Origin of the sequence: Shewanella holmiensis (genome assembly GCF_025370255.1) — a bacterium.
GTDB classification, from domain to species: Bacteria; Pseudomonadota; Gammaproteobacteria; order Enterobacterales; family Shewanellaceae; genus Shewanella; species Shewanella holmiensis.
Window position 1 is genome coordinate 57,672 of record NZ_JAMTCD010000009.1, and the last position, 57,671, is coordinate 115,342.

Annotated in this window: 54 protein-coding genes and 1 riboswitch (2 of these 55 cut by a window edge); of the genes, 31 read left to right on the plus strand and 23 right to left on the minus strand. The window is 41.9% G+C overall.

Annotated features, from left to right (window positions below; all coding sequences use genetic code 11):
• Positions 1 to 755: the 5' portion of an isochorismate synthase gene (locus NE535_RS08980; protein WP_261298376.1), read on the minus strand. 544 nt of this gene lie to the left of the window's left edge; 755 of the gene's 1,299 nt are visible here — the first part of the coding sequence; it begins with the start codon at positions 753 to 755; its stop codon lies off the left edge, out of view.
• A gap of 348 nt (positions 756 to 1,103) precedes the next feature.
• Between NE535_RS08980 and NE535_RS08985 the strand changes: the two genes are divergently transcribed.
• Entirely contained in the window at positions 1,104 to 2,297 is a 1,194-nt protein-coding gene (locus NE535_RS08985) for a cyclic di-GMP phosphodiesterase (protein WP_261298299.1), read from the plus strand.
• A 24-nt stretch (positions 2,298 to 2,321) separates the two neighbouring features.
• Here the strand turns inward: NE535_RS08985 and NE535_RS08990 are convergent, their stop codons facing one another.
• Positions 2,322 to 2,483, minus strand: coding sequence for a globin family protein (locus tag NE535_RS08990; RefSeq protein ID WP_261298300.1), 162 nt, complete (start codon positions 2,481 to 2,483; stop codon positions 2,322 to 2,324).
• Between the two features lie 181 nt (positions 2,484 to 2,664).
• Between NE535_RS08990 and NE535_RS08995 the strand changes: the two genes are divergently transcribed.
• Together NE535_RS08995 and NE535_RS09000 are read left to right on the plus strand one after the other, a co-directional pair.
• On the plus strand, positions 2,665 to 3,309 hold the full coding sequence (locus NE535_RS08995; RefSeq protein ID WP_261298301.1) for a paraquat-inducible protein A: 645 nt from the start codon (positions 2,665 to 2,667) through the stop codon (positions 3,307 to 3,309).
• A 93-nt stretch (positions 3,310 to 3,402) separates the two neighbouring features.
• The gene (locus tag NE535_RS09000; RefSeq protein WP_261298302.1) at positions 3,403 to 3,585 is read left to right on the plus strand and encodes a hypothetical protein; all 183 of its coding nucleotides are present in this window, start codon (positions 3,403 to 3,405) and stop codon (positions 3,583 to 3,585) included.
• Positions 3,586 to 3,636: 51 nt separating this feature from the next.
• Here the strand turns inward: NE535_RS09000 and NE535_RS09005 are convergent, their stop codons facing one another.
• Together NE535_RS09005 and NE535_RS09010 are read right to left on the minus strand one after the other, a co-directional pair.
• Positions 3,637 to 4,569 (minus strand): YeiH family protein, encoded by a 933-nt coding sequence (locus NE535_RS09005; RefSeq protein WP_261298303.1) that lies wholly within the window; start codon positions 4,567 to 4,569, stop codon positions 3,637 to 3,639.
• Between the two features lie 212 nt (positions 4,570 to 4,781).
• Complete coding sequence (locus tag NE535_RS09010) at positions 4,782 to 5,300, minus strand: aldolase/citrate lyase/malate synthase family protein (RefSeq protein ID WP_261298304.1); 519 nt, start codon at positions 5,298 to 5,300, stop codon at positions 4,782 to 4,784.
• A gap of 157 nt (positions 5,301 to 5,457) precedes the next feature.
• Between NE535_RS09010 and NE535_RS09015 the strand changes: the two genes are divergently transcribed.
• The gene (locus NE535_RS09015; protein ID WP_261298305.1) at positions 5,458 to 6,987 is read left to right on the plus strand and encodes a DUF3612 domain-containing protein; all 1,530 of its coding nucleotides are present in this window, start codon (positions 5,458 to 5,460) and stop codon (positions 6,985 to 6,987) included.
• A gap of 243 nt (positions 6,988 to 7,230) precedes the next feature.
• Here NE535_RS09015 and NE535_RS09020 read toward each other — a convergent pair whose 3' ends face one another.
• Positions 7,231 to 7,704, minus strand: a complete 474-nt coding sequence (locus tag NE535_RS09020) for a CYTH domain-containing protein (RefSeq protein ID WP_261298306.1) — start codon at positions 7,702 to 7,704, stop codon at positions 7,231 to 7,233.
• 343 nt (positions 7,705 to 8,047) lie between these two features.
• The gene (locus tag NE535_RS09025) at positions 8,048 to 8,461 is read right to left on the minus strand and encodes a glycine zipper family protein (protein ID WP_261298307.1); all 414 of its coding nucleotides are present in this window, start codon (positions 8,459 to 8,461) and stop codon (positions 8,048 to 8,050) included.
• A 274-nt stretch (positions 8,462 to 8,735) separates the two neighbouring features.
• Here NE535_RS09025 and NE535_RS09030 point away from each other — a divergent pair, with 274 nt between their 5' ends.
• From NE535_RS09030 to NE535_RS09040, 3 genes are all read left to right on the plus strand, one after another.
• Positions 8,736 to 9,164 carry a hypothetical protein gene (locus NE535_RS09030; protein WP_261298308.1) on the plus strand — a complete coding sequence of 143 codons (429 nt, stop codon included), beginning with the start codon at positions 8,736 to 8,738 and terminating at the stop codon, positions 9,162 to 9,164.
• Positions 9,165 to 9,447: 283 nt separating this feature from the next.
• Positions 9,448 to 10,356 carry a LysR family transcriptional regulator gene (locus tag NE535_RS09035; protein WP_261298309.1) on the plus strand — a complete coding sequence of 303 codons (909 nt, stop codon included), beginning with the start codon at positions 9,448 to 9,450 and terminating at the stop codon, positions 10,354 to 10,356.
• A 394-nt stretch (positions 10,357 to 10,750) separates the two neighbouring features.
• Positions 10,751 to 12,169, plus strand: a complete 1,419-nt coding sequence (locus NE535_RS09040; protein ID WP_261298310.1) for an aspartate-alanine antiporter-like transporter — start codon at positions 10,751 to 10,753, stop codon at positions 12,167 to 12,169.
• Positions 12,170 to 12,309: 140 nt separating this feature from the next.
• Here NE535_RS09040 and NE535_RS09045 read toward each other — a convergent pair whose 3' ends face one another.
• Together NE535_RS09045 and NE535_RS09050 are read right to left on the minus strand one after the other, a co-directional pair.
• Complete coding sequence (locus NE535_RS09045; RefSeq protein ID WP_261298311.1) at positions 12,310 to 12,834, minus strand: hypothetical protein; 525 nt, start codon at positions 12,832 to 12,834, stop codon at positions 12,310 to 12,312.
• Positions 12,827 to 13,576, minus strand: coding sequence for a winged helix-turn-helix domain-containing protein (locus tag NE535_RS09050; RefSeq protein ID WP_261298312.1), 750 nt, complete (start codon positions 13,574 to 13,576; stop codon positions 12,827 to 12,829). Before NE535_RS09050 ends, NE535_RS09045 begins: the two co-directional genes overlap by 8 nt.
• A 533-nt stretch (positions 13,577 to 14,109) precedes the next feature.
• Here NE535_RS09050 and NE535_RS09055 point away from each other — a divergent pair.
• Positions 14,110 to 14,919, plus strand: coding sequence for a cytochrome c3 family protein (locus NE535_RS09055; RefSeq protein ID WP_261298313.1), 810 nt, complete (start codon positions 14,110 to 14,112; stop codon positions 14,917 to 14,919).
• Positions 14,920 to 14,936: 17 nt separating this feature from the next.
• Complete coding sequence (locus NE535_RS09060) at positions 14,937 to 15,431, plus strand: hypothetical protein (protein ID WP_261298314.1); 495 nt, start codon at positions 14,937 to 14,939, stop codon at positions 15,429 to 15,431.
• A 55-nt stretch (positions 15,432 to 15,486) separates the two neighbouring features.
• On the opposite strand, the gene NE535_RS09065 is transcribed toward NE535_RS09060, so the two are convergent.
• The 4 genes from NE535_RS09065 to NE535_RS09080 form a co-directional block, all read right to left on the minus strand.
• Positions 15,487 to 16,188 carry a DUF6445 family protein gene (locus NE535_RS09065; RefSeq protein ID WP_261298315.1) on the minus strand — a complete coding sequence of 234 codons (702 nt, stop codon included), beginning with the start codon at positions 16,186 to 16,188 and terminating at the stop codon, positions 15,487 to 15,489.
• 547 nt (positions 16,189 to 16,735) lie between these two features.
• On the minus strand, positions 16,736 to 18,091 hold the full coding sequence (gorA, locus tag NE535_RS09070) for a glutathione-disulfide reductase (RefSeq protein WP_261298316.1): 1,356 nt from the start codon (positions 18,089 to 18,091) through the stop codon (positions 16,736 to 16,738).
• A 78-nt stretch (positions 18,092 to 18,169) separates the two neighbouring features.
• Positions 18,170 to 18,700 carry a hypothetical protein gene (locus tag NE535_RS09075; RefSeq protein WP_261298317.1) on the minus strand — a complete coding sequence of 177 codons (531 nt, stop codon included), beginning with the start codon at positions 18,698 to 18,700 and terminating at the stop codon, positions 18,170 to 18,172.
• A gap of 99 nt (positions 18,701 to 18,799) precedes the next feature.
• Positions 18,800 to 19,495, minus strand: coding sequence for a hypothetical protein (locus tag NE535_RS09080; protein ID WP_261298318.1), 696 nt, complete (start codon positions 19,493 to 19,495; stop codon positions 18,800 to 18,802).
• A gap of 367 nt (positions 19,496 to 19,862) precedes the next feature.
• Here NE535_RS09080 and prlC point away from each other — a divergent pair, with 367 nt between their 5' ends.
• Complete coding sequence (gene prlC / locus NE535_RS09085) at positions 19,863 to 21,902, plus strand: oligopeptidase A (RefSeq protein ID WP_261298319.1); 2,040 nt, start codon at positions 19,863 to 19,865, stop codon at positions 21,900 to 21,902.
• Between the two features lie 190 nt (positions 21,903 to 22,092).
• On the opposite strand, the gene NE535_RS09090 is transcribed toward prlC, so the two are convergent.
• Entirely contained in the window at positions 22,093 to 22,569 is a 477-nt protein-coding gene (locus tag NE535_RS09090; protein WP_261298320.1) for a DM13 domain-containing protein, read from the minus strand.
• Between the two features lie 123 nt (positions 22,570 to 22,692).
• A complete protein-coding gene (gene ribB / locus NE535_RS09095) occupies positions 22,693 to 23,349 on the minus strand; it encodes a 3,4-dihydroxy-2-butanone-4-phosphate synthase (protein WP_261298321.1) in 657 nt (218 codons plus the stop codon).
• A gap of 93 nt (positions 23,350 to 23,442) precedes the next feature.
• Positions 23,443 to 23,636, minus strand: a riboswitch (FMN riboswitch).
• 149 nt (positions 23,637 to 23,785) lie between these two features.
• Here ribB and NE535_RS09100 point away from each other — a divergent pair.
• Positions 23,786 to 24,316, plus strand: a complete 531-nt coding sequence (locus tag NE535_RS09100) for a thioesterase family protein (protein WP_261298322.1) — start codon at positions 23,786 to 23,788, stop codon at positions 24,314 to 24,316.
• Between the two features lie 84 nt (positions 24,317 to 24,400).
• Complete coding sequence (locus NE535_RS09105) at positions 24,401 to 25,090, plus strand: DNA-3-methyladenine glycosylase I (RefSeq protein WP_261298323.1); 690 nt, start codon at positions 24,401 to 24,403, stop codon at positions 25,088 to 25,090.
• A gap of 12 nt (positions 25,091 to 25,102) precedes the next feature.
• On the opposite strand, the gene NE535_RS09110 is transcribed toward NE535_RS09105, so the two are convergent.
• Entirely contained in the window at positions 25,103 to 25,720 is a 618-nt protein-coding gene (locus tag NE535_RS09110) for a TetR/AcrR family transcriptional regulator (RefSeq protein ID WP_261298377.1), read from the minus strand.
• A gap of 630 nt (positions 25,721 to 26,350) precedes the next feature.
• On the opposite strand from NE535_RS09110, the gene NE535_RS09115 reads away from it, so the two are divergent.
• The 4 genes from NE535_RS09115 to NE535_RS09130 all read left to right on the plus strand — a co-directional run bounded on the left by NE535_RS09115 (position 26,351) and on the right by NE535_RS09130 (position 32,354).
• Positions 26,351 to 27,499, plus strand: coding sequence for an efflux RND transporter periplasmic adaptor subunit (locus NE535_RS09115; RefSeq protein WP_261298324.1), 1,149 nt, complete (start codon positions 26,351 to 26,353; stop codon positions 27,497 to 27,499).
• A 9-nt stretch (positions 27,500 to 27,508) separates the two neighbouring features.
• Positions 27,509 to 30,676: an efflux RND transporter permease subunit gene (locus tag NE535_RS09120; RefSeq protein ID WP_261298325.1), complete on the plus strand. Its 3,168-nt coding sequence runs from the start codon at positions 27,509 to 27,511 to the stop codon at positions 30,674 to 30,676.
• Between the two features lie 232 nt (positions 30,677 to 30,908).
• Positions 30,909 to 31,571, plus strand: coding sequence for a 7-cyano-7-deazaguanine/7-aminomethyl-7-deazaguanine transporter (locus tag NE535_RS09125; protein WP_261298326.1), 663 nt, complete (start codon positions 30,909 to 30,911; stop codon positions 31,569 to 31,571).
• 306 nt (positions 31,572 to 31,877) lie between these two features.
• Positions 31,878 to 32,354, plus strand: a complete 477-nt coding sequence (locus NE535_RS09130) for a GNAT family N-acetyltransferase (protein ID WP_261298327.1) — start codon at positions 31,878 to 31,880, stop codon at positions 32,352 to 32,354.
• Positions 32,355 to 32,782: 428 nt separating this feature from the next.
• On the opposite strand, the gene NE535_RS09135 is transcribed toward NE535_RS09130, so the two are convergent.
• Together NE535_RS09135 and NE535_RS09140 are read right to left on the minus strand one after the other, a co-directional pair.
• A complete protein-coding gene (locus NE535_RS09135; protein ID WP_280925408.1) occupies positions 32,783 to 34,870 on the minus strand; it encodes a sensor histidine kinase in 2,088 nt (695 codons plus the stop codon).
• A gap of 44 nt (positions 34,871 to 34,914) precedes the next feature.
• Positions 34,915 to 36,291 (minus strand): sigma-54-dependent transcriptional regulator, encoded by a 1,377-nt coding sequence (locus NE535_RS09140; protein WP_261298329.1) that lies wholly within the window; start codon positions 36,289 to 36,291, stop codon positions 34,915 to 34,917.
• Positions 36,292 to 36,627: 336 nt separating this feature from the next.
• Here NE535_RS09140 and NE535_RS09145 point away from each other — a divergent pair, with 336 nt between their 5' ends.
• The 8 genes from NE535_RS09145 (at position 36,628) to mutM (ending at position 43,753) form a co-directional block, all read left to right on the plus strand.
• Entirely contained in the window at positions 36,628 to 37,419 is a 792-nt protein-coding gene (locus tag NE535_RS09145) for an ABC transporter substrate-binding protein (RefSeq protein WP_261298378.1), read from the plus strand.
• Complete coding sequence (locus NE535_RS09150) at positions 37,416 to 38,123, plus strand: ABC transporter permease (protein ID WP_261298330.1); 708 nt, start codon at positions 37,416 to 37,418, stop codon at positions 38,121 to 38,123. The genes NE535_RS09145 and NE535_RS09150 overlap by 4 nt, the downstream gene beginning before the upstream one ends.
• Entirely contained in the window at positions 38,123 to 38,875 is a 753-nt protein-coding gene (locus tag NE535_RS09155; protein ID WP_371931135.1) for an ABC transporter ATP-binding protein, read from the plus strand. Before NE535_RS09150 ends, NE535_RS09155 begins: the two co-directional genes overlap by 1 nt.
• Positions 38,859 to 39,467, plus strand: a complete 609-nt coding sequence (gene mobA, locus NE535_RS09160) for a molybdenum cofactor guanylyltransferase MobA (RefSeq protein ID WP_261298331.1) — start codon at positions 38,859 to 38,861, stop codon at positions 39,465 to 39,467. The genes NE535_RS09155 and mobA overlap by 17 nt, the downstream gene beginning before the upstream one ends.
• A gap of 17 nt (positions 39,468 to 39,484) precedes the next feature.
• The gene (locus tag NE535_RS09165; RefSeq protein ID WP_261298332.1) at positions 39,485 to 41,296 is read left to right on the plus strand and encodes a bifunctional molybdopterin-guanine dinucleotide biosynthesis adaptor protein MobB/molybdopterin molybdotransferase MoeA; all 1,812 of its coding nucleotides are present in this window, start codon (positions 39,485 to 39,487) and stop codon (positions 41,294 to 41,296) included.
• Between the two features lie 77 nt (positions 41,297 to 41,373).
• Positions 41,374 to 42,357: a GTP 3',8-cyclase MoaA gene (gene moaA, locus NE535_RS09170; protein ID WP_261298333.1), complete on the plus strand. Its 984-nt coding sequence runs from the start codon at positions 41,374 to 41,376 to the stop codon at positions 42,355 to 42,357.
• Between the two features lie 59 nt (positions 42,358 to 42,416).
• On the plus strand, positions 42,417 to 42,866 hold the full coding sequence (locus NE535_RS09175) for a hypothetical protein (protein ID WP_261298334.1): 450 nt from the start codon (positions 42,417 to 42,419) through the stop codon (positions 42,864 to 42,866).
• Between the two features lie 71 nt (positions 42,867 to 42,937).
• Positions 42,938 to 43,753: a bifunctional DNA-formamidopyrimidine glycosylase/DNA-(apurinic or apyrimidinic site) lyase gene (mutM, locus tag NE535_RS09180; protein WP_261298335.1), complete on the plus strand. Its 816-nt coding sequence runs from the start codon at positions 42,938 to 42,940 to the stop codon at positions 43,751 to 43,753.
• An 81-nt stretch (positions 43,754 to 43,834) separates the two neighbouring features.
• Here the strand turns inward: mutM and NE535_RS09185 are convergent, their stop codons facing one another.
• The 4 genes from NE535_RS09185 to NE535_RS09200 all read right to left on the minus strand — a co-directional run bounded on the left by NE535_RS09185 (position 43,835) and on the right by NE535_RS09200 (position 48,476).
• The gene (locus NE535_RS09185) at positions 43,835 to 45,328 is read right to left on the minus strand and encodes a capsule assembly Wzi family protein (RefSeq protein ID WP_261298336.1); all 1,494 of its coding nucleotides are present in this window, start codon (positions 45,326 to 45,328) and stop codon (positions 43,835 to 43,837) included.
• Positions 45,329 to 45,332: 4 nt separating this feature from the next.
• A complete protein-coding gene (coaD, locus tag NE535_RS09190; RefSeq protein ID WP_261298337.1) occupies positions 45,333 to 45,839 on the minus strand; it encodes a pantetheine-phosphate adenylyltransferase in 507 nt (168 codons plus the stop codon).
• Positions 45,840 to 46,226: 387 nt separating this feature from the next.
• On the minus strand, positions 46,227 to 47,306 hold the full coding sequence (locus NE535_RS09195; protein WP_261298338.1) for a glycosyltransferase family 9 protein: 1,080 nt from the start codon (positions 47,304 to 47,306) through the stop codon (positions 46,227 to 46,229).
• A 138-nt stretch (positions 47,307 to 47,444) separates the two neighbouring features.
• The gene (locus NE535_RS09200; RefSeq protein ID WP_261298339.1) at positions 47,445 to 48,476 is read right to left on the minus strand and encodes a glycosyltransferase family 9 protein; all 1,032 of its coding nucleotides are present in this window, start codon (positions 48,474 to 48,476) and stop codon (positions 47,445 to 47,447) included.
• A gap of 102 nt (positions 48,477 to 48,578) precedes the next feature.
• Between NE535_RS09200 and NE535_RS09205 the strand changes: the two genes are divergently transcribed.
• Positions 48,579 to 49,313 (plus strand): 3-deoxy-D-manno-octulosonic acid kinase, encoded by a 735-nt coding sequence (locus NE535_RS09205; protein WP_261298340.1) that lies wholly within the window; start codon positions 48,579 to 48,581, stop codon positions 49,311 to 49,313.
• A gap of 6 nt (positions 49,314 to 49,319) precedes the next feature.
• Here NE535_RS09205 and waaA read toward each other — a convergent pair whose 3' ends face one another.
• Complete coding sequence (gene waaA, locus NE535_RS09210; RefSeq protein WP_261298341.1) at positions 49,320 to 50,585, minus strand: lipid IV(A) 3-deoxy-D-manno-octulosonic acid transferase; 1,266 nt, start codon at positions 50,583 to 50,585, stop codon at positions 49,320 to 49,322.
• A gap of 133 nt (positions 50,586 to 50,718) precedes the next feature.
• On the opposite strand from waaA, the gene NE535_RS09215 reads away from it, so the two are divergent.
• From NE535_RS09215 to glpG, 5 genes are all read left to right on the plus strand, one after another.
• On the plus strand, positions 50,719 to 51,375 hold the full coding sequence (locus NE535_RS09215) for a TetR/AcrR family transcriptional regulator (RefSeq protein ID WP_261298342.1): 657 nt from the start codon (positions 50,719 to 50,721) through the stop codon (positions 51,373 to 51,375).
• Positions 51,376 to 51,654: 279 nt separating this feature from the next.
• Entirely contained in the window at positions 51,655 to 52,848 is a 1,194-nt protein-coding gene (locus NE535_RS09220) for a glycine C-acetyltransferase (protein ID WP_261298343.1), read from the plus strand.
• 45 nt (positions 52,849 to 52,893) lie between these two features.
• The gene (gene tdh, locus NE535_RS09225) at positions 52,894 to 53,919 is read left to right on the plus strand and encodes an L-threonine 3-dehydrogenase (protein ID WP_261298344.1); all 1,026 of its coding nucleotides are present in this window, start codon (positions 52,894 to 52,896) and stop codon (positions 53,917 to 53,919) included.
• 109 nt (positions 53,920 to 54,028) lie between these two features.
• Positions 54,029 to 54,337: a thiosulfate sulfurtransferase GlpE gene (gene glpE, locus NE535_RS09230; protein ID WP_261298345.1), complete on the plus strand. Its 309-nt coding sequence runs from the start codon at positions 54,029 to 54,031 to the stop codon at positions 54,335 to 54,337.
• A complete protein-coding gene (glpG, locus tag NE535_RS09235; RefSeq protein WP_261298346.1) occupies positions 54,334 to 55,176 on the plus strand; it encodes a rhomboid family intramembrane serine protease GlpG in 843 nt (280 codons plus the stop codon). The genes glpE and glpG overlap by 4 nt, the downstream gene beginning before the upstream one ends.
• A 71-nt stretch (positions 55,177 to 55,247) precedes the next feature.
• Here the strand turns inward: glpG and elbB are convergent, their stop codons facing one another.
• Positions 55,248 to 55,901, minus strand: a complete 654-nt coding sequence (gene elbB / locus NE535_RS09240) for an isoprenoid biosynthesis glyoxalase ElbB (protein WP_261298347.1) — start codon at positions 55,899 to 55,901, stop codon at positions 55,248 to 55,250.
• Between the two features lie 523 nt (positions 55,902 to 56,424).
• Between elbB and polA the strand changes: the two genes are divergently transcribed.
• A protein-coding gene (polA, locus tag NE535_RS09245) for a DNA polymerase I (protein ID WP_261298348.1) crosses the window boundary here: on the plus strand, positions 56,425 to 57,671 show its start. The gene runs 1,519 nt beyond the window's last position; the window shows 1,247 of its 2,766 coding nt (coding positions 1-1,247); its start codon is at positions 56,425 to 56,427; the stop codon falls past the right edge of the window.

Consider the following 57,671-nt stretch of genomic DNA (forward strand, 5'->3'; position numbering starts at 1 on the left):
TCGGTAAACAATTCATTTTGCCGACGCAGGTATAAACGCTCAGGTGAACAAGAAATAAAGGTGCGGTCTGGGCTAAATTGAAAACCAAATTGAAAGCTATTGGGATTGCGACCTTGCCAACAGGCTAGCACGGTCCAGGGGTCGAGTTGTTCGGCGATTTCAATTTGGGTTTGGCGAGACAACACTACTTTGGGCGTGGTTTGATTGAAGTTGTGTTGTGTAACCTGTTCAACCAGCTCGCGCCATCTATCTTTATCCGGCAAATCACTGCGGCTCATTAGCCGAGTTTTATTCGGGGGGGAAAGCGGTTTAGGCTTTTCAATTTTGGCGATGACATCTAATGCTTGTTGGTACTCTAATTCACGATTTTGGTTATCGAAATTAAGATTCAACAAAATTTTTATTTTCTGACCTCGACGTCTGAGCTCAATACGTGGTAATACAAATCGCGCTCGGCCAAACTCGGGCCAACACTCTACCGTGCGGTCAAATGCTACCCCACCATAGTAACGTAAATCCTGACTTGTCCCTTTGCCACGTTGAGCTTGATAATCTGCTGCGAGTTGATGGTCATCTACTTGATCTTGATAATAAAATTGCTTACAAAGACCAATAGCTGCCACTTCTTCAACTTTATCGCGGCCATGCCAATAAATTCGTGGGTATTGTGTTTGTGCACTTAACCACGACAACAGCGGCACGGCTGGAGCTTCTACTGATAATTGCACAATAGGCGTCATCTCAGGCGCTTGCATAACTTGTTCAAGCTTTTGCTTTAACTCATTAAATTGTGAACTAAAAAAGTGGCCTGACAATGTCGACTCCTATTCATGGCGATAAGCGCTTCAAGTTAATCAACCAATCATTTACTGTCAATCATCAGCAAGCTAGGCTGTGATCTATAATTAGCTAATATTAATGGATTACTGATATAACTATTCTAAATGTTATATACTATTAATTATTTTATAAACCATTGTGTTTGTTAATACGTATAAACTCAGCTAGTTTAAATGTACCCAAGGAAGGCTTAACAGTGGACCCACATAACAATAACTCAAAAATATCGTTAAGTGCATTATGACCTTGAGGGCGCTAGCCAAATGAGTGATTCTACCGAATCTCCTAATATCATAAAGATTCCAGTTCCCAAGTTGAATCTTGGTATGTTTGTCACAGCTATCGATCGCAATAATAGTACCGTTGCTATCGCTAATGCTGGCCAGATAAAAAGCCGCACAGCTATTGCACAATTAGTTAAAAATAATATCAAACATGTTTGGGTCGATGTTGAACGCTCATCGGATACTTGCGGCCTTAAAAAAGTGACCACCCAAGAAGTACCTGGCAAGCCACTAGCAAAAAAAGCTATCGTCAGCCGTGATATTCAGCAAACACAAGCAAAGCAGATTTTAAGTGAAGCTAAAGGGTTGATAAAAAAGGTACTTTCAGAAACGTTTGAAGGCAAAGCGGTAGAGGTTGCGCCTTTTGAGGCCGTGGCCGACAAAATGATTGAATCGGTAATGGATGATGCTGACGCGTTTAAATGTATTTCAGCGCTGCGTACAAAAGATGCTTATTTACTTGAACACTCTATTAACGTGGCATTCTTACTGGTTACTTTCGGTAAGCACTTGAAATTAGATATCGATGTTCTGCGCCAAATGGCTGTTGGCGGTATTTTACATGATATCGGCAAAGTCAAAGTTGATAATAAAATATTACATAAACCCGGTAAATTAACCCCTGAAGAGTTTGAGCACATGAAACTGCATCAAACGTATGCGGTTGAAATTATGGACGATACTCAGGGCTTATCACAAATCAGTAAAGATGTGTGTTTAATGCATCATGAGAAATTAGATGGCAGAGGATACCCTAAAGGACTTAAAGGCGATGAAATACCCCTTCATGGCCGCATGAGTTGTATTGTTGATATCTTTGATGCCTTAACGGCAACTCGTTGCTACAAAGAGGCCATGAGCCCTGCTGCAGCATTTAAAATTCTTATTAGTTTGACCCCATTTCATTTAGATCAAGCATTAGTGTACGAATTTATTCGTTGTGTGGGCGTGTATCCTGTGGGCTCATTAGTGCAGTTATCGGACGAACGCGTCGGCATAGTCTGGGAAGCCAAAAACCGCGATGCATTACACCCAATAGTGAAGTGTTTTTATTCGTTAAAACACAAACGCTATACCGATGTCGTGATGGTGGACTTATTAAAAGCGGAAGTGAATATTGAACGTGGTATTTCACCTAGTAGCTTAGATGTCGACCCTAGCCCATTTTATTAACAGTTAACCTATAACGTAATAAACCTAGTGGTAGGTAATATCCTGATACATGGGCGCAAGCTTCGCCAATAAAGCATTACGTGTTGCAATGCCAATCTGTTGTTGCTTTAGTGCTTCAATCAAATGCCCTACTACTGCATCAAAGTCTGCCTGACTAATATGCAGTCCCACATGCGAATCAAACATTAATACGTCACTATCTGGCCTATTACACGTTAATGAAACGCAGTTAGCAAGACAAAGGGCTGTTTGGTAAGCGTTTATTATCCCGAATTGAGGTTACTTATAGCTTGGCTGGAATTAGCGCTAGCCAATCTCGGCTATTCACGTAAAAATACTTCCATCATTTATCCAGCACCCCACGGCAATGAAACTGACTCTTTCCATACTGTTGATCACCTTATCACTCGCCTTACTTATTCCTGGGGTCACTCAGCCCATTTTGACCATTAACGGCACTATCGAAAAAGCGGCAATTGTTGACCAAGGCTTAGAGATGTTAGCAACAAATTTATCTGCCCCACCAAACAGCAATGCTCGCAATATGCTCGATATGGCAGTGTCCATGTTTGGGCTAGAACAAATTGAAGGCGAAGTGGAAGTATTTCGTAAAACCCGCAGTATTTTAGATACCGTCAACGAGCTTTATCAATCAAACAACATTTTAGTTGCCGTGCTAGTCGGTTTATTCAGTATTGTTATTCCTATCCTTAAATTAACCTTGATGCTGATTGCTTGCCTCCCTATAGCAAACAAAATGAAGCAGATTATTAACCGCATTATTAGCTTTGTGGGTAAGTGGTCGATGGCCGATGTGTTTGTGGTGGCGTTGATTATTGTCTATATGGCAGGAAATGCCTCTGCGGGTATGGGGGAGTTATTGCAAACTTATGCGCATTTTGAGGCTGGTTTTTATTATTTTCTAGCATATTGCCTGTTCTCAATTGCTAGCCATGCTTTATTTCATATGCAACAAACCACTCCTAGCCACCAGCAAATGCAATCAAACTGATCCGTTATGAGTTAGTTAAATTTGATATTGGCGCAATAAAATCCATTCACCAATAATGCCTCTATAGATATTCAAATAGAAATGGAGGCACTTATGGCAAGTTTTTGGCTATCCCGTCGGCTTAAAATCATCGCAATTATTAGCTTGTGCATCATTGCAGTTATTGCCTCGATTCAAACTACTGGGTTAACGCGAGCATTGATTGAACTGGTTTCATTTGGTGGATTAATTTGGCTTGCATTGGCTAAGCCTCACATTCAACAGCACGACGCTTAATCCTTGACTCACCTCATCTATACGGCCTTATTCAGTCTAGCAATCAAGCCTTTACAATACGATATATGCCAAGGACGTCGAGCCAATAGCCACCCAAAGCAGCACCCCAAGTAATAACGGTTTAGGCCCATTGGCGCGCATTTTTTTAACCGTAATAGCCGCACCAATCAAAAATAAACACAATACCAGTACATGCTTAGACGCCATAAATAGCAAGCTATAAACCGCCTCGCCTTGGGGGATAAAGTAAGCGATTAAAATCGCCACACAGTAAAATAAGATAAAATAAGGCAAACTTATTTTGCTTTTATCACCGCCAAAAAACCACGCACTAAGCAATGCCACCGGAATAATCCACAACGCCCGAGCCAACTTAACCGTAGTAGCCGTTTTTAATGCTTCATCACCATAAGCTGATGCTGCGCCAACAACCGATGAGGTGTCGTGAATAGCAATCGCGCTCCATACCCCAAAGTCATACTGGCTGAGTGACAAAGCATGGCCAATGGTCGGAAACACGAATAGGGCAATGGAATTAAGCAAAAATACACAGGCTAACGACACCGCAATTTGATCGTTTTTAGCATTAATCGCTGGCGCGACCGCCGCAATGGCACTGCCCCCACAAATAGCCGTACCACAACTAATTAAGTGGCCCGTTTTAGGCTCCATGCCAAGCAGTTTTGCTAAGCCATAACCTAAAATAAGGGTAAAAAAGATTGAGCCGACAATTAAACCAAGGTTATTTTTACTGGCTTCAATGGCCTCTGGTAAGTTGATGCCAAAACCTAGGCCAACAATCGAATAGGCCAGTAATTTTTTAGTCCATTTACCTAAATCAATATGTTCAGGTACCAGCCCAATGCTCGCAAGGGTAAACCCCATCAATAATGCGACTGGAGAGGATATCAAAGGCGTTAAGCAAAAAAGGCCGATTACAATGAATAGCCATAATTTATAATTTTTTGTAGCTGAGTTGAGCATGAGAGAACTCATTAAATAAGCAGTGCACTATTGTAGCAAGCTCAAGCATTGCAAACGATGTTTGGTATCCGTTGATACACGCTTTAATTGATTTTTTTGAACTGAGGATCAGCCGTCGACTTTTTTTGGACAAAATTACAATAAATACAGATCAAAAAAAGCCAGTGGATGGACCTACTGGCTTTTCAGTTTTCGCGGCTCATTTATTAAGCTTAGCGCTGATGCATAGCGTAATCGCTACCATCTTTAGCCGTGAACACTTTACAACGACCTTCAGTAGGTTTGCAGCTTGAGTGTAATAAGCTGATCCACTGCTTGTAAGGTGTTGGTAGGTTCTTAATTGGCATTTCAATTTGAATATCTTCAATGTTAGCTAAATCATTGCTGCCAATTTCACCTTGACGGTCAAAACAAATCTCAACATGGGTGTCATTGTTTTTTAATACCACCGATGATGGCTCACTTTTATGGCCGGTTAATGCCACAAATTGACAAGGATTTTGCAATCCACATTGAGTGCCATCTTTTAAGAATGCTAAAAGGTGCGTGTAATAAACAACATAGCTAGTCACATCTTGATGTGAACCTGTTGCTAATGGGAACTGGGCATCTAACAATTCTTTCGCATTAATAGTGCGATCTAATTTATTTGTTGTTGCCACAAATTGCTCACCAATGAAGTGGTTAAGGTTTTGGGTCGCTTTGGTGCTTGCTTGAGTAGACATATTCATAGCCTTATCCTCTTCTTTTCAATAGTAGGTCACATTAATTTATTTATAGTCATTCAAAATGGTTTTGAATTAAGCCTTGTTCACAGCTTGATTTTTAGTCTATGCTATTTTTACAAACAATTTCACAATAAAAATTTTACAGTGTGAATTATACAAAATGAGAAATGAAAAAAGCTTGATGCGAAAGACCCATTTTTTGGGCACTAAGATAAGAAACTTGCGTAAACGCAATAACTTAACCATGGAAGATCTCTCTGCCCGCTGTATGCGCGTGGACTCAAGTAATTCGCCTTCGGTATCATACTTATCCATGATTGAACGTGGAAAACGAGTCCCTAGTGCTGATATGTTGGCCGTTATCGCCGCTGTTTTTCAAAAAGAAGTTGAATGGTTTCTTGACGATGTGCCCGAAGAGCATGCCATTACGCCTGAAAAAGGCAGTAAAGGTGGCATTAGCGGTATGCCGCTTGAACCAAGCTTTTTATTTTCTAATGATATTTTACAAATTGCCATCCCGGAAATGCTGTCACAAACAGGCACTTCGGGTAGACAATTTGCCCATTTGTTGATCCGCGCACACCAAGAACACCATCAAAATCACTTTCCTGATTTAGAGCGTGCCGCCGAAGATGTGGGTTTAAAGCGTATGCCATTAATGGCCGACGACATGCTCACTATTGCCGCAAGAATGGGCTTAGTCATTAAATGGATTGACCGTACTCCGCAAGAAATACGTGATGAAATGGGGGCCAGCTCGCGCCAATTAGTGACCTCTTTTTTTGAGCCTCCTAGCACGATTTATTTGAACAACACCTTAAAAAATCGCCCTCATCGTTTGAAATATGACTTAGCTGTGCATATTGGCCACTGTGTTTTACACAATAAAGATGGCTTAAAGTCGGTGATGACATCAGGTCGTAAAGAAGAGGGTGACGATAATAGCATTCCACAATCAAACACCTTAAATGCACAGGACATTTTACATGCTTGGCGTGATTTTGAATCGAGCTTTTTTGCCGGAGCCCTTTTGTGCCCTAAAGTGCCTTTTAGACAATTACTTGACCGGCACGGCTATGAAATCAGTGTGCATAAACAGCTGCAAGTTTCTGCATCGGTTGCGATGCGCCGCATGACGGTTGTGTCGCCTTATCCGCATTGGCATTTCTTTGATGCCTATGCGCCAGGTAAACTCAAAGCGGTGTATCGCGGTAATGGGATCCCGCTGCCTTGGGGAAACATGCGTTTGGTGGAGGACCCTTGTCAGCATTGGGCTGTATTTAGGATGATCAATGAGCCGTCATCGGGCACCTCGGCACAAATTTCAATCTTAAATGTGGGAAATCAACCGCGGATTTACTGTTGTGAATCAATCAAGGTAGAAGACTCAGCAGGCAACCCGCATGTGTTATGTGCTGGCATTGATTTAAACCCAGCGATTGATGCCCAAGGTAAAGATTCGTTGTCGATTGCCAATGATTTAAAACAAGCTTGTGCATCTAATGGCGGCTCGATTGTTATCCCCAAACACATTAAAAAAGATCTTACCAGTGTGGCAAAAATCCTTAATATTAATTGGATAGAACGTGGTATTAAAAATGATGCCCGCTTAATTTGCTCACGTGGCGCTGTATGTCCAAGGCAACCTAGTTGTTATGCCGCAGGAAAAAACTTATGTGAAGATAACTAGTTTTAGTTCGCAGTAATCAGTAAGCGGTTCAGTACTTGCCAAGTCGAACATATAGCAACGACTTGGCAAGATAAGCTCATTTTCTAACGCTTCATCAAGCCAAAACGCTCTTTTTGAACAAACGACTACTCAATGAGGTAATAAAAAACTCATCATTACCATCGAAAAACATTAATAATGACCTGTTCTTTAGACGGTGTTACAGCTTAATCAGCATTTAACAAACAGCAGAAATGTGCTCGCCTAAACCCATTGGGTATAGGGTGTTTTCATCAACGTTGAATTGTAGTAACGATTATCTCCTGTCACCTCATCCCCTAACCAATCAGGTTTAGACACAGTTTGTTGCTCTGTGGCTATCTCCAACTCGGCCACAATTAACCCCTGATTATCGCCATAAAACTCGTCCACTTCAAAAACTTGATGCTGGTATTCAACTAAATAGCGGGTTTTATCTATAACCCCTGGTTCACACAGTTTAAGTAACTCCTGCGCCTCAGAGACACTTATTTCTTTTTCCCATTCAAATCGTGATAATCCAGCCTGATTACTCAAGCCTTTAATGGTGAGAAATCCCTGTTCGCCCATAACCCTCACCCTCACAGTGCGGGCTTTATCTGAATTCAAATACCCCTGAGTAATACGAGTTGCCTTATGTGACAAGCTTTTGAACTTATCGTTGCTGACAAGGTATTTACGTTCGATTTCAATAGCCATTAGATTTAATTCTACAAGAAATAATAGCGGTATTATTCAAAGTTATCCGATGTTTGTATAGGTATTTTAGTGAATAGCCATCTGTTGTTAACTTAAAAAAGTAGCGTAAAAGCTAGAGTGTATCGGGGGTTTTCCGTCAAAAGTGAAGATTCACAATAATATTCACGCGCTCACACAGCATTTGGTGGGCAGATAATATGGGTAATAGATATTTTGAAAAATCGTTTTCAGACAGCAAAATGCCGTGAAATTCACGGCATTTTTGAATATAAACCTTTTGAATACAAACTTATAGTGCTATCTAAAGTAAAGGCCAATGATACAGGTTAACCTTTACTCTTAATTAGTTAAGTACGGTATAACCTCTGCCTACCATACAGTTGTGCATAACTGCATCGGTTTGATATTCAAAATTAGCTTCTTCGTTACGTCTTTCTCTACCATGTTTCAACGCGCCACCAATCAAACCAACCCCAGCACCTACTTTGGCACCTTTTGAGCCGCTACCGCCACCAATCGCACTACCTGCGGCACCAATTAGTGCTCCTCTGGTGGTTGACCTTAGCATGTCACGACCTAAAGAATCGGTTTCTTGATGATCGACCTGCGATGATAGTTGTTGGCACTCATACATGTCTGCATGGTATTTCTCAGTGTCGATACCTTTAGTATCAACAATGATATTGGCGTTAGCAAAAGTCGATACTGATAAAAGTAAAGTTGCACTAAGTAAAAGTGTTTTAGTGTTCATATTCATAATTGTGACCTCTGGATTAAATCGTATCTTATGGACGCAATTTAACCGAGCCGCCCTATACAGTCACATCCTGTTTGTAGGATGAACCCCTGCAATCCAGAACATGTCAATTTGAGCGGGCAATGCGAGGATTACGTCCTACATATGCGATTAATCACTGTGCAGTGTTCACCCTATACTGGCCTCAATTAAGCACAACGGCGTACAACCTGAGTAGTGAAATACTTATATAGCGCCGCAATCAACACTCATTAATTGAAACAAAGGTAACGTTATGAAAAAAACTCTTATTACTCTATGCCTATTAGCTTTATCTGCAAACGTATCAGCTAATGAGACTCACAACCAAGATATGCAACAGGTTGAATCAAAAATGGAACAACTTGTTACGGTAACTGAAGCATCAGATTTTTTTATTACTATTGATGAAGAAGCCAGTTTTGAATCAATTGAGTACACAGGCTTTATTATTGATATGTTTAGTGAAATTTACATCACTAAACATCAAGCTGAAGAAAGAAACCTAGAGCAAGCGCAACAGTTTCATATTTATGGCGAAACAGATCTTGAAGTTGTCAGCCAACGCATTGCTGCACAAATAGATCAAGATAATCCAACGTTTTTCTCAATCGATTTATACCGTGATTACCATGGCACATCAGGACAATTTACCTATGTAGCCAAAGTGGTTGAATACAAATAAGTTTTACTTCATCTCCCCAGAAAGTTTTGCCCGCATGATTGCGGGCTTTTTTTTGCGTAACAATCACTGCTGCTTCATCTGTAATAAACACCTGTGATTCATCAACAACCAAATAGACATGGCACGCTAGTAAGTGATTTCAATCAGCGCTTATTTTAATAAATGCGACCGTAACTCATCAAAATACTTAAACAATTAAAATTGAATGTGGTAATTTAACTATAATAAATTGCGCTTAAATGACTGCTAATGTTGGCATAATGTCGATGTTCGCCGGAGTAAAATGATGAATTTCAGCTTAGAACAACTGCTTGCTTTTGTGACCGTCTATGAACAAAAGGCATTTAGTAAAGCCGCCGTAAAACTGGATAAACATCGCACCACTATTGGTCAGGTGATCACCAATTTGGAAGACCAGCTTGCCATTACTTTATTTGAACGTATTGGTCGCTCAGTTGAGCCCACCGAAGATGCCACCTTACTCTATCATTATGCCAAGCAAGCCATTGAGCAAACCCGCACCTTTGATCGCGTCGCCTTAAGTCTGTCATTTGGCGGATTAGAATCCATTACTTTCGCCTACGCCAGCTTTATCCCGCAGGATGTGTTGGTTCAAATCCGCAAACAACTTATGCAAGACTTTCCGTCTATGAATGTTAATTGGCTAGTGCGGACTAAGCCAGAAATTAAACAAAGCATTCAAGATGGCTCCATTCATTTTGGCCTAGTCAATGTGTTTACCAGCAAAGTCATCAATAGCCTAAGTTCATCACTCTTGCATAACATGGGTTTTGTACCATTCACGGGCGTAGATACTGAATTGGCAAAGTTACCTCCCAGTGAAACATTTATCACAATGAAATCGTCAAAGCAGTTTGTGCTTAAATCTATGCTGGATGATGATATGGCTAGCAGAGTGATAATTTCGTCAAACTATGAAGTGGTAGACCAACAAACCTTGATAGTTCAAATGGTCCAAGAAGGATTGGGATGGGCACTGTTGCCAAAGTCCATCAATAAATCAGACCACTTTTCCGACGGTATAGTTGAAATTGCAGCAGATGAAACTAATGGCAAAGAAGCGGTTTTGGTGCCGATATCATTGTGGTGCCAGCACTCAAAACAAAATGTCGACATCAAAAAATCGATCATAGCTTGCCTTGATAAATATCTTAATAAAGTTCGAAACTAAACCCAATATCCCATTGAATGGTTACGCCCCTTAGCTAAAAGGGGCCAATACTGGGTGACTTGGGTTCTAAAAAGTAACTTACTTGGCAGTTGAGCTATCAGTTTTAAGATAATGAGACTTTAGCTGCCAAGTTGCTTATATCTAATAGTTTTTCTTTACTCTTTATAAATCAACATCATCTTAAGCTGAATAGCAAACACTGTCTGCACAGTGTTACTTGCCTCGCTTCACTCCCCTCAACGCAGGGTTTCGTCCATCAAACACGATTATCATTTTTTGTACAAAGCCAATACTCTTGCGTGGAATAACGGCATTTATCACTACACATGCCCTTATTCATAACAGCGAGAATTCTGCGGATTTTTAATCATGTTTAGCACTAAAAAGTGAGCTTATGATGGCAATACTTGAACACATCTTTACCTCTTCAGCATATTTTATTTTGCTGGTTACGCTTGTTTTAGGGTTTGTGGTGGGCAAAATTCACTTAGGCCTATTCTCGCTGGGTACAATCTTAAGCACATTAATAGTAGGACTTATTGTCGGCCTAGCTGGCGGCGCTAACGACCCGAATTTAACATGGCTATTTTTCAGTTTATTTATGTATGTAGTGGCTTATCTGGGTGGTTCACTATTTACCCAAGATCTTCAAGCGCATCAAAAATCAATTTTGATTAAAGTGTTACAGCTAAGTTTTACCACTTTTACTGCTATTGCTTTTGTGTATTGGGTTTTCAGCATTGAATCTGTCGCGGTGTTAAGACTAGCAGCCGATCATATCTCGGCTTCGGATTTGATTGTGTTTGCAAGCGCACTGTTGCCGATCATAATCGTTACCCAAAAATTACCATGGTTGAAGAAATGGCATACGCCGTCTCAAATCGTTGACATGGCACCCAAATCGGTTGAAGCAGCATCGATCAATGATAACCAGCAAATAAACAGCGTTAAAAATGTTGTTAGACGCGCCTTTAAAGTGAATATCGACAGCACTGTGGTTGGCAAAACGTTAATGCAACTGAACAGCCCAGCAGTTGAAATCGTGTTTGAATTGAAAAAAGGCTCAAATGACACTGACGCAAATACCGTGATGGCGGGAGACACGATTACAGTTACGGGTACCAGTAATAGCATTTACTACCTAGAAGATAATGTGCTCGGAACTGAGCTTCCTTTAGAAAAAAACATTATTGAAGAACACTTTCAAATTGTCGCTAACCAACATGGTTTACAGAACTCATCACTTTTAGCGCTGAAAAACAACCTCAATAAAACCTCCTCTAGAGGTATATTAATTTCACGCTACATTAGAGAAGGGGTCGATATTGAAATCAACCCTGATTTAATCATCAGTAACGAAGACATTATTCAAGTCACTGGTAATGACATGGATATAAAGCAGGTTAGACATGCCCTAGGGATCACCAATAACAGCCTGGTATACGGTCAAATCCTATTTACCCTAGGAATTATTCTTGCTTACTTAACCAGTTGTTTTGATTTAGAACTTACTGGCGTACCGCTATTATTTGGTGCAGGTGGCTGTAGTCTCATCACCGGATTATTTATCGGCTGGATTAGCCATCATTCACGCTTATTTACGCCAGTTTCAACATCATCACTTAAACGGTTAAGTTTTGCTGGGTTATGGGGGTTTGTGGCAGTATCTGGTTTATTTTTGGGATCTTTAATTACTCAAGCTGTCGGTCAAGATAGCCTCAAGATGATGTTTGTCGCTGTAGTTATGACAATTTTATCGCAGTTGATTTTATGCAGCCTAGGTAACAAAGTGGTCAGTCACAGCAAATCGTAACAGACTGACAAAGCAGTTTGGCTAAGACTTATTTATTTGATGATTTGCAAAAATCAATGTCACTGTAAAACGGCTCAAAAACCAATAAGTCTTAGCTCACATGGATAGCATGTCCCAGCAAAAAAACCATGGTCGCTGAGCTAATCCATATTAATCAAGCTACACGCACAAATATTGGTACTCGGTAAAAAATACAACAGTGCTAAGTTTTTGTCAGGATTAGTTTTAACTATCTGAATGGTCAGATTATGAACGCCTTCTTTAGCGATATTACGTAAGGCGAATGCTTGTACATGCGTGGCATGTTGCGGTAATGATACTTGCTGATTATGACGAATAAGCTCACTTTGGATCAGATTAAGAATATAAGTATCCTTTTCTTTATAGGCACTTAAAATCCCCCCTTTAAGATGCAGTGTCGCAATGGGCACACCGTCTTCAGAAAAATAGCGGTAGCTAATACTGGCAGAACGTTTTTGCAAGCTAAAATCAGCAATCATTATGTTTTTTTCAATAGCTTGGGTTTGAGAATTGACTGCCACCAGCTCATTTTGACATGATAAAACCATGTTCACTTCAGACGCTTTAATATGCTGATAAATCACTAAACTGCATAGCAGCAAGCTAATAAAAAAAGCGCCAAACCATTTCATTTTTTTAGTCACAGAGTGATACCCCCTGCAGCCAAGTAGGTGAAATAAAATTTGGTCGTAAGGTAAAGTCACTGGTTTTTATGTTTCTCACCAACAACTCACCATTGTTTGAGTAGCCTTCCATCGAAATATTCAGCACTTGCATATCATTGGATAGCGCTAAATACACATCTCGCCATTTCACAATGGGGCATAAATTAAACGCAGTTATTATTTTTTGTTCCATATTGGAAACTTGCTGCGATGATTTTTTGGGTGATTGTAGCCATATCAATTCAATTTGTTGATGGTTATTTAATGTCACAACACGGCTTTCTCTCACCGGAGACTCTGCAGTTTTAAACCAAATATATTGGTGCATGGCAGTGATCAATGTCATCAACGACAACAATATAATACTGCTGGTCAGAATAATGTGTTTTTTTCGGCGGGCAAGTTGTTGATGCCATTCAGAGGAAGGTGTGGATATATTTAATCGGTAGCCTTTTTTGGGCAGCGTCTCAATTAAATCAATATAAGGCTCACCAAAGTATTTGCGTAAAGTGAATACCGCCTTGGCAACGGCTGATTCACTCATTACGGCTTGTTGCGAGCCCGCACATGATAATTGCCCTTTGGACATCACTTGATTGGGGTGATTAGCGAGCAACTCAAGTACTTGAGCTTCCGTTCTCGTTAAATGATGTTGAATTTGAGTCTCGGTGTTAATCAACACACTATTACTGACATCAAACTCAAATACTTTTAGCCTCATAATGCGTCTTGTTTATTAGCGATATCGTTAATTTTACGGTAGTTGTTAGGATTAAACCGCCATACAACTCACACTTTGGTTGCCGTTGCCATCGGCTGTATTTTTACAACGGCTCCCCTTAACAGAACGCGAACTTTTGCCTACTCGTGATAATCATCACATTTCATTGGCGATAATATATAAAAAAATACTTCGTAATCAGTATTACACTCTGCCATTGGCAACATTTAAGATAAATCAACTAAAAAAATCGCCATTTGCAGTGAATTACCTTTATAGTTCATCGCCATTTTTAGCGCTCTTATTGACAGCTAAATTACTTTGACCTCGGCCTCATTTCTTTTTTTATTAAACGTCATCATTGAGTTAACCCAGTAACAAGGTTGAGTTCGTTTCATTTGCAGTTGCATTTGTTACTCATGCTAACGAATGGTTTTACATACTACGCCACCCAAGCAAGGCCGCTATGTTAGCCATCCTAGATCCTTTCAATGTTACTTGTGATGAAAATAATAGAAAAAATGAGGGTATTTATGAACACATTAAACAGAAGACAAGCGATTGGACGCATTATTGGTGTTTCATCAGCAGCTGTAGGTGGAGCGTTAATAGCTAATCCCGTATTAGCGGCAATTGCAACAGACGCTGGCGATTGGAAACTAGAAGTCGGCACTCGCTTAGCTTATGTAAAACTAGATCCGATGGTTGTTGCAAAACGCGCTTATGAAACGGGTAATGGCTGTATGTATCAGGTATTTGACAGCATTATTCAAAGCTTAGCCGAATCAAATTCTCCAGATGCTGAAAAATTTGCTCAAGTGCCCACCGCCATGGCGCACTATGGCTATGCTGGTATGCTAGGAGAAGGAACGGTATGTGGCAATATCAATGCTGCTGGTATGTTAGTGAATATTCTTTCTATTAATGGATCTCCAGCAAACAGTTTTTTAAGTCAGGTAATGCGTTTTTATGAAAATGAAGCGCTACCACTTCAAACTGACAGTTTCCTTAATGGTATTGGGGCTGATAAAGCTGAAACACTCGCTAAAGTAGGTAGCCCAACCGCTGCTAATACTGTTTTGTGTCACTCTTCCATTAGCTTGTGGGCCAGCAAGAATGGTAAGACATTCAATGAAAAAGGTATGCGCTGTAAACAATTATCAGCCTCTGTCGTTTATGAGTTAGTCGTGATGTTAAACAAAGCATTTGATGGTGAAACTGTGAATGATCACCCCGTATCTGCAACGGTTGAAAGTTGCCAATCTTGCCATACGGCTGACTCAACTTTTGCACCGAGTGTGAAAACCAACATGGCTTGTGACACCTGTCATGGCGGTCACTAATTAATAGGAGCCATCACATGAAAAAAACAACACTCAGCCTAATAATGGGATTAAGTTTCGTTTTACTCTTTGGCTGCAACAGCTCTGATGATGATAATGTTACTGCTCCCCCCGAGCCTCCTGAGCCACCAGCAACCACTATTAGCATTAAAGACACTTCGGTTATTGATGTCGCCCTTGTCAGTACTGATCCTGAAAGTGGCACCATGATTATTAACCTGACTGGCGATGACGATAAAGCGGTAATCGGTGCCGATGCATTTAACTTATTGTTTATGGGGTATCCAAAGCCAGGACCTTATTCAAGTAAATATAAGTTAGCTTGGCATCAGGCGCAGCAAACCAGCTGTATTGATACTGAGGAATGCGTTATGGTAATCGAAGAGTTGAAAGCTGGCATGTATCAACTCACGTTAGATGAGCTGGCCTGGAAAATCGGTATCGTAAACTTCCGTGTGGCTTTGGAAGTGAAAGGAGAAAATGCTCATTTCCCAATGGCATTTTTAGATTAGCTCTTTTACGGCCTCATAATTAACTCGCGATGGTTTTATTCATATCGCGAGTTTTTTACCCTATGGTGAAAAATGAATTAATCGTGGTACGGTTATTGGGGGATGACTTATCAAAATCCACGACAGAGGTAATGTTGGCACTGTGCATAATATTCCCTGCATAAAGAATTAAACGGTTGGGCTTGGCATCAACTGAAAACACTTTTTCAAATAATGCATCACTATCATTTATATAACCTCTCCTTTCATCTGCAGACTGCTTTACCTGTTCCACCATCTTTAAAATGGTATCTTTATCATCATGGGATAAATGTATTTTAGAGGAGCCTTTGTAACGGTAAAAATGGGTCCCACCTAAGTGATTTTCATTCAAGTAATGCACTGCTGCCATATGATTTTCAGACAATGAATCAAAGTGAGGCATGGTTTGTACTATTTCCAAGTTTTCAGGCAATACCGTCACTTTTGATAACCAACTTTTGCCTAGCTGGTACCGTTTAAACAACCTCCCCTGAGAGTGCATAGCTAGACGATTAAACAATGCGCTAATTAATTGATAATATGGCTTTGGCATCTCATCACGCACACCAGGAAATAAGGTTCCCTCTGCGCCAATCGGGTTAAAATAAGCCTTGTTAAAGCAGTAATCTAACATCTCGTGAAAATTATCGACCACATCATCAATAATCCATATGCGGGCATTTGAGTGAGGAATATAAGTCAGCTGTATCTGAATATTGGGATTTAACACAAACATGTGAAATACGATGTCCTTTATATCGGTATTATCACTACTTAGCGAAAGTCGTTAAGATGAGTAATCAAATAGGGTTAAAACAGCTATACGAGCGCAACATAAATTGAGATCTTATTGTTTAGTGAATGCCTATCTATTTCAGCTAAATCTAAAATGACAATGATTAAATGATGGCTATCGGCGAATAAAAATACTCCCAAGGTGCATTCCTACATGCGTAATGACCTTGGCAAAATACCTCGAGCGTAACATACACTTTACTGGCAAATATAAAAACAGTCATAGTATTGATTTTAAATAACTTTAATATTCAACCTTAGTATGAAGCTGCAAAAATATTGCCAATATCGTTGAGTAAAACGTTGACCGAAAACTCAGCGATTATTGATAATAAGCCATGTCACTTATCAGCTATCCAGCTGTAATTTAAGTAAATGATCACCGCACGACTTAACAAAAATAGCCAATAAAAAAAGCAAACACTTAGGTTTGCTTTTTTAGGTTACAGGCAGAGAATACTTACCTCTGGCAGGCTATCTCAATGGCGTTATCTCATAGTAACAAACTCTTCTGCGCCAGTTGGATGTATGGCGACTACCGCATCAAAGTCCGCTTTGGTTGCCCCCATTTTCATGGCCACACCAAAACCTTGGAGAATTTCGTCCATACCAAAACCAATACCGTGAATCCCCACAACCACTTCATTTTCGCCAGCACAAACTAGTTTCATCTTACAGGCTTGGCGGTGAGCGGTAACAGCGGTGTACATAGAGGTAAACCCTGATGTGTACACTTTAATATTATCTGCACCATATTGCTCTGCGGCTTCAGGCTCAGTTAACCCCATAGTACCTATAGGCGGATGACTAAATACTACAGTTGGAATTAACGAGTAATCCATTTTGGCATTCGGCATTTGACCAAATAAGCGCTCAGACAACAAACGACCCGCTTTAACAGCAACAGGGGTAAGCTCTACGCCACCTTCCATAATATCGCCAACACAATAAATGCCTTTCGCGGTAGTATTTTGCTGTTCATCGGTTACCACATAACCTTTGGCGTTCAGGGTCACATCGGTATTTTCAATGCCAATATTACCAGTCGCGGGTGAACGGCCAATCGCCCAAATAAGGGTGTCGACCGTCAAGCTGTTACCGTTTTCAAGCTCAAGAGTTAAGCTGCCATCTGCATTTTTAACCACTTGCTTAGGAACGCTATTGGTATGTAAGGTTGGGCCATCTGTCGCCATAGCCTCAACGAGTGCATCAACCAAAATTGGATCGAAATTACGCAAAGGTGCATGTTTACGGACCAATAAATGGGTTTCACTGCCAAGTGCATGTAACACACCCGCTAACTCAACTGCAATATAGCCGGCACCAATTACGGCAACACGTTTTGGTTGCACACGTAATTCAAAGAATCCATTTGAATCTATACCGTATTGCGCACCTGGAATATCAGGGATAGTGGGCGCGCCACCCGTGGCGATTAAAATATGATCTGCGGTGTAATGCTCGCCATTCACTTCAATGGTGTTGTTGTTCACAAACTTGCCATAACCGTTTAGTAAGGTCACTTTATTGCTGGCAAAACCACGACCGTAGGCTTCATGTATGCGGCCAATATATGCTTCGCGATTCTCAACTAAGGTATTCCAATCAAATTTATTTACGGTAACGTCAAAACCATAGTCTTTAGCATACAGGTTCATGGCTTCTGCGACGTGTGCGCCATACCACATCACTTTTTTCGGCACACAGCCGACGTTTACACAAGTTCCACCAACGTGCTTGGCTTCTATAATTAATACTTTTGCGCCGCGCATTGCTGCTCGATTTGCTGATGCGATACCGCCACTGCCGGCACCCAAAGCAATATAGTCAAAATGTTGAGCCATGATAATCTCCGCTACAATTGATGTTGCCATTGTAAGGAGGAATCGACTTCGATGCTAGATGGTATTCAAAAACTCCTACTAGCGCTTGTATTGGCAAAGAGCATGATCACCTTCAGATGGCCCCTTGCTCTCACATTTCAAGCACTTCCATTCATCTAACCTTGCTGTCATTTCGCGCTCAAAATGCTGTTGATTTTGGGTACCGGGTCTAAGTTTACGTTGCAGATAACTAATTCGGTTATCTAACCAACGGCAACTAGGATCATTAGCAACTTTATGTGCCGCAAGAGCTGGTGAAGCTTTGTTTTTTGATTTAGAAGGTTTGGATTTAGAAGGTTTGGATTTAGAAGCCCATGTTCGGTCAACTAAAGCCTCATCTGCGTAGTATTCTAATGCCAATGAAGGTGGATTAATTTTGAGTGGCCGGCCTTCACTGTCAAACACTCCATCTTGGCCCAGTTGAGAAATGTTTTCGTTACTCAATGTATTTAGTGCCGATTCTGTTTGAGGCGCAAGCTGACTCAATTCATCATTGGCAAAAATGTTAAGGTGAATTGAGATAACACCGATAACAATCGGCAAGAGGTAAGTCTGTGGAATGGGTTTCATAATGCATCCTTGCAAGTATTAACGATAGAAAAGCGCAACCATCCTGTTGCGCCTTAAAGTGTAGTCTAATTTTTATCAGACACAAACCACCTTAAAAATCTAGAATACCCAGTTCAAATGCACGCCACCATAGGTTTCATTTAAATTGTCAACGATCTGATTTTCAGATGCCTCACGCTTAATATCCTCCAAGGCTTGTGTGACGCTAAGATGAGCACTCAATGCTATGTTATCGGATATCGCATAAGCCGCTTCAACACCAAACTGTATATGATTTGCGCCATCATGCTCTTCGGTAACATATTGAAAGTCAAAACCTTGCAGAACGTAAGGTGTGATGCTTAATTTATCAGTGATATCCCATGGGCTATGTAAGCTAACTTCAACAAAATAGCCACCAGCCTCTGTTGCGTAGGTGTAATGAATAGCAGGTATTAGCCAATCAACCCCTGTGTAAGTTAATGAACTGAATACTTCATTGTCGGAGCCACGATCATCGCCATAAAATTCTAAACGTTGGTAGCCTAGGGTTGCTTCAAATTTTTCAGTTAAATGAATCGTATATTCAAGACCGAAATTCCACTCGATATAATGCGTTTGATCGCCACGACCTAAAGCCACAAAAGTGACTAAATCGCCATCTGTAACACTAGCAACTCCCCAAACAATGCCGCCTTTGTCTAAATTATCCCGACCTTCGGAGATATATTGACTGTCCCATGCTAGGTCAAATGCAAACTCGGGCCCAGTCTTAGCTTGCGCATTTGTTGTTATCCCGCCACCAAAAGACAGCATGGCTGTCCATAGGATCAAAGTAACAAGAAATTTATGTAAACTTACTGATAAAAAAGCCCGTTTGATCATAGTGATAACTCTATCTGTTAACAGCGATTGACAATTTTTTACCTATATTAACCAACAAAATAGCAAAGAGGAATGATAACGAGTTGCATTTGCGATCTAATTGTCAATATTGAGAGTGTAAATAGCGTGTAAATTAAAATCGAGATCACCATCACTTTCTTGCGGCAATTTTTAAGTTAGGTAACTTAATAACGAAACCTATTATCTATTGATGATCAAGGGATAATCCATCTTGACTTGATTTTCAGCCTTCAAGCCCTCATAAAGTATCCATACGCTTATTCTTCGAGGACACATCATGAGCAATCCATTGCAAAGTGGAACAGAATTACCACTTTTTTCGCAAATCAAACCAGAACACATTAAGCCAGCAGTGGAACAAGCCATTGAGAAGTGCCGTAGTTGTATTGACGAACTCCTCGCTAAGAATAAGGTTTACACTTGGGATAATTTGATTGCCCCGCTTGAAGAAGTTGATGACGAACTGAGTAAAGTCTGGTCTCCGGTATCACACATGAATTCAGTCATCAGCAGTGACGACTTACGTGAAGCCCATGATGAGTGTTTACCGCTGCTATCTGATTACGGCACATACGTCGGCCAACACCAAGGACTCTATGAAGCCTATAAATCTATTCATCAATCCGCCGATTTTGCGCAACTGACCCAAGCTCAAAAAACCGTTATTGAACATAGCCTGCGTGATTTTAAATTATCCGGTATTGGCTTAAGCGATGCCGATAAAGTGCGTTATGGTGAAATTGTTAAACGTCTTTCAGAGCTAACCAGTAATTTTTCAAACCAATTACTGGATGCGACTCAAGCATGGACCAAACTGATTACTGACGAAGCAGATCTTGCCGGCTTACCAGAATCGGCACTTGCCGCCGCCAAAGCGATGGCTGAAGCAAACGAGCAAACAGGTTGGCTATTTACTTTAGATTTCCCATCGTATTTACCTGTAATGACATACAGTGAAAATCGCCCACTACGTGAAGAATGTTATCGCGCTTTTGTGACTCGCGCATCTGATCAAGGCCCTAATGCGGGTGAATTTGATAACACAAACAACATGAACGAAATTGTGGCGTTACGTCATGAAATTGCCAACCTCTTAGGTTTTGAGAGTTATGCCCATGAGTCATTGGCAACCAAAATGGCAGAAACGCCAGAACAGGTGCTTGGCTTTTTAAATGAGCTGGGTAAACGCTCAAAAGATCAAGCCGCAAGTGAACTCGCTGAACTGCGTGCCTTTGCCAAAGAACATTATAATGTCACTGAAATGGCATCGTGGGATTTAAGTTTTTACGCCGAAAAACTGCAACAACATAAATATGAAGTGTCTCAAGAATTACTACGCCCATACTTCCCTGAAAACAAAGCGCTATCGGGTTTATTTTTCACCGTTAATAAACTATTTGGCTTAACAATTAAAGAAGAGCAAGAGTTTGATTCATGGCACAAAGATGTGCGGTTCTTCCATATTTTTGATGCAGAAAACACCCACAGAGGTAGCTTTTATCTAGATTTATATGCCCGCACAGGTAAGCGTGGCGGTGCATGGATGGACGATTGCCGTGGTCGCCGTATCACCTCTAGCGGACTTCAAAAACCGGTTGCGTATCTAACCTGCAATTTTAATGGTCCAGTCAATGGCAAGCCGGCATTATTTACCCATGATGAAGTGGTGACCTTATTCCATGAGTTTGGTCATGGTATTCATCATATGTTGACCAAGGTAGATGTTGGCGGTGTTTCGGGCATTAATGGTGTTCCTTGGGACGCGGTGGAATTACCTAGTCAATTTTTAGAAAACTGGTGCTGGCAAGAAGAGGCCTTGGCTGAAATCTCAGGCCATTTTGAAACTGGTGAACCTTTACCAAAAGCGTTACTTGATAAAATGCTTGCAGCTAAGAATTTTCAATCAGGCATGATGATGTTACGCCAACTTGAGTTTTCATTGTTCGACTTCAGAATGCACCATGAGTTTGACCCAGTTAAAGGAGCTAACATTCAAGGTATTCTTGATGAAGTTCGCAGCAAAATTGCCGTACTCACACCGCCAAGCTTTAACCGTTTCCAACATGGATTCGCCCATATTTTTGCAGGGGGGTATGCTGCAGGTTATTACAGTTATAAATGGGCTGAAGTGTTATCTGCCGATGCATTTTCACGTTTTGAAGAAGAAGGTATTTTCAACCCTGAAACAGGAAAAAGCTTCTTAAACAATGTATTAGAAATGGGCGGCAGCGAAGAACCTATGGTGCTTTTTAAACGCTTTATGGGTCGCGAGCCAAACACTGATGCATTATTACGCCACAGCGGTATCGCGGCTTAATTAATCTGAAATAAACGATTCACTTATCTTTTAACCCAAAGGCGCTATATAGCGCCTTTGTTCTTGCTACCGAAATAAATAGTCGTTATGCAATGACGAGGAATTCATCTTTAACCCCATCGAGGGTTAAAAGATAAGTAAACGAGTTAACTTAAGCTTTTACTATATCGTTTTAACTCACTCAGTAACGCTAATGTTGATATTGTGCTGAGGTAATAAACTGATTAAAAGACTCACACCATACAATCACAGTATTATATTTAGCTGGATCAATATTTTGTGGTACTGGCACAATAAAGTTTTCGAAGGTTTTCACCTCTCCTACTCTCACCATTGTCGACTTTAAGCGCATAAAGTCTGCTTCTGTTTCAACAAATTCGGAGGCAAGATAAAGTTGATAATCTGGCCCTGGCGCCAACGTCCCAGCTAGGGTAATAAAATGTGGGCCTACTGCCACATCCCCCTCGCCCCAGTGAAGTATATCGCTGTCTGTGAGATCGCTAATAAACGTGGTTTTATATTGTGCTTGGGTCACAAGCAACGATATTTCTGAGGCAGTCGGTGCCACAGGTGCCGTAATGATGGGTAACAGATATATGCCAAGTATAACTCCCATCGTCCCGACCACTAAGTGACTTACTAATAAAAACAAAGTTTTAATACGCATAACGCCTCAAATTAAAATGGAGTTGCTACACCATTATTGATGCAACATGCTGTGTTATATGTTTATTGACCAAAACTGGGGTTAATAAAACCAGCGATGGTAGCTATCGCTGGTTTACTCCATTTAAGCCAACTTTAAATCAAACTGCTGACGATACATCACCATATCTTCAATAGTGAGTACTGGCATATTATGCTTTAAAGCAAAGGCGACAATTTCAGGCGTTTTCGCCATAGTGCCGTCTTCATTTGTCACTTCACACAACACTCCTGACTCGCCTAAACCGGCCATTTGCATTAAATCAACTGTACCTTCGGTGTGACCACGACGTGTTAATACCCCGCCAGCGCGAGCACGCAATGGAAATACGTGACCCGGTCTTGCTAAGTCACTGGCTTTGGCATTGGCAGCTGTCGCGGTTTTGACTGTCGTGACCCTGTCTTGTGCCGAAACACCTGTGGTTACGCCAACCTTGGCTTCAATCGACACGGTAAATGCGGTTTGGTTCGCGCTATTGTTGTCTGCCACCATCGGCGGTAACTCGAGCTTATTCGCTTGTGCATCGGTCAAACACAGACACACAATGCCGCTGCATTCACGGATCATTAATGCCATTTGTGCAGCCGTTAAGTGTTCAACTGAATAGATTAAATCGCCTTCGTTTTCACGATCTTCATCATCCAGTAACAAGATACCCTTGCCTTGCTTAAGCGCTTCAATGGCTTTTTCAACTCGGGTAAGTGGTTCACCAAAAGGTGAAAGTAAAGATAACTGATTCATGGTTACTCCTAAAAATTGACCAGAATCAGGGCTTTGAAGAGGGGTTTTACACCAAATAGAATCGCACCAGCAGAAAATATCTACTGGTGATGTTGCTATTCTCTCTCATCCGGACTGTAACCGTCGGCTCTGGAATAGTAGTCATTACTTTACGAGTAATACTAAGTCACCAAATCTGCTGACCTCGACGAATCGAGCGCTCGCGGGCTTTATTGTTTACCTAGTGCTAAAAATAGGTAAATCAACTTACCGCCGGTGGGGAATTTCGCCCCGCCCTGAGAATTCATGCTGGAAATTCAGCCCGGATATAGTAAAGCCCAAACTAGCTAAGTTCAATCAAGTGATGAAACAAACGTGTGTATAAATCACATAAACTCTGCTTGATAGCTGGTATGACCTCTGTTAGCCTGTTTCGCTCACAAAGGAGTGGTAATAAATGAATCTGTATTTTCGATTAGTGTGGTTATTTTTGTGGCGCATTCGTCATTGCCCAGGTATTAGTTTTTTGGATACCAGCCGAATTAGCTATCGTGCTTTACCATTTGATTGTGATGTTAACTTGCATCTCACCAACTCACGCTACCCTGCGTTTATGGATTTAGCGCGCACCTATATGATTGCCGATATGGGATTGATGAAGAAGTTTCTGAAAATGAAATGGATGCCGATTGTCAACGCTTCAGAGTTTACCTATATCCGCGACATTAAGCCGTTCGAAAAGTTTGAAATAGAAACCAAGGTTGTCGGTTGGGATGAGAAATACTTTTATATTGAACAACGCTTTATTACGGCAAGAGGCCTACATTGTATTGTTCATGTACGTGGTGTTTTTGTGTGTAATCGTAAACAAGTGCCAATTGAAACATTAGTTTCTGAAGCGGGTTACTATGGTGACAAGCCTGAGTTACCAGCAGAAGTAGTGAAGTGGAAGCAGTTTCTACAGCTCAAAAAAGAGCGTAATAGCTAATCTACACTCAAACAGCCATCGTATTGATGGCTGTTTTGTTTTAATGATGTTCAAATGAATAAATCCGAAAAGTAAGGAGCATTTGTGGCTAAGCTAGAAAAATTTGCCGATATTCTATCGCGCGCATGTGAACGAAAAGGCGGTTTAGCGATTGTTGAGGCGTTATTGCCCGATACCTTATCAAGCAATGAAATTGCCCAATATAGCGATGCCGAATTATTATCTGCTATGTCTAAACGGGTTTTTCAAAGTGGTTTTGTATGGCGCGTAGTCGAAAATAAATGGCCCGCATACGAAAAAGCCTTCTTTGATTTTGAGCCGCAAAAAGTCTTGATGTTATCACCCGAGCAAATTCAACAACGTGCAACTGACGCCACGCTTATTCGCCATCAAAAGAAAACCCAAGCCATTATTGATAATGCATATATGGTGCAAGCTTTATCAGCAAAGCACGGTAGCTTTGCTGAACTTATTGCTCACTGGCCAACTGATGACATTATTAGTTTATGGCAATTACTGAAAAAACAAGGCACCCGTTTAGGCGGAAATACTGGGCCTTATTTTTTACGCTCGATTGGTAAGGATACTTTTTTGCTGTCGAATGATGTTCAAGGCTATTTAAAGGCGAAAAAAGTTGTTGATGCTGGCTTCAGCTCACAAACGGGGTTGAAACAAACACAGGTAGCATTTAATGCTTGGCAGCAGGAAAGCGGGCTCAATTTAGCTGAAATTAGCCGTATTATTTCTTTGGGTGTAGGCGATAATCATCTTTAAATAGCTTATCGATTAACTCGCAACTTGGTAGCGGCTTAAAAACATCTGGGCCGTTTCGTGAGCTAAATGCTGACGTTCAACATCGGTCAATATCGGTTTGCAAGTGAGTACCTGTGGCCAAAAACAATGGCCTTTCAGTAATGACATTAATTGATCACTGGCAAAATTGGCATCATCTAGTTGCAGTTTGTTATCAGCCTGTGCGGCTTTTATCCAACGGATCAGTGCTGTTTCTTGCTGTTTCATTTTTTCAATTTCTCGTGTCATTTCATCACGACTATAAAACAGATGTCCAATCGCTACCCGAGCTAAATCAATATGTTCCTGTGAGTTGATGACTTCAATTTCAGTTAACATAATGGCGGCTAATTGACTGTCTAATGCAATACTTGACTGATAACGACCTTGGTTTTTAATCATCGCGTCTTGCCATAACTCACTTACTAGGTGCGTGACTAAGGCTTCTTTTGTGGCAAAATGATTATACACAGTGCGCTTTGAAACCTGCGCCTCCTCAGCCAATTTATCCATGCTACTTGCAGTGACACCGATGTCTTTAAACATGCGTTTAGCTGCATCAATGATGGCTTGTCGTTTTAACTGGCTGCGGTTTTTCATTTCAGTCGTCATCACGCTATATATTCATTAAAGTTAACAAAACTATTTTACACTGGCCAGTTTACTTTTCAAGCTAAAATCCATAAAATACACCGCGTAGTTTACTTGTGTAATTAAAAATATGGATAGCTGCTTTTTATAGCATTTCCCGTAGTAACTTAATGATGTTTATTGATATATAGCTTAATATGTGAACAAACTAGTGCCTTAAATGACTTACAGGTTCAAGCGATTAATACGATGGCAGTTCAGAACTATGCCAACAAACACCTGTTTTACAATGAAAAGTCAGTAAAACATATAACAGACAAATTTATCAAAAAATGAAATACTAGAAAAAGTTTCAGCTAGTAGCACCATTTTGCTAATGAAATTGCAACATCTAGCAGTTAAGCTAACTACAATTTGTAGACGCTTTTTTACTGACATTATCGATTAATCGATAATTCAAACCAAAACCGTTAACAACTTCGTATCAACTAAGCTAGTTAACGTATTTATTTACAATTTAACGCTTCGGCTTTACTCATAGTCACTATGCGTAATGACCGCAACGAAGCAAAATAGACAGTTCGAATTAAATTGCACAACTTCTCATACTGAATCAAATTTAGATGAGGAACATTAGGAGTAGGAGCTCTCATGCACAAAGCATTGAAAATTGCCGCAGTCATCACTGCGTCGTTGTGGTTAACAGCCTGTGGCAAACAGGACGATGGAGCGCAAGCTCAACAAGAGCGTCCACCTACTCCGGTTGGCGTAATGATTGTAGAAGCCCAATCTCAAGCGATTCAAGTTGAATTACCTGGTCGCAGTAAATCGTTTTTAGAAGCGGAAGTGCGTCCACAAGTATCAGGTATTATTACTGAGCGTGGATTTATCGAAGGTAAAGAAGTGACTAAAGGTCAGTCTCTTTATCAAATCGATTCGGCTACCTATAAAGCCGCTTTAGTCAGCGCAGAAGCCGATTTAGCACGTGCTAATGCAGCCTTAGAATCAGCGAAAGCCAAAGCTGCACGTTACCAAACGTTAGTGAAAACCAATGCGGTTAGCGTACAGGATTTTGATGAAGCGAAAGCGGCTTATAAAGAAGCTTTAGCCTCTGTTACGGTTGCTGAAGCGGCAATCAATACAGCAAAAATCAACCTTGAATATACTGAAGTAAAAGCGCCAATTTCTGGCCGTATCGGTAAATCATCGGTGACGGCAGGCGCTTTAGTAACAGCGAATCAAAGCAATACATTGGCAACCATTCAACAGCTTGATCCAATCAATGTTGATATTGCTCAGTCTAGCGCCCAACTATTACGTCTTAAAAGTAAGTTGAAAGCTGGCAAGCTACTAAAAAGTGATAATGCGGCGGTGACACTTATTCTAGAAGATGGCTCTACTTACGATCAGCAAGGCACTATGCAGTTTGCTGAAGTCAGCGTTGATGAAGCAACAGGTTCTGTGACATTACGTGCTGAGTTCCCTAATCCTGACGGTGTATTATTACCTGGCATGTACGTTCGTGCCCGTTTAGATACAGGTAAAGATCCTCAAGCGATATTAGTGCCGCAACGTGCCATTACGCGTAACACTAAGGGGCAGGCGATGGCGATGGTGGTAAACTCTGACAACAACATCGAAGTACGCATTGTTACCACGGCTGAAGTGATTGATAACAACTGGCGCATCATTGATGGACTTTCTTCTGGTGACAAGTTAGTCGTAGAAGGTTTACAAAAAATTCGTCCTGGCGCTAAAGTTGCTCCACAGGTATTAACTGAAGAAACTCCACAAAAATAGGACAATACTATGGCTCGCTTTTTTATTGATCGCCCTATTTTTGCTTGGGTGATCTCAATTCTTATTATGCTAGCAGGGATATTGGCCATTAAAGGCCTTCCCGTTGCTCAGTACCCCAGTATTGCGCCACCAACCGTGGTGATTACTGCGTTTTATCCTGGTGCATCGGCTAAAACCATGGAAGACACCGTTACTCAGGTTATTGAGCAACGAATGACGGGTATTGACCATCTACGTTATATTTCGTCAAGCAGTGACAGTTTTGGTAATGCCACTGTGACGTTAACTTTTAACGCCGAAGCGGATCCTGATATTGCGCAAGTACAAGTGCAAAACAAACTGCAGGCGGCAATGACATTATTGCCTCAAGAAGTGCAATCGCAGGGTGTTGATGTTAACAAATCCAGTGCTGGATTTTTAATGGTTGCTGCGTTTGTATCTGAAGATGGCTCGCTAGCAAAAAACGATATTTCTGATTATGTTGCAGCAAACATTCAAGACCCAATGAGCCGTGTACCAGGTGTGGGTGAGCTGCAACTATTTGGTGCGCAATATGCGATGCGCATATGGCTTGACCCTCTAAAATTGACCCAATACAACTTAACCAGTATTGATGTCATGGCGGCGATTCGTGAGCAAAATGCCCAGGTTTCAGCCGGTCAACTTGGTGGTGCTCCAGCAATGGCAGGCCAAGAACTAAATGCGACTGTGACCGCACAAAGCCGCCTACAAACGCCCGAGCAATTTAAACGTATTATCTTAAAATCTGATACGTCAGGGGCAAACGTTTATCTTGAAGATGTTGGCCGAATTGAGCTTGGCGCAGAAAGCTATGCTGTTGAATCGTTTTACAATGGTAAGCCTGCTTCTGGATTAGCCTTTAAATTAGCAACTGGCGCAAACGCGCTGGATACCGCCAAGAATATTCGTGAGCGTTTAGGTGAATTACAAGCCTATTTCCCTGATGGTTTAGAAATTTATTACCCTTACGATACAACCCCATTCGTTGAAAAATCGATTGAAGGCGTAGTACACACCTTAATTGAAGCAATCGTATTAGTGTTCTTGATTATGTATCTGTTCCTACAGAACTTCAGAGCAACACTGATCCCAACGATTGCAGTACCTGTAGTATTGCTTGGTACCTTTGCGATTTTATCAGCGACGGGCTTTTCGATTAACTCGCTAACCATGTTTGCTATGGTATTGGCGATTGGCCTGTTGGTGGATGATGCCATCGTTGTGGTAGAAAACGTTGAACGTGTGATGGCTGAAGAAGGGTTAAGCCCTCTTGAAGCGACACGTAAGTCGATGGATCAAATCACTGGCGCACTTGTCGGTATTGGTTTAACCCTTTCAGCAGTATTCGTACCTATGGCCTTTATGTCTGGCTCAACGGGTGTGATTTACCGTCAGTTCTCAATTACGATTGTGTCAGCGATGGCATTGTCAGTATTAGTTGCCTTGATTTTAACACCTGCACTGTGTGCCACTATGTTAAAGCCATTGCCTAAGGGTCATACGCATATTAATACCGGCTTCTTTGGTTGGTTTAACCGTATGTTCGATAGCATGACATCACGTTATGAAGCCAGTGTCGCTAAAATTCTAAAACGTAGTTTCCGTATGATGGGCATTTATCTTGTGTTGGTTATTGCAACCGCTTGGATTTTCATGCGCATGCCAACGGCATTCTTACCCGATGAAGACCAAGGTATTTTATTTACCCAGGCGATTTTGCCCACTAACTCAACCCAAGAAAGCACCGTTAAAGTGCTAGAAAATATCAGTGATTACTACCTTACCCAAGAAGCTGACACAGTAAAATCTGTTTTCAGTGTTGCGGGATTCAGTTTTGCTGGTATGGGCCAAAATATGGGGATGTCATTTGTTGGTTTAAAAGATTGGTCAGAGCGTGAAGCGCCAGGGCAAGACGTTAAATCGATTTCTGGCCGTGCGATGGGTTACTTTATGCAAATTAAAGAAGCCATGGTATTTGCGTTCGTTCCGCCTGCGGTAATCGAACTGGGTACCGCCAATGGCTATGATTTGTATCTTCAAGACAGAAGTGGCCAAGGCCATGATGCGTTAATTGCAGCCCGTAACCAATTGCTCGGTTTAGCAGCGCAAAACCCTAACTTAGTCGGTGTTCGCCCTAACGGTCAAGAAGATGCGCCAATGTACGAAATTCACATTGATCACGCTAAAGTAAGGGCATTAGGCATTGATATTAATAATGCCAATAGTGTACTTGCATCTGCATGGGGTGGTTCATATGTGAATGACTTTATTGACCGTGGTCGCGTGAAAAAAGTCTACGTACAAGGTGATGCGAAATACCGTATGCAACCTAGCGATTTAGACACTTGGTATGTGCGTAACTCCAAAGGCGAAATGGTACCATTCTCAGCCTTTGCAACAGGTTCATGGAACTATGGCTCGCCACAATTACAGCGCTTCAATGGTTTACCTGCGGTGAATATTCAGGGCTCGACGGTTCCTGGTTATAGTACCGGTGATGCCATGAGCGACATTGAAAAAATGGTTGAGCAGTTACCACCAGGATTTGGTATTGAGTGGAACGGTTTATCTTATGAAGAGCGTTTATCAGGCAACCAGGCTCCAGCATTGTATGCATTATCAATTCTGGTTGTATTCCTAGTACTTGCTGCACTATATGAAAGTTGGTCAGTGCCATTTGCGGTTGTGTTAGTGGTTCCGCTTGGGGTAATTGGTGCCTTACTTGCAATGAATGGCCGCGGTTTGCCTAATGACGTATTCTTCCAGGTTGGCTTATTAACCACGGTGGGGCTGGCAACCAAGAACGCCATCTTGATCGTTGAGTTCGCTAAAGACTTCTATGATAAAGGTGCAGGATTAATCGAAGCGACACTGCATGCTGTACGAGTGCGTTTACGCCCAATCTTAATGACCTCATTAGCATTTGGCTTCGGTGTTGTTCCGTTAGCGCTCAGTACCGGTGTGGGTTCAGGCAGTAAAAATGCCATTGGTACCGGTGTACTTGGCGGTATGATGAGCTCGACATTCTTAGGTATATTCCTTATTCCATTATTCTTTGTTGTGGTAGAAAGCATATTCAGCCGCAAGAAAAATAAAGCTGAAGCGGAAAAAACCTCTGATGCGCCAGCCGAAACAACACATAAGTCTGACCACTAAGACCTTGTGAGTTGAGTAAAAATTAGCCCAGCTTATGCTGGGCTTTTTTTATTGACGATGGTATTATCCCGCCCCCTTGTCGAAACCCGCTATCATTTAAATAATGATGGGGTTTAATGAACAAGCCATAATCATAATAAATCTCTGTACAGACTTTGAGTGTCAATGCACTTGAAGCCAATTAATTTGCGGGTTCCCTCACCCCGCCTAACCCAAATAAAAAGGCCACAAGATGTTAAAACTTACTCAGACGCAAACGCGTCGTGCGCTGCTATTTTTAGTCAGCTTTCATATACTGATTATTTGCGCCAGCAATTACCTGGTTCAATTACCTTTTCAAGTGTTTGGTTATCACACTACCTGGGGGGCCTTTAGCTTTCCATTTGTGTATTTAGCCACAGATCTCACGGTACGTATTTTTGGCCAACAAGCCGCTAGGCAAATTATCTTTAAAGCTATGTTGCCCGCTTTAGTTGTGTCGTATTTAGTTGGTGTATTATTCCATCAAGGACAATTTCAGCAGTTTAGTGCCTTATTAGAAATAAACACTTTTGTCTTTCGTATCGCCTTTGCTAGCTTCGTTGCCTACCTTGTAGGGCAATTAATGGATATCACTGTATTTGCCCAATTAAGACAGGCACGAGCATGGTGGATTGCGCCTGCAGCTTCAACCTTGATAGGTAACTTTGTCGATACATTGGTGTTTTTCAGTGTGGCATTTTACGCTTCAACAGATGCCTTTATGGCAGTTCACTGGCCTGAAATTGCCACCATAGATTATGGTTTTAAATTAATTGTTAGCTTGGGGTTATTCTTACCGGCTTACGGAGTGTTACTGCGAGTATTACAAGATAAATTGCTCAGTACTCACCAGCACTCTGTACGAATTCTATAACACGCTATTGCCGCATTGCGGAGATAAGTAGTCATAACAAACCACCTACTTATGTGAACTAAATTAGCTCAACATTTCAGTACTACCATGGCGTGATAGTGAAAACTATCACGCTTTTTTATTCCCTAATATTGTAAAACCAGCCTACACCTGTACCTATCTAAAACACCCTTTCTCGTTAAGCACTTGAAGATACAACAGAGTTTCCGTTCAACTATAGGCTTAAATTAATCATAAACTCAACTGGACAGACCTGTTATAATATCCGGCTTTAAATGTCCCAAATACCGCTTGTGGAGAGCTTAGATGTACAATTTAGAAATTCGTGAATTTACCGATGCAACCGACACAGTTTGCCAACTCATCGCCCAATTGACGCAACAAGTCCCAGAATTAGACTGTCCACACACCCAAGCGGATATTCAACAGCGGTTAAGCGCTACACCTTGCTTAATCTTAATTGCTTACGTTGAAGGTGAGGCCGCTGGATTCAAATTAGGCTATGCCAGACACGATACTGAGTTTTATAGTTGGTTAGGTGGCGTATTACCCGATTTTCGTCAGTTAGGCTTAGCTAAATCGATGTTGGAATACCAAGAAAAGTGGGCGGCACATAAAGGTTATGCCACTCTATCTGTAAAAACTCGTAACCACTTTAATGCCATGTTGAATATGCTGGTCAGTCGTCACTATCAAATTACGGCGATAGAAGCCGATCAAAGTAATATTAGCCAGCATAAACTGCATTTACAAAAACAGCTTAATCTGACAGCAAGTCAGTAGCCGAGCAGACTTTGAATGATGGTAATGTAAAGCCTAAATAACTTTTTTAATAATGCTTGCAAACGATAATGAGAATGATTATTATTTATGTGCGTTCCAAAGCTCAGTTTACATTTTAAAGCTTCATCACCTTTATTATTCCGCTGAGTTCGCAAGCACGACATTGCTCACACACTCTTTGTGGCCGGATTAATCATCCGGCTTTTTTTTACCAAAAATCCCATGATAGCTCTGAGTCAAAGATGAATAATCGCCAACGATAAATCTCACATTTGAGTCGTTACCTCAAACTGGGCATTTTTAGTTGGTAATAAGGCGTATTGACAACTCAACCACCAGCCTATTTTCATTCTTCCTTCATAAAAATTAACACAATATCTGGCATAAATAAGCAGCTGCTTTATCGCCACTGCCATTCCAAACTGAGGTTAACTAAAATGTAAGCCATCGTAAGGGTTATTGGTGTGTTCATCTTTGGCTTTGTAGTAAAGTCCAATAATAAACACTGTGCCTTTACCTTCAGTCGATTTCACTTCAATCGTGCCGCCAAGGCGCTTAATAATGCCGTAACTTAATGATAATCCCAAGCCTGTACCATCTTTGCGGGTGGTATAAAAAGGATCAAAAATACGGCTCAGCTGCTCAGCACTGATCCCGACGCCTTCATCTTCTACTTCAATTTTAACCCCTATGGGTTCATCGTTTTGCAGCCAGTCATGAGTTCGGATCCAGATACGCTCTCGAGTGGGCTCTTTTTTGGCTTCAATGGCGTGGGCGGCATTCACCACCAGGTTAATTAATACCTGCTGAAGCTGCGGACGATTGACCTCAACCGGGCAACTAGCGTTGAGTTCTTTAATCAGCACCACTTGTTGCTTTTGAATTGAATGACGCACCAATACTAGTACTTCTTCTACAATGGGCGTGACCTGATGCATTTCAATCGGAGCATTAAATTCGCCCGGACGACTGTACTGCAATAAACTGCGAATAATGGTGCTGATCCGCCCAACTTGCTGAATAACCAATTCAATTTCTTCTGAAACCTGTTCAGCTTGGTCACCCAGCTCGAATTTCAATAACTCCATGTTACCCAAAATCACCGCGGTAGGATTATTAATCTCATGAGCGATACCTGCTGTTAACTCTCCTAACGCGGTAAGTTTTTCATTGGTAACCAATTGCTGACGGGTTTCATTCAATAATGCCACATTGCGTTGTAGCTCTTCCGTTTTATCTTGCAGACTTTTAGTTCTTTGTTCGACTTTAACTTCAAGCTGTTCTGCCGCGGCCTGAATTTGCAAATTACGACGCTGTAATAAATCCAGCATGCTATCAAACTGTTCGGCTAAATTTGCGAGTTCGTTGTCTCGGTCTAACCCTAGCTCGCCAATGCGCACATTGCCACCAGATTGCACCGCTTTGACAACGTGATGAATTCGCTCAATCGGTTTTAACAAGCTATATGCGCCGCGATAAACCAATAGCCCCGAAATAAACAACACCAACATGAGAATACTGCCCAGTTCGATGATATTTAACAGGTAATTATTGATAAAGGGCCCTTCGGAAAATCCGGTATATACCATCCCAATACGCTTACCGTAGATATCAAGCAAGGGAGCATAGGCTGAGATATACCAGTCGTTAAATACAAATGCTCTGTCTACCCAAGGTTGGCCTCCCAGTAACACTTTTTCTCTCACTTCTTCTGAGACCAATGTGCCCAAAGCGCGATTTTGATCTGAATACTGCGAGGATGAAGCATTTATCGGTACGTTGGTACTGACTCTCACATTGTCTAAAAATACGGTTACTGTGCCGATAGACAACTCAGGTAAGGTGCCTTTGTCGTAGACCAAGTTACGAATGTAATCGACAATCGCAGTATCTCTATTGAGCAAGTTTCCGCCATCAAGATACCAAGATACCGATGAGTCTGGGTTGATAATTGGCAATACACTGCGGCTAATTAACCCACGCTTTTCCTGATCTTTTGTGGGTTCAAGCGCCCTTTGAGTCGATTTTAAATCGATGACGGCATATTGCGCTAATTGTGGATCAATCTCTTTTAAGCGTTTGGGTGACAACACCATCATGCCTGAAGAAGGTGACTTAGTTTTTTTCCGCAACAAAGCATTTAAGTCGGTATCGCCATTAAGCTGTTCCGCGCTGACCACCCGCAAGAAGTCTAAACTAAGCTGTTGCTTAGTTTGATTAAGCACTTCGGCAATGGTTTTACGTGCCTGTTGATTGTGCTTATCTTGAAGTAGCTGTTTAAAAGCGGTTTGAAATGCCCATGAATTTGCCACATGCACCAGTTGTTGCTCTTGGCGATTTTGCACTTGCTCCAGCGTGTTTTCAGCAACGGTTAAATCAGCCTTTACCTTCATAAATAGCTGCTGGCTGGTGTAACTAATATTCCAATAAATGGTAATAAAAACTAGGCTAACAAGCGTCAGTAGAATAGGGAGCAGTGTTAAAATTAATAACCGATAACGCACTTTGGCTTGCATTTGCTGCCAACTGATATTAAAAATTCGCTTAAAAAAAGACACAGTTACCCTTCCTCTTGCTCATCAGAAGTATGCCCTAGCCAATCTTTGTACTTTCTATCTAACGTTTTGCGAGACACTCCTAGATCTCTTGCTGCGGCAGACTTATTCCCTTCATGGGCATCGACTACTTTGGTGACATGCTCTTTTTCAACGGCTTTCAAAGTCCAATCCAGTGGATAACCGCTGTTTTCAATGGTTTCAGTCGTAGCTGATTTTTTCCAATATTCCGCCGGCGGCTTGCCCAACAAAATGCAACGCTCAATCATGTTTTTCAATTCACGAATATTACCCGGCCACTCATGTTGCTTTAATACTTGTAGGTCTTCATGACTCCAGAGCACAGGTTTAATGCCTAAATCTTTGGAGATTTGAACAGTAAAATGATGCGTTAATTCAACCACATCTTCTGGTCTAGCACGTAAAGGCGGGATCAAAATATTCAACACATTTAAGCGGTAATAGAGGTCACGACGAAAATGCCCACTTTCAACTTCTTCCACCAGCAAACGGTTAGTGGCGGCCACCACTCGCACATCAATATTGACCTCTTTTTCACTACCAACGGGCCGAATAGCACGCTGCTCTAGTACCCGTAATAATGCAGTTTGCATATTCATTGGCATTTCACCAATCTCGTCCAAAAAGATGGTGCCACCCGAGGCAAAATTAAATAATCCTTCCCGTGAGGTTTTAGCGCCAGTAAATGAACCGGCAATATGACCAAACAATTCACTGGCTAATAACTCTGGTGCAATGGCACCACAATTTACCGGAACAAACGGGCCAGTTCGCCCACTTAATTGATGTAACTGCCGAGCGACAAGCTCTTTACCTGTACCAGACTCTCCCTCAATCAATACCACTGCATTGGTCGGCGCCACACGCTCAATAACTTGTTTCACTTCATTAATAGCGTCACTACTGCCAATGATCGTTGACGATTGACCATGGGAAAGCTCACGTTTTAACATAAAGTTTTCACGTTTAAGTAAGCGTTTTTCAATACAGCGATCAACTGCCGTCATCATCTGCTCAAGATGAAACGGCTTCATAATAAAATCAGATGCTCCCGCCCGTAAGGCTTTAATGGCAACATCCATATCAGCATAGCCCGTCATAAAAATAATATCGGATTGACGGTCGGTGTCATCTAACGCTTCATGCCACTCAATGCCTGAACGATCGGGTAAACGAATATCAACAATTAATACATCAAAATGTCCCTGACTGCGAAGTAGCTCGGCTTCGGCAATTGTTGATGCTGTCTCCACAAAAGCGAATTTTTTTAGCATCGCTTTGGATAAAAAACTACGCATACCGGGTTCATCATCAACAATTAACACTGACATGCTGGTATTCACACTGGTAGACATACTCATTACCGCTCCGGTTGGACATTTTGACTCAATTTGAACTCACTTTAGCACCTTATGATACAAGTTAGGTCAGTATGAACCACTGAAAAGTGACCTTGGGACAATTTGTCTTATGTGTTTTTCATCACCGTGGGATCTGCTTCACAAATTAAGCTTTTGGCGTGAACTGAATTTGCACTTAAAGCAGTTGGCATTTAACTTGCTAGCCATTGGGCTACATTAGCTGTTATTTACCTTAGGGTTAATGTTCTTTGCATTAAATAATGCCATATAACCACTGTATAAAAGGATAGATTCATGTTTAAAAAAATCGCCTGTATTACCGCCTCATTTAGCATAATGAGTAGCTTGGCTTTTAGCCCGTTTTTACAAGCTCATGAGCACGAAGCGCATAGTGTTATCAAACTAGCCACCACCACCAGCACTGAAAACTCAGGTTTATTAAGCGCATTGTTACCTACGTTTGAAAAAAAATCGGGTTATTCGGTACAAGTTATTGCGACCGGAACAGGGCAAGCCATTAAACTTGCAAGCCAGGGTGATGTTGATATTGTTATGACACATGCTCCAGTGGCTGAAGCTAAGTTTGTTGCAGATGGGTATGGCGTACAACCACGTGGTTTAATGGAAAATGATTTTGTGGTACTTGGACCTAAAAATGATCCTGCAGGTGCCCATGATGCTAAAAGTGTGCTTGAAGCGTTTGAGCGTATTGCAGCAAAACCCAGCGCCTTTATCTCACGGGGTGATAACTCTGGCACTCACATGAAAGAGTTAGAGATATGGCAGCAAGCTAACGTAAAAACCGATTTTGCAGGTTATACTTCAGTAGGCCAAGGTATGGGTAAAACCTTATTAATGGCTAACGAGTTACAAGCTTACACGTTAACAGACCGTGGTACTTTTGTGGCTTTTAAGGCTAAACTGGATTTAACCATTAGTTTTGAAGGTGGCAAAGAGTTAGCGAATCCTTATCAAGTGATGCTAATCAACCCGACAAAATACCCAGAGCTAAATCATCAAGGTGCACAAGCATTAAGTGACTGGTTAATCAGTCCGGAAGCACAAAAAATGATTAATGAATTCACAGTGCAAGGAGAGCAATTGTTTAAGGCAACTTATCAAAAATGAGTGAAGGCTGGTTAGCCCTTTTGCAGCAAGCATTTCGCTTGCTGCTATCTTTTGACCCCGATGTATGGTCAATTATTAATGTGTCCTTTTCCGTCTCGTTTGCGGCACTTTTTATCACCTTAATTCCTTCTATAATGCTGGGATTTTTTCTCGCATTTACGCATTTTCCTGGCCGCTGGATTGTGACTAATTTAATTCAAACCTTACAATCCATTCCCACTGTTGTGATTGGTTTGTTGGTGTATTTATTACTGACGCGCAACGGTGCCATGGGTGACTTAAAATGGTTATTTAGCCAAAACGGCATGATATTTGGGCAAATGTTAATTTGCGCGCCAGTGTTAGTGGCCTTATCACAAGCAGCATTTGCCAGTGTGGATCGCCGCGCATGGGAAACATCACGCACCTTAGGCGCCAATTGGCTAATGGCGATTTGGACCGTGTGTCGTGAGTTACGGGTAGCCTTATTACTGGCCATTGTTGCCGCTTTCAGCCGTATTTTAACCGAAGTGGGTTGTTCTATGATGGTCGGTGGGAATATCATGAATGTCACCCGCAATATTCCTACCGCGATTGCATTAGAAACCAGCAAAGGCGATTTTGCCCAAGCCATTGCCTTGGGGTTAGTATTGTTGATTTTGGCATTAGTGCTTAATTTCGCACTAGGTTCATTACGGGGTAAAGCCCTGCCTAGGAGCCATTAATGATCCAATCGACATCTTTACCGCCACAGATTAAAGCAGCTGTCGAAGCTACTGATTTATTAATGCAATTTGACGCTCGCAGGTTATTCAGTGCTCACAAACTGCGTTTTGTAGAAGGCGATGTGATTTATTTGCAAGGCGATAATGGATCGGGTAAATCGACGCTGATGAAAATATTGGCTGGATTACTCAAGCCCTCACAAGGTTATGTATTCAGCCAAGGTTTTAGTCGGCCAGCATGGTGGCAGTCTGATTCATTACTGGGTAAAGCCGTGTATTTACATCAACACCCTTATTTGTTTGATGGCACGGTAAAATACAACCTTACCTATGGATTACCCGTAAGAAAAATCCGCACTAAGGCACTGCAACAACGTCTTGAACAAGCCATCAATATGGCACAATTATCAGATTTACTTCAACATTCAGCCAGTGATTTATCTGGCGGTGAACGCCAACGTCTTGCCATTGCAAGAGCCTGGATTTGTCAGCCTAAGTTGCTGATGTTGGATGAGCCGATTTCAAATATGGACAAACATTCGCAGCGACTGGTACTGGCGATGATCAATCAATTGAAAATTGAAGGCACAGGTTTACTGATCAGTAGCCATCAAACCTGTGGGTTAACGGCATTATGTCAACAACATTGGCATATCAAAGATCAAGTCATCCATACCAGTCAACATGTACCTAATTTAGACACTCAACAAGATAATTCAGTAATGGGATCTCACTATGTCATCGCCAAATGAACACTCACCAACAATTGAAGCCGTCATTCTTGCGGGCGGTATGGCAAGACGCATGGGCGGTGATGATAAAGGCTTAGTAGAGCTTAATAACCAACCCATGATAAGCCATACTATTGACCGTTTAGCGCCGCAAGTGCAGCGCATCATGATCAACGCTAATCGAAATCAACAGCGTTATAGCGAGTTTGGTTATGAGGTGATGAGTGATATGGATTCTGGTTACTTAGGTCCTCTTGCTGGGATGATCACTGCCATGGGTCACACTCAGGCGGATCTGTTACTGGTAGTGCCTTGTGACTGCCCACTTCTGCCCCATGACTTAGCCTGTAGAATGCTGGCTACTATGCAACAAACGGATGCCGAACTTGTGGTGGCTAGCGACGGTAAACGCGAGCAACCTGTGGTGTTATTACTCAAACCCAGTTTACGGGATTCCATGAAAGCCTTTTTAGATGCGGGCGAACGTAAAATCGATTTTTGGTATGCTAAACATCACTATGAAGTGACCAGTTTTGCCGATCAACCCAGCGCATTTATTAACGTCAATACACCAGAACAAAAACAACAACTAGCCGAGCAAATAGCGCAGTAACTAAAATAGAGGTAATTATGTCTTGTGTGTTTAACAATCCACTGTCGATCCCCGTTCTTGGCTTTTGTGCATACAGTGGCACAGGCAAAACCACATTATTAAAGCAACTGATCCCAGAGCTAAATCGTCGCGGTCTGCGCCTAGCAGTGATCAAACATGCTCATCATAATTTTGATGTCGATATACCCGGTAAAGATAGCTATGAAATGCGTAAAGCTGGCGCCAAACAAATGTTGGTGGCATCGCACGTTCGCTGGGCATTGATGACTGAGGAAGCGTTAGATTCTGATCCCAGCTTACCGCATTTGCTAAAGCAGATTGAAGCCGACAAAGTCGACATAGTGTTAGTGGAAGGTTTCAAAAAGTTAGCATTACCTAAAATTGAACTTCATCGAGCCTCACACGGTAAACCTTTTATTCATACCCATGATGACAACATTGTCGCTATAGCCTGTTGCGATGAAACCCAAACACCGAGAGAACTTACTCGATTAGACCTCAATAATGTCGGTCAAATTGCCGATTTCGTAGTGCAATATCAACAAAACTGGCAAGCACCTGAAGTGACATTGCCGATTGATTTAGCATCAGCAGAAACACCACATAATGGTCAGCAAGGTCTTTCTGTTGCTGAGGGTATCAAACATATTCTCAGTCAAGTATCTCCCATCAATGATCACGAAATGGTGGACTTAGATCTATTAGATAATCGCGTACTGGCCAGTGATTGTATTTCACCAGTTAACGTTCCACAGTACACCAACTCAGCAATGGACGGTTACGGTTTTGCGTATAGTGATGTAGCCAGAGCTGCGCCATTACAGGTTGTTGCTGAGGTACTCGCAGGCCACGGATATGACAACGTCGTACAACCGGGCCAAGCCGTGAGTATTATGACTGGTGCTCCTGTACCACAAGGCGTCGATACCATTCAGCCCCGAGAGCTATGCGAAATCCAAGACAACCAGGTTAAATTATTAGACGCGGCCAGCATTAAAATAGGCCAACATGTGCGTTTAGCTGGCGAAGATATAGCTTTAAATGCTGTCGCACTTAGTAAAGGCACTCGTTTGGCTGCGGCAGAGTTAGGCTTGTTAGCCTCATTAGGCTGTTTTCAAGCTAACGTCGTAAAAGCACCAACGGTTGCGGTATTCTCTACTGGTGATGAAGTCAGCCAACCTGGTGAGCCTTTAAAACCTAACTGTATTTACGATTCAAACCGCTACACCATCAAAGCCATGGCACGTAAATTGGGTTGTAACATTATCGACTTAGGCATTATTGAAGATAGTGAAACCGCATTAACTGCTGCGTTGCTTAAAGCATCTGAGCAAGCCGACATGATCATTAGCTCCGGTGGAGTATCTGTTGGTAACGCCGATTACATCAAAACTGTGCTAGCTAAGATTGGCGAAATTAACTTTTGGCGAATCAATATGCGACCAGGGCGACCACTGGCTGTGGGTGAGATAAATAACAGCCTATTTTTTGGATTACCCGGAAATCCTGTCGCTGTTATGGTGTCATTTTTACAGTTTGTGCAACCTGCGTTGCGCAAGCTTGCTGGCGAGCAAACATGGCAACCTCAGTATATTCCTGCAATTGCTGATGAGTTTTTGCGCAGCAAAACCGGTCGCACTGAGTTTTTACGGGGTATTTACCATATTGCTGGCGATGGCCAAGTGCATGTGAGTTCAACTGGGGCGCAAGGCTCTGGCATGCTGAGTTCAATGGTAACGGGAAATTGCCTTATCGTAATTGGTGAAAAGGATGATCATATCGCTCAAGGCCAGCGTGTCTTTATTCAACCATTCGCCGCTGTGCTTTAACATGATTTAAGCATTCGCGAGAATGCTTAATTTGCATCAATACCGCCAAACGGATAGGCAAACGTAGTAGGTAACATATGAGCCAAATTGTAGATGGGTTTAATCGACAGGTAGAATATCTGCGATTATCGGTAACCGATCGCTGTGATTTTCGCTGTGTATATTGCATGAGTGAAGACCCTGAGTTTTTGCCTCGCGAGCAAGTGTTATCTTTAGAAGAGCTTTCATGGGTAGCACAAGCGTTTACAGAACTTGGCGTAAAAAAAATCCGCTTAACGGGTGGTGAGCCGTTAGTGCGCACCGATTGCGACCAGTTGGTGAAATTATTGGGTAAATTACCCGGCTTAGAAGACTTGTCGATGACCACCAATGGCTCACGCTTGTCAAAACTCGCAAAACCGCTATATGACAATGGCTTATCTCGGTTAAATATCAGCTTAGACACCCTGAACCCGACGTTATTTACCCAACTAACACGTAATGGCAAATTAGCGCGAGTGATTGCCGGTATCGATGCCGCTATTGCTGCAGGCTTTAGCAAAATAAAAATCAATGCGGTTATCTTGCGTGGTCAAAATGATCATGAAGTCATTGATTTAGTCAACTTCTGCAGACAACGTAACTTAGATATCGCTTTTATCGAAGAGATGCCTCTGGGTGTGATGGATGAACGTAAACGTAGCAGGCATTGCTCAAGTGCTGAAGTGCGCCAATTGATCGAGCAACATTATGCTTTAGTGCCCTCAAGTAAACGTACTGGCGGACCGGCAAAATATTTTAAAATGGCTGACAGTAACATTCATATTGGCTTTATTTCGCCGCACAGTAATAACTTTTGCCATGAGTGTAATCGTGTCAGGGTAACGGTAGAAGGACGCTTACTATTATGCTTAGGCAATGAAAACTCGATTGATTTAAAAGCCATAGTCAGAGCGTTTCCCGCCGATATTGAACGCTTAAAAGCCGCCATTTTATCAGGTATCAAATTTAAACCTCAATCGCATCATTTTGATCAGGAAGGCGTGCAAATTCTACGATTCATGAATGCAACTGGGGGGTAATTCGTATTTTGGGTGAGAGGTGTTAAACTTCAGGTATCATCAATCACCTAGTTGAGTTTATGGCTTTATCACGCAAAAAATGGAATACGATTATTATTCTTGCCAGCGCAATGATGATTGCAGTATTAACCTTTATAGATAGTAAAACCACGCAACTGCCTGCGGATGCTATGCCACTATTTGATAGCGAATTACCATTAAAACAATTGCAAATTAATGCCCAATCTTTTGTCAATAATCAAGGGCTGTGGCAATGTTCAGATAACGTGCTTAATTGTAAGCAATGGGTTGCGGCCTGGAAAAGCATCGCCATTTCAGCGTTGGAAACAGAGCCTGTACATACCTCTTCAGCAATAAAAATCATCTTATCCATAGAAAACATCGATGATGCCCAAGTATGGTTATTGTTTGCAGAAGAAGGCTTGTTGCAATCACCCAGCTTTAATTGGTATCAAATCCCCCCGAGTTTACGTACTGATCTATTGCCAATCGTTAACGTACAATCTTAGGGTTGCGATTTAAAGCACCAAACATCAGCCGCCGAAGAAAAGCAATCAACCCTAAAGTGGAACAATAAACCATGCCTGAATTGCCAGAAGTTGAAGTCACCCGCCAAGGCGTTGCCCCCTATCTTGTTGATCAAACCGTTGAACAACTGATAGTTCGTAATGCATCACTGCGTTGGCCAGTGCCCGATGTTGCGCAAAATATTGTTGGGCAAACTATCAAAAGCGTCCGCCGCCGAGCCAAGTATTTACTAATAGATACGGATGCAGGCATCACTATCGTGCATTTAGGCATGTCGGGCAGTTTACGTATTTTGCCGCGTGGCACTCCTGCTGAGAAGCATGATCACATTGATTTAGTGCTGCAAAATGGTCGTATTCTTCGTTATAACGACCCACGTCGTTTCGGCGCTTGGTTGTGGTATGAACTGCCGGAAGAGGCCCATCCATTATTATCAAAATTGGGGCCAGAACCTCTTACCGACGCCTTTAACCCTAATCAGTTACAGGCTGCATTAGTGGGTAAGCAAAAAGCTATAAAGCTCTGTTTGATGGATAATCATATCGTGGTGGGAGTGGGTAACATTTACGCTAATGAAGCGCTATTTGCTGCGAATATCCATCCTCAAGCGGCGGCTGGTAGCATTGATATAGCAAGGTTAACTGTGTTGGTCACTGAAGTGAAAACCATTTTAGCGAATGCCATTACTCAAGGTGGCACTACGCTAAAAGATTTTACTAATGCTGATGGTAAACCTGGCTATTTTGCCCAAAAACTGCATGTATATGGTCGTGGCGGTGAGACCTGTACCGCCTGCGGCAACTTGTTATCCGAGATAAAATTAGGTCAGCGGACAACTGTTTTTTGCGGTCTTTGTCAGGCTAGATAAATCATCGGCGGCATAATAAACAAATATAAAAGGGAGCCGAAGCTCCCTTTTATAACGCCCTAGGGCTTAGCTGTTTTACCCTTAAAAACGATATTCATAATTACCAAATACCGAGCCATCGGTTTTATTATCTTCAACTTCAAACTTCGAATTAGACACTGTGCCTCCGAAGGTCACCATGCCAGACAACATCGGCATACGATAAGAGACTTCAAGCATCAATAGATCTTCTTTGGGTGGTTGCGGTGCCCACTCACCGCCTCGGTTTTTACCGTCTTTATTTAACTGTGCGTAACGTAAAATAGAGGTCAAGCCATGACTGTCCTTAAACTGGCCGACTAACCCTAAAGCATACACTTTGGCATCGCTGTCATAGGTGCTGCCTAACGCCCGGCCATAATAACGCGAGCCACTTTGATAAGTGCCGTGTTCGTAAAAGCAATTAAATGCGTTTTGATCTGTGCCACACGCCACCATGGTGTCGGTATATTCAAAAAACAATTTGTATTGTTGACTGTCAAAAGCAAAGCGGGTATCTGCCCCCATCATCATGCCGCAGTCTACAATCTGCCAAGGTTTACCTTTCGAATCCTCACAGGTACGCTCAAGATATAATCCCACGGGCACATCATAAATTGTTTCGCTAAAACGCATGTCAAAGCCAGCCATTTGATTGCCATAGTTACTACAACCAAAGCCATTTTCTTCGCGACAATCACGTTGGCCAGTAATGGACTTCCAGGCACTCTCAAAATCACATTCTTGCCCTTCACCACAAAATTGTACCGTCCATGATAGCCCCATTTCTATCTGCTTTAACGGCTTGATAGAACTGCGCAAATTCCACAGCAAAGCATGTGGTGCATAACGTTCTTTTTCAAACATACTTACACCACCGGTTAAGGTCCAAGTTCCCAACCAAGATAGCCATGGTGTTTCAAATGCTTGAGCATTATTACGGCTAAACATTAACGATGGCATTGGACGAGCATTGTTTGACTTATGCAATGACGAATCAAATCCCGGTCCCCACCATTGACTCAAAGTGCCTGCAGTTATGCTCCAATTTCCCAAGATCATTGACAAATATGAGTCGTCTAAACGCACGTCTTTATCATCTGATGGATCATAATTTGCAGAAGCACTCACCTTATAAGCAAAACGTTCACCCATATATTCATGGCTACCGACTAACTCACCTTTTTCACGATAGTCAGAACCAAAATGTTGAAAACGAGCAGGATCGGTTGCCACTGTGGCTTTTAGCTTGGTATTGCCACGGTTATTCATGGCATTTTGATAATAAAAATTCACTCGCGCAAACGCATCAACAAGATCGGCAGACATGAGTGATGGTTCAGCTTTATTTAAATCAACACCAATGCCGGACCACATTAGTGGATACGTGTTAACTGGCACAGTGATCACGCCGGCATCTGCCAACGCTTGAATGTCGGCTCTTAAATAAATATCTGACGTATCCACCCAGGGAGCGGCTTGTGCTTGCTCACTTTGGGTAACAGCTAACATTGACAATGCAATGGCCAATAACGAGGGTTTAAATCCATTTAACATAACTTTATTTACCTTGTTGCTGCGCTTTTATTTGCGCAATTTTAGCCGCAAGTGCTGTTGCCACCTGTGGGTGTACAAATTGCGACACATCACCGCCATGCAACGCCACTTCTTTAACAAGTGTTGAAGAAATAAAAGAGTTTTCTTCCGCTGGGGTTAAAAAGACGCTTTCTAAATTGGGGCTTAAACGACGATTCATATTGGCTAGTTGAAATTCATACTCAAAATCAGACACTGCTCTTAACCCACGCACTAACACACTCGCCTTTTGCTCCTTGGCAAAATCAACTAATAATCCAGTAAAACCCACCACTTCAACATTATCTAAATGCGCGGTGACCAAATTGACTTGTTCAACCCGCTCTTCAAGGGAGAATCGGGGTTGTTTAGAAGGATTAGATGCAATGCCAATAATGACATGTTTGAACAAACGAGCTGCGCGCTCAATTAAATCAGCGTGTCCATTAGTGACAGGATCAAACGTTCCTGGGTAAATCGCTCTTCTGTGCATAAATCCTCAGCTATAAGGCAATAGATGTGAAAGTAAATCGACAATAGCACCTGCCATTTTTAATATGCGTAACATAGCATATTTTCAATAATGATTAACGTTTAACTAGCTCATTCTACCTAACGAAATGCGCATAATTCACAAGCAATTTTGTAGTGTTTACAAAGATTATCAATGAACAAAATTCACCTTTTAGACAAATAAGCTATTTAAAAACAGAAAATCAACAGAAGGAAGGCTGATTGTATAATTCAGGAAGCATTAACATAACAATGACTTTATATTATTGATATTTATGTAACTCCAAGTTTTAATGATTAAAGTCTATGTGCTAAATGGTCATTACCATATACAGGCCCTAGCAACAATCAATGTTAAGGCCTATTTTTAGGTATTATTCACTGTCTCGCCTAATAAACGAGTGATCTCAGCCATGCAAATGTCTAACCCCTCAGCATCACCCTGCTTGAGCATTTCATCAATCAATTTCTGTCGGATATCTGCATCCATTAATAAGTTTGCAGTGTGAGTCATATCTTTGGGATTGATATCGCAACCCAGCACTAATTGATGCTGGACACACTGCTTAATTCGACTGGGTTGATCCTTTGATACCGCAACCGCAAGCGTGGGAATATGCAAAGCAATCGCCTGTAATAGCGTATCTCCACCACTGAGCACAGCGGCCTGGGCCTGACTCAGTAAACTGATGAAATCGATGCTCGTTAATGCAGGAATAGCAATCACGCCTTCGATTTCAGGTAACGCCTTAGGGTAGTTAGGCCCATAGACCATTAAACTTGGTATGCCGGTTAACTTAAATACATTGGCAGCGGTTTGAGCAAAAATATCAGCGGCAAGCTCTGCCCCCACTTTATGACCTCCCGACCCAGAGCTATACACTAAATATTGTCCAGGCTTAATGCCATACAATGCTTGTAATTGCTGCAAGCGTTGTCGGTCTGGCTTGGCGAAAATAGAGCCGGTAAAAATGGGTAATGGTCGCTTGATAAGGTTGAGTTTAAATTTATCGAATGCGGTAATGTCACCAATAACAAATTCTGGTTGCACGACCCAGTGACTATGAGTCACTAAAGCTCGCTCAATTTTCATTCCGCGAGCACGCTTGCGTCTATGCTGGCTTACAAAAACCACTTTAGCACCGCATTTATATGCATGCTTTAATTGTGCTTTTCTTCCGGCTGCATCAAAAACAACTAAATCGGGCTTTAGACGAGTGACAAGTTGATTAACTTCTTTAATACGCTTTGTCGGTGTGTCATTGACTAAATTAGCAGGATAAGGGCAGGCGTTGGCATACGGCGCAAAGCTGTTTAGTACAAATTCGATATGGGCATCAGGCCAGCGCGCAACAATCGCATCAGCCACGATTTTAGAGCGCATGTATTCCCCAATTCCTTCTTCTGAAGAAACAGGCACAAACAAGATAACAGGCGCTTTTGGCATTAAGCTTTTCCCATTGCTACATAAAGTCGGCAATATTAATTTTCCATAATTGGCATAACTCGATACTCATCCATAAAGCGAGTATTAATGCACTTAGATAAACGGCGAACGAAGAGGCTATTTATACCATTTATATGCTTAAGATGAAATGCGATCGAACACTTGAATAACGCTATCTAGCGCGATCATCTGCATTAAATGTTCCCCTTTTGCTCGTTTCCCCCAAGGAGTGTCACCCTGCACTTGCGTCGCTATCGCTTGCGGATAAACATTTACCGTGTTTTCACGATAAAAATAAGGGCCGGTTCTGCCGGGATTGGAATGCGCATACAAGCCAATCACTGCAGTACTCTGAGTAACAGCCATATGCAAGGGGCCGGTATCTGGAGCCATGACAATTTTCGCGCGTTTTAATACCGCAAGTAACTGGGTTAAGGTAGTTTTACCAATGAGATTATCAATATCACATTGAGCATGTTCAATAATATTTGCCGCTAAATTGCGTTCTAGCTCACTCGGCCCGCCACACAGCATCACCCTGTACCCTTTTAGCACGGCATGATCCGCGACTGCCGCATAACGTTCAGGTAACCAATTACGCTCAGCTTTACTGGCTGCTGGACAGATAACTAACACATTTTCATTATCAGCAATCAATGATTGAGCATAATCTTGGTCAGCTTGTGGCACCGGAATATGCCAACGTGGGGCGATATCTTTCACGCCAATGCTTTTGGCGAATCCCATAAAACCATCTAAAACGTGCGGAGTGTCCTGAGGTGCAATAGCGTGATTTGTTACTAACCACTGACCTTCCTTGGCGCGCTTTTTATCAAAACCAATGCGTACTTTAGCCTTAATCATTAATGATGCTATTGTTGCCCTTAATGCCACCTGCATATGCAATAGCACATCAAACTGTTGTCCTGCCAATGTGTTACGCAAAGCCACATAACTTCGCCAACCTTTTGATTTATCAAAAATAACAAAATTGACCCCTGGCAGATGCTTTAACAACTGGTATTCAACTTTACCTATTACCCAGGTAATAGGTAACTGAGGGTATTCACGCTGAATAGCCTGAACCATCGCCACGGCATGGCAGACATCCCCAATGGCAGATAACCTTAAAAGGCACAATGATTTCATGTTCTTAGGGTCAAACGTCATGAGTATCCAACATTAGGTTAAGTCAGCAAGGTTGCCAGTGAATGCAAGTCTGTGATCTTAATGTATAATGTCTTTTTGATCTAGCAGGGTTATCAAGTATTCATGCAGGTAAAATCTATCTCCAATGGCGTCATCGCTTGGTGCCCTCCATCCGCAGAAACATTAACTGTCGATAGTTTTACGGTGGAATATTGGCAAAGTCAAAATGCCGTGGTGGGCCAATCAAAAGGACGTTATACCACTTGGTTTGTACAAACTGGTGCTGAGCATCAACACCAACAATGGGTTTTACGACATTATTGGCGTGGCGGACTGATGGAGAAGTTTAGCCGTGATGCTTACCTATACACAGGATTAAGCCGAACGCGCGCATACGCTGAGTTGGCATTATTAGCCCAGCTTTATCAGGAAGGATTTGCCGTACCTAATCCGATTGCTGCAAAAATTGAACGCTTTGGTTTATGGTATCGAGCCGATATTATTATTGAACGCGTTGACGGCGCCAAAGATCTAGTGGCTCATTTAGCACACCAAGCTATGGAGAGCCAGCTATGGAAGAAGTTAGGCGAGACTATCGCTAAATTTCACCTGAGAGGCGTATACCATGCGGATCTCAACGCGAAAAACATTTTAATTTCTGCTGAGCAATTTTATTTGATTGATTTTGACCGCGGTGAAATCAAATCGCCGCAGTCCAAGTGGCAACAGGCGAATTTACAAAGATTGCTGCGCTCATTTAATAAAGAACAAACAAAGCTATCCGCTTTACAATTCAATCGTCAAAATTGGCAGCAATTGCTAGATGGGTATCAAACACTCAACCCGATTGACCTGTAAATATGGCTATCCCTTTAACTGCTGCGCAATAAGTTGGAACTGCTTATCTAACGCGCCGCGGTTCTGTTCTACGACATTCGTCGCAGCTTGTGCCGCTTGTTGGTAAGCCTGCTTATCGGCAAAGTAATGCAGTAACGTGGTTGCTAGCGCATCTTGATTGGCAACCACTTTTAGCCCGCCCGCCTGTTCAAGCAATGCGGTAATTTCAGCAAAATCCCAGTGATTTGGGCCTACTGTTACCGTTAGCCCCATGGCTGCAGGTTCCAATGGATTATGGCCGCCGTTATCAATTAAAGTGCCACCCACAAACGCTTGATCTGCCGCACCATACAGCATCACGAGTTCGCCCATAGTATCGCCCAATAATACCTGGGTTTGCTCATTCACCTCGTCATTCATGCTGCGTCGCGCTAACTGCAATCCCGATTGAGTAACGGTTATAGCCGCCAAGTTAAACTGCTCAGGATGGCGCGGAGCCATAATCAATAATGCATTAGAGTATTGCGCTAAAATTTGTTTATGCACATTCAGCATTGCATCGAATTCGCCAGGGTGCACACTGCCCGCCACCCAGACAGGCGCATCTGTGCGCTGCCATTGTTGTCTTAGTGATGTCGCCTGCTGCTGTTTTAGTACATCAATGCTCAAATCAAACTTTACACTGCCACAAACCTGTATTTTATCAACTTCGATACCCAACGCGGCAAATCGGTCTGCCTCAGTTTGCGTTTGCACCGCAAGCGTCGTTAATCGTTTTAGCATCGGTTTAGTTAGCCATGCTTTATCTTGGTATTTTTGCGCTGATTTTGCCGAAAGACGTGCATTGGCCAGCACCAATTTCACCTGTTGTTTATCGGCAAAATACAATAAGTTTGGCCACAATTCGGTTTCCATGATGATAAGCATCTTAGGTTGAGTTTGACGTAAAAAACGTTTCACCGCGTAGGAAAAATCTAACGGTAAATAACAATGTTGTACGCTATCACCAAAGGCTTTAATCACCTCATTCGAACCTGTTGGACTTGTGGTGGTAATGGTAAATAGATAATCAGGATAAGCCACCATCAGCTTTTTAATTAAAGGCACTGCGGCTAAGGTTTCACCCATTGATACACAATGAAAGATAACATCGGTTTTAGCCCATTTGCACAATCCGAAGCGTTCATTCCAGCGGCTACGATAATCCTGGCTCTTGTAGGCGCGCACGGCAAAATACATCACAACCAATGGAAACAGCAGATATAGAAAAATGGAATACAGAATTCGAGACATTAATTGGCTACTTTTGAGATTTTCACTTGTCAGATAAACACAATGTTAACATAATCATAATTCATAGGGATATGGACGCTCGATTATCATGTCGCTGAACGCGTAAATGACTTTTGTTAAATTTGGAAACTGCATGAAAACCCGCGATAAAATTGTTTTTGCAAGCCTTGAGCTGTTTAATGAGCACGGCGAACGTGCCACCACAACCAATCATATTGCAGCCCACTTAGGTATCAGCCCGGGTAATTTGTATTATCACTTTCGCAATAAAGAAGACATCATCAATTCCATATTTAGCTTATATGAAAGTCATTTAGAATCTGGCTTTAAACCCTATGATGATGTGCCCATTACTGTCGACTTGCTGATCGGTTACTTCGATGCCATGTTTTATACTTTATGGCAGTTCCGCTTTATGTATGCCAATTTAGCCGATATTCTTAGCCGAGATGAAGCCCTTAAAAAACGCTACCTTCATGCCCAACAGCAAGTATTAAATCGTTCAAGTGATGTGTTACGTAAACTGAAAAAAGACGGTATTTTAGACGTTGAGGATGAACGCATAGTCGACTTAGCTGACACGATTAAAATGATGGTCAGTTTTTGGATCAGTTATCAACTCACTCAAACCAGCATTGGTACGGTTACCAAAGCCACTCTTTACGATGGGTTATTACGTGTAATGATGATTTTTAAAGCGTATTCAACACCTTCGTCAATTGCCACTTTTGATAGATTAGAGCAACACTATCGTGATATGGCAAGTCAAGAGCGCGCTGTTGCTGCATAAATCAATATCCCCCAACCTTTTTACGTTAACCCGCTACACTTGTATGCGGGTTGCTGGCGTTATTTTCACAATTATTTCATAATATTCATTAGATTTTCTAACTTGAAAGCCGCGATTGCCCTAATCTTGTTCATGTTGCATTTGCGACTATAAAAAACACTGTGGGACAACAAAAATACAGGTTAGAATGCCATCAACTCCAACTTCCAGTCCCCCGTGTAGACAGGTTTTACCGTACGGATTGGATTAGCATAATAACCAATATCTAGGAGAAAACAGGTGGCCTCAACCTCTTTCTACGACCGCATTAATCAACAAATCGTCGATGTCAAAGCAGACGGTTTATATAAAAGTGAACGTATTATTGCCTCTGCGCAACAAACGGCCATTGAAGTTAACCACGCTAAAGTTATCAACTTTTGCGCCAACAACTATCTTGGGTTAGCTAACCACCCAGAGTTGATCAAAGCCGCCCAAGCAGGCTTAAATAGCCATGGCTTTGGCATGGCCTCTGTGCGTTTTATCTGTGGCACTCAAGATATTCATAAGCAACTTGAAGCAAGTCTTAGCGAATTTTTAGGCATGGAAGATACGATTTTGTATTCTTCTTGTTTTGACGCCAACGCGGGGTTATTCGAAACCTTATTAGATGCTGAAGACGCTATCGTTTCTGACGCGCTAAACCATGCTTCTATTATTGATGGGGTGCGTTTATGTAAAGCTAAGCGCTTCCGTTATGCCAATAACGACATGGCCGATTTAGAAATTCAGTTACAAGCCGCTAAAGATGCGGGTGCACGCAATATTTTGATTGCCACAGATGGCGTATTCTCTATGGATGGTGTCATTGCCAACCTTAAGGGCGTATGTGATTTAGCCGATAAATACGGTGCGTTAGTGATGGTTGATGATTCACACGCAGTTGGTTTTATTGGTCAAAACGGCCGTGGTACCCACGAGTATTGCGACGTGATGGATAGAGTCGACATTATCACAGGCACATTAGGCAAAGCTTTAGGTGGCGCATCTGGTGGATTTACTGCTGCTAAAAAAGAAGTCGTTGAATGGTTACGTCAACGCTCACGCCCTTATTTATTTTCAAACTCATTAGCACCTTCAATTGTGAGCGCATCGATTCGTGTGCTTGAAATGCTTAAAACGGGCCAGGCGCTTCGTGAAGCTGTATGGGAAAACAGCCGATACTTCCGTGAAGAAATGACCGAAGCAGGGTTTACATTGGGTGGTGCTGATCACGCAATTATTCCTGTCATGCTTGGCGATGCGAAGCTTGCCAGTGATTTTGCCAACAAGTTATTAGCAGAAAACATTTACGTGATTGGTTTCTCATTCCCGGTAGTACCTAAAGGACAAGCTCGTATTCGTACGCAAATGTCAGCGGCACATACCCGTGAACAGCTCGATCATGCTATCGGTGCCTTTACCCGTATAGGTAAAGAAATGGGTATTATTTGATCTTAGATCAAGTAAACCTAAGTTCGGCAACAATAGGTTATTAAGATGAAAGCATTAAGTAAGTTAAAGCCTGAAGAAGGTATCTGGATGGTGGATGCACCAAAACCAGAAGTCGGTCACAACGATTTATTAATCAAAATTCGTAAAACAGCAATTTGTGGCACAGACGTGCATATCTACAACTGGGATGAATGGGCACAAAAAACCATCCCTGTTCCTATGATTGCCGGACATGAATATGTCGGTGAAGTCGTCGGTATGGGGCAAGAAGTGCGTGGTTTTAGCATTGGCGATCGCGTTTCTGGCGAAGGGCATATTACCTGCGGTTATTGCCGCAATTGTCGTGGCGGTCGCACCCATTTATGCCGTAACACTTCAGGCGTAGGCGTTAACCGTGATGGTGCATTCGCAGAATATCTAGTGCTGCCAGCATTCAATGCTTTTAAAATTCCAGCTGACATTCCTGATGAATTAGCCGCCATTTTTGACCCCTTCGGTAACGCAGTGCATACCGCATTATCATTTGATTTAGTGGGTGAAGATGTATTAATCACTGGCGCAGGTCCAATCGGTATTATGGCAGCAGCAGTATGTAAGCACGTGGGCGCTCGCCATGTAGTGATTACCGACGTTAACGAATACCGCTTAGATTTGGCTCGCAAAATGGGCGTGTCTCGCGCAGTCAACGTTGCCAAAGAAAATTTAAAAGATGTCATGAAAGAGCTAGGCATGACCGAAGGTTTTGATGTCGGATTAGAAATGTCAGGCGTGCCTTCTGCATTCCACGCTATGCTAGATACTATGAATCACGGCGGTAAAATTGCCATGTTAGGTATTCCTGGTGGAGATATGGCTATCGATTGGAGCAAAGTCATTTTCAAAGGGTTAATCATCAAAGGTATTTATGGCCGTGAGATGTTTGAAACCTGGTACAAAATGGCCAGCTTAATTCAGTCAGGATTAGACTTATCACCCATCATTACCCATCATTTTAATGTTGACGAGTTTCAACAAGGATTTGATGCCATGCGCTCAGGTCAATCGGGTAAAGTGATTTTAACTTGGGATTAAGCAATTCCTAAGCGAATAACCATACCAATAAGGGGTTGTATCAATACAACCCCTTATTACATAATCAGCTTAACGCTTTTATCTATTATCTCTTTCTTTAAGGTGCTACATGTCAACTTTCAAGCATTTATCCGTCAACGAACTTATCCATATGACCACAGACTCAAATGAGGTACAGATTGTTGACATCCGTGATGGCGCCTCTTTCAGCACCGCTCACATTCAAGGCTCAACCAATTTAACCAATGAAAATATCGCCCAGTTTATCGCCAGTGCCGATATGGACAAACCGTTAGTGGTTGTCTGTTACCACGGTGTCAGTAGTCAAGGTGCTGCAAACTATCTTATCGAACAGGGCTTTGATGATGTTTATAGTTTAGATGGCGGTTATTCTGCATGGAGCCTGGCTAACGCATGATAGAAATTGGCCAACTACCTAACGCTCGTGCTGCACAAGCTTTTGTGGATTACCTAACAGGATTAGGTATTGAGAGCTATATTGAGTCTCTTCCTCAAGGCGTGGCCATTATGTTAGTTGGGCCACAACATGAAGATACTGCCCGTAGTGAGTTTGCGCAATTTGTGTTGCACCCTCACGATGAAAAATATCTACAAGCCTCATGGGATAATGGCAACACACAGACAAAATTTGATTATGGCTCAGGTACCCTAGGGCTCGTTCAGCAATTTATTACCGGTGCTGGCCCATTAACGTTAATCACCTTTTTTATCTGTGTCCTTGTGTACGCCTTAATGAATCTAGGCATGGGAAATACCCTCTTTAGCGCGTTATCTTTTGCAGGGGCTGTACCAGATAGTGATGTAGCTGAAATTTGGCGAGTATTTACGCCTTCATTAATGCACTTTTCTGCTATGCATATTATTTTTAATTTACTCTGGTGGTGGTACTTAGGCGGAAAAATAGAGACTCGTTTGGGTTCGCGGCCATTACTGTTTTTACTTTTGATGGCCGGTACATTACCCAATATTCTACAATTTTTTATTACTGGCCCTAATTTTGGTGGTCTGTCTGGCGTTGTTTATGCCGTTGTGGGCTACACCTGGCTAATGGGCGTGCGCAACCCTAATTGTGGCATTGGTTTGCCACCATCTTATATGGGCTTTATGATGGTGTGGTTAGTCCTTGGATTTACTGATTTGCTCGGAATGCCAATCGCGAATGGAGCGCATGTTGGTGGTTTACTGGTAGGTTTAGCCCAGGCGCTGTTTGATAGCCGCAAACCATCTCAAGTCTAAAAACGCCTTTAGGAAAAACCACCTTTTGGTGGTTTTTCATTTTTAGTCTTACTAACCGGGTTAGTGTTAGGTTAATCAATCATCGCAATAACCTTATTAACCAGCTTTTCAATGCCTTCATTTGCTTCTGCAATATTATTTGCCAACATATAAGCAGGTGTGGTGACCACTTTATTGACTTCATCAACCACAATATCAACAACACTGGCACTATGATGTTTGCCACCCATTTCATTGAATATATGACCTGTTTCGCTGTCCGTGCCTATTGTGCCTTTAGCATTTGGGTAAATAAGCGGCAACATCATTGGTGCGATACACATATAACCAACAGGTTTGTTTGCTAGCGCAAATTCGCGTAAAAAGGTTTCCACAATCGGCGAAATACTACAGTCACTGCCATTGGTAGCAAAGTTTGATAAATTTTTCGCGGCCCCAAATCCCCCAGGCACAATCAAAGCATCAAACTGGGTAATGTCCAAACTGATGGCATTTAACACTTCACCACGGGCAATTCTAGCGGACTCCACTAATACGTTCCGTTTTTCATCGTTAGCCACTTCGCCTGTCAAATGATTCACCACATGCATTTGCTCAATGTTAGGCGCGAAGCATTGGTATTTAACCCCAGCACGCGCTAAAGCCAGTAAGGTTAAAACGGCTTCATGCACTTCAGTACCATCAAATACCCCACAACCACTCAGTAATACTGCGATGCTTTTCATAGTCAGTTTTTCCATTAAAAAATTGATTAGAGTATTTTATAACAAATACTCAACAAAACACTTGATCTGATTAAAAAACGTGCTAACTTAGCTCATTGAAAAAATTACATCGCCAAATTTTCAGATCATTTACCCCACTAAATAAATGTATCTGATAGCGATAAAAACTTCAAAAATATCTTGACTGAACGGCTTGCCGTTAAAGGGACTAACTCAGTTAAATAAAAAAGTCCACATAATATGAGTAATTTATCAAACTTATAACTTGCTCACAAAAATTAAAATAAAAATTAAAAATCAACAAGTTACGTTTTTCAATTTTAGCCGTATTTAAAACTATCCTGTTATTTGAATAAAATGACTCACAGACTTATCCACAGGCTGTGACTATTTGTCATGGCAATTTTTTAAAACCACTAAGCCTGCGATAAGTTACTCATAACCTTCAAACATTCTCGCACCATTTCATGCTATATTCACATCCAGTATATTCTTCTCAACCCAGCAGAAACGAACTCATATTATGCCTAAAGTTGCTCATAATCCGCTTATTTTGGTCGATGGATCATCTTATCTTTACCGCGCTTACTATGCGCCTCCCCACTTAACTAACTCAAAGGGCGAAGCAACAGGAGCCGTTTACGGCGTAGTGAATATGCTGCGCAGTTTGCTTTCTCGATATGAACCTACCCACATTGCTGTAGTGTTTGATGCCAAGGGCAAAACATTTCGTAATGATATGTACAGTGAATACAAAGCCCAACGCCCACCTATGCCTGACGATTTACGCAGCCAAATTGAACCATTGCACCGTATTATTCGGGCACTAGGCTTGCCATTGATCAGTATTGAAGGTGTTGAAGCGGACGATGTAATTGGCACAATCTCTCGTCAAGCCAGTAAAGAAGGTCGGGCAACGTTAATCAGTACCGGTGATAAAGACATGGCCCAGCTAGTAGACGAGCATGTCACGCTAATCAATACCATGACAGACACCATAATGGGTCCCGAAGAAGTAAAAACCAAATTTGGAGTCGGTCCAGAATTAATTATCGACTTCTTAGCCCTCATGGGCGATAAAGCCGATAACATTCCCGGTTTACCGGGTGTTGGCGAAAAAACCGCTTTGGCAATGCTAACGGGGGTAGGTAGCGTTGAGAAATTACTTGCCGATCCCCACTCCGTTGTCGACGTTGGTTTTAGAGGCTCAAAAACGATGCCAGCTAAAATTATCGACAATGCCGAGATGCTCAAGCTGTCTTACGAACTCGCCACAATCAAAACCGATGTTGAGCTTGAACAGGATTGGCATCAACTTGATATTAAACCGCAAAACCGTGATGAATTAATTAGCTGTTATGGTGAAATGGAATTCAAGCGTTGGTTAGCTGAAATCTTAGATAACACATCTCCAGCCAGCTCTGCGACTTCAAGCATCGTCGAAACAGATGAAGAACCGATCAAGAATGAAGTGATTGAGACAGACTATCAAACCATTTTGACCCATGAACAACTTGACCAATGGATTAGCGCATTATCTCAAGCAGAATTAATTGCAGTGGACACCGAAACCACCAGTTTAAATTATATGGATGCTGAGTTAGTTGGAATTTCATTTGCTATCGAAGCGGGTAAAGCTGCTTATTTGCCGTTAAGCCATGATTACGTTGGCGCACCACAACAACTTGATAAAGCAGAGGCGTTAGAAAAACTGCGCCCTATCCTTGAAGGCGCAAAACCGCAAAAAGTAGGCCAAAATCTTAAATATGA

Coding starts and splice junctions, on each gene's coding strand:
- NE535_RS08985 (WP_261298299.1), top strand. CDS start 1,104: ATGAGTGATTCTACCGAATCTCCTAATATCATAAAGATTCCAGTTCCC.
- NE535_RS08990 (WP_261298300.1), bottom strand. CDS start 2,483: ATGTTTGATTCGCATGTGGGACTGCATATTAGTCAGGCAGACTTTGAT.
- NE535_RS08995 (WP_261298301.1), top strand. CDS start 2,665: ATGAAACTGACTCTTTCCATACTGTTGATCACCTTATCACTCGCCTTA.
- NE535_RS09000 (WP_261298302.1), top strand. CDS start 3,403: ATGGCAAGTTTTTGGCTATCCCGTCGGCTTAAAATCATCGCAATTATT.
- NE535_RS09005 (WP_261298303.1), bottom strand. CDS start 4,569: ATGCTCAACTCAGCTACAAAAAATTATAAATTATGGCTATTCATTGTA.
- NE535_RS09010 (WP_261298304.1), bottom strand. CDS start 5,300: ATGAATATGTCTACTCAAGCAAGCACCAAAGCGACCCAAAACCTTAAC.
- NE535_RS09015 (WP_261298305.1), top strand. CDS start 5,458: ATGAGAAATGAAAAAAGCTTGATGCGAAAGACCCATTTTTTGGGCACT.
- NE535_RS09020 (WP_261298306.1), bottom strand. CDS start 7,704: ATGGCTATTGAAATCGAACGTAAATACCTTGTCAGCAACGATAAGTTC.
- NE535_RS09025 (WP_261298307.1), bottom strand. CDS start 8,461: ATGAATATGAACACTAAAACACTTTTACTTAGTGCAACTTTACTTTTA.
- NE535_RS09030 (WP_261298308.1), top strand. CDS start 8,736: ATGAAAAAAACTCTTATTACTCTATGCCTATTAGCTTTATCTGCAAAC.
- NE535_RS09035 (WP_261298309.1), top strand. CDS start 9,448: ATGATGAATTTCAGCTTAGAACAACTGCTTGCTTTTGTGACCGTCTAT.
- NE535_RS09040 (WP_261298310.1), top strand. CDS start 10,751: ATGATGGCAATACTTGAACACATCTTTACCTCTTCAGCATATTTTATT.
- NE535_RS09050 (WP_261298312.1), bottom strand. CDS start 13,576: ATGAGGCTAAAAGTATTTGAGTTTGATGTCAGTAATAGTGTGTTGATT.
- NE535_RS09055 (WP_261298313.1), top strand. CDS start 14,110: ATGAACACATTAAACAGAAGACAAGCGATTGGACGCATTATTGGTGTT.
- NE535_RS09060 (WP_261298314.1), top strand. CDS start 14,937: ATGAAAAAAACAACACTCAGCCTAATAATGGGATTAAGTTTCGTTTTA.
- NE535_RS09065 (WP_261298315.1), bottom strand. CDS start 16,188: ATGTTTGTGTTAAATCCCAATATTCAGATACAGCTGACTTATATTCCT.
- gorA (WP_261298316.1), bottom strand. CDS start 18,091: ATGGCTCAACATTTTGACTATATTGCTTTGGGTGCCGGCAGTGGCGGT.
- NE535_RS09075 (WP_261298317.1), bottom strand. CDS start 18,700: ATGAAACCCATTCCACAGACTTACCTCTTGCCGATTGTTATCGGTGTT.
- NE535_RS09080 (WP_261298318.1), bottom strand. CDS start 19,495: ATGCTGTCTTTTGGTGGCGGGATAACAACAAATGCGCAAGCTAAGACT.
- prlC (WP_261298319.1), top strand. CDS start 19,863: ATGAGCAATCCATTGCAAAGTGGAACAGAATTACCACTTTTTTCGCAA.
- NE535_RS09090 (WP_261298320.1), bottom strand. CDS start 22,569: ATGCGTATTAAAACTTTGTTTTTATTAGTAAGTCACTTAGTGGTCGGG.
- ribB (WP_261298321.1), bottom strand. CDS start 23,349: ATGAATCAGTTATCTTTACTTTCACCTTTTGGTGAACCACTTACCCGA.
- NE535_RS09100 (WP_261298322.1), top strand. CDS start 23,786: ATGAATCTGTATTTTCGATTAGTGTGGTTATTTTTGTGGCGCATTCGT.
- NE535_RS09110 (WP_261298377.1), bottom strand. CDS start 25,720: ATGACGACTGAAATGAAAAACCGCAGCCAGTTAAAACGACAAGCCATC.
- NE535_RS09115 (WP_261298324.1), top strand. CDS start 26,351: ATGCACAAAGCATTGAAAATTGCCGCAGTCATCACTGCGTCGTTGTGG.
- NE535_RS09120 (WP_261298325.1), top strand. CDS start 27,509: ATGGCTCGCTTTTTTATTGATCGCCCTATTTTTGCTTGGGTGATCTCA.
- NE535_RS09125 (WP_261298326.1), top strand. CDS start 30,909: ATGTTAAAACTTACTCAGACGCAAACGCGTCGTGCGCTGCTATTTTTA.
- NE535_RS09130 (WP_261298327.1), top strand. CDS start 31,878: ATGTACAATTTAGAAATTCGTGAATTTACCGATGCAACCGACACAGTT.
- NE535_RS09135 (WP_280925408.1), bottom strand. CDS start 34,870: ATGCAAGCCAAAGTGCGTTATCGGTTATTAATTTTAACACTGCTCCCT.
- NE535_RS09140 (WP_261298329.1), bottom strand. CDS start 36,291: ATGAGTATGTCTACCAGTGTGAATACCAGCATGTCAGTGTTAATTGTT.
- NE535_RS09145 (WP_261298378.1), top strand. CDS start 36,628: ATGAGTAGCTTGGCTTTTAGCCCGTTTTTACAAGCTCATGAGCACGAA.
- NE535_RS09150 (WP_261298330.1), top strand. CDS start 37,416: ATGAGTGAAGGCTGGTTAGCCCTTTTGCAGCAAGCATTTCGCTTGCTG.
- NE535_RS09155 (WP_371931135.1), top strand. CDS start 38,123: ATGATCCAATCGACATCTTTACCGCCACAGATTAAAGCAGCTGTCGAA.
- mobA (WP_261298331.1), top strand. CDS start 38,859: ATGTCATCGCCAAATGAACACTCACCAACAATTGAAGCCGTCATTCTT.
- NE535_RS09165 (WP_261298332.1), top strand. CDS start 39,485: ATGTCTTGTGTGTTTAACAATCCACTGTCGATCCCCGTTCTTGGCTTT.
- moaA (WP_261298333.1), top strand. CDS start 41,374: ATGAGCCAAATTGTAGATGGGTTTAATCGACAGGTAGAATATCTGCGA.
- NE535_RS09175 (WP_261298334.1), top strand. CDS start 42,417: ATGGCTTTATCACGCAAAAAATGGAATACGATTATTATTCTTGCCAGC.
- mutM (WP_261298335.1), top strand. CDS start 42,938: ATGCCTGAATTGCCAGAAGTTGAAGTCACCCGCCAAGGCGTTGCCCCC.
- NE535_RS09185 (WP_261298336.1), bottom strand. CDS start 45,328: ATGTTAAATGGATTTAAACCCTCGTTATTGGCCATTGCATTGTCAATG.
- coaD (WP_261298337.1), bottom strand. CDS start 45,839: ATGCACAGAAGAGCGATTTACCCAGGAACGTTTGATCCTGTCACTAAT.
- NE535_RS09195 (WP_261298338.1), bottom strand. CDS start 47,306: ATGCCAAAAGCGCCTGTTATCTTGTTTGTGCCTGTTTCTTCAGAAGAA.
- NE535_RS09200 (WP_261298339.1), bottom strand. CDS start 48,476: ATGACGTTTGACCCTAAGAACATGAAATCATTGTGCCTTTTAAGGTTA.
- NE535_RS09205 (WP_261298340.1), top strand. CDS start 48,579: ATGCAGGTAAAATCTATCTCCAATGGCGTCATCGCTTGGTGCCCTCCA.
- waaA (WP_261298341.1), bottom strand. CDS start 50,585: ATGTCTCGAATTCTGTATTCCATTTTTCTATATCTGCTGTTTCCATTG.
- NE535_RS09215 (WP_261298342.1), top strand. CDS start 50,719: ATGAAAACCCGCGATAAAATTGTTTTTGCAAGCCTTGAGCTGTTTAAT.
- tdh (WP_261298344.1), top strand. CDS start 52,894: ATGAAAGCATTAAGTAAGTTAAAGCCTGAAGAAGGTATCTGGATGGTG.
- glpE (WP_261298345.1), top strand. CDS start 54,029: ATGTCAACTTTCAAGCATTTATCCGTCAACGAACTTATCCATATGACC.
- glpG (WP_261298346.1), top strand. CDS start 54,334: ATGATAGAAATTGGCCAACTACCTAACGCTCGTGCTGCACAAGCTTTT.
- elbB (WP_261298347.1), bottom strand. CDS start 55,901: ATGAAAAGCATCGCAGTATTACTGAGTGGTTGTGGGGTATTTGATGGT.